We start from the raw sequence: 53,116 nt of genomic DNA, 5'->3' as shown, positions 1-53,116 counted from the left end.
ATTCCAAGGCAAAAGAATGATTGGCGGCGGACGTTTGGAAGTGCGCAATGCTCTTTACTATGCTGCATTACCGGCAATACGCTTCGATCCTCTGCTACGCGACTTCTACAAACGCCTGACTGAAAACGGAAAACCCGGCAAGGTTGCTATCATTGCCGTCGTCAGAAAAATGGTCACCATCCTCAATGCGAGAATGCGTGACCATTATGCTTTAATACTTGACGGCTAATACCGCTGCTTTTTTTGTTCGTGCGCAGGTGCGGCTTTATTCAGCCGCCTGCTGCATCGCGCTGCGATAGGCAACAATATCTTCGATACTGACCACCACCATATCGTGGGTCTTGGCATATTCGATCAGTTCCGGCAGACGCGTCATGGTGCCATCCGGGTTGGTGACTTCACACAACACACCAGCGGGCTTGAAGCCGGCCAGGCGCATCAGATCAACCGTGCCTTCGGTATGGCCACGACGTTCAAGAACCCCACCCGGACGTGCACGCAGCGGGAATACATGCCCCGGACGCGCCAGATCACTTGGCTTGGTGTCATCGGCAATCGCCGTTTTCACTGTGGTCACACGGTCTGCGGCAGAAACGCCGGTGGTGACACCCACCTTGGCTTCGATGGTGACGGTAAATCCGGTCCCCATGCTTGATGTGTTGTCCGTGACCATGGGCGGCAGTTCAAGTTCTGTTGCCTTTTCATCGGTCAGGCACAGACAGACGATACCGCTGCAATCGCGGATCAACATCGCCATCTGTTCATTGGTCAGATTTTCTGCGGAAAAAATCAGATCGCCTTCATTTTCGCGATCTTCATCATCAACAACCAGAACGCCCTTGCCCTGACGCAGGTCCTCAAGCGCACGTTCCATGCGCGCATGCGGATCGCCAAAGATCGACAGATCGGATTGTTTTTCAATACTCTGATTCATAACCGTCCTCTACGGATGGGGCTTACGAACCAGGGCAACAAAGAAAGGCCCGCTTTGCGGCAAAAGCCACATTGCGGTCGCAGGCAGACGGCAAAGCAGTCACGCAAAGGCGTTCCTGTCATCACCGTCACGCTTTATCCTCTCCCATCCGGACTATTACCGTCGGCTCCGGAATCTCACCAGATCTGCTGACCCCAAAAGTCTTGCGACCTTTGGGCGCTCGCGGGCTTACCAGAAAACTGGTTTACCGCCGGTCGGGATTTGCACCCTGCCCTGAGAATAAGCGCCGTGTTTCAACGACAAACGTTGATCACGATTGATCAACAAGCGCACTTTATGAAAGCGCACCTGCGTTGTCAAACACCTTAAAACCATTGAAAATTTGTGGTTTAAATTTCCGAAAGAAGCTTGCCCGCGCGGAAGTGGAAATCACACCCGTTCTTGCGGGCTTCACGCGGTGCCCACTGGCAAACAGCGCATTTCTTGTCCGATGACCGGCTTTGTGTTTTGCATTCCCGATGCAGATACCCACCAAGCATCGCATCGATATAGCTGCCCTCAAAGACGTCCACGCCAAGGCTTCTGCCCATGCGCAGAGCGGTCCGGCTGTCACAGCGCGTCAGGATCAGGCTCTGGTCGGCAAACAGGGCTGCAAATTCACGCAGCCGTTCTGCCACTTCGGTACGACGGGACCCGACGATGTTCTGATCCCAGATGACTTTGATGAAATCGACATTCATTTTGCGCGGCGATAGGAATTCAAGTGCCGGCAACGTGATGCGGTCCAGACCGACCTGAATGCCAAGCGAATGCAGGAATTCGCAGGCATCCTCGAATTCCCACCAGTTCGCAATGGCGTTTTCCATCGAAAACTCGATTGCCATGTTTTCGATCAGCTTGCCGTCATGCTCGGCAATGAAATCGGTGAACGTGTCGCTGTGCACCGTCTGGATCTGCATGTTGAGGTGTATTCTGTCCGGCAATATGGAGGACGCCATCGATGCCGTCACCTCCATGATCTTCTCATCCAGAACACGCGACAGGATTTCAATCTCCCCCGGTCCTTCCAGCAGGAAACTGGCGAGGTGGTGCTGGCGCAGGTAATCAAGCGAACAATAGATTTCATGGCCCAGAACTTCGCGGCGACTGTCATCAAAGCAGACAATCGCCTGGCGTCGGCAGGAATCAAACACAGCCTCGGTGGTGATTGCGCCGCGCAGCATTTCGGCCATATCAAAACGGACGGATGCGTCACTGCTTTGACGCTCGGCCACGGAAATGCCAAGCAGATCAGCAAGCTTTTCCTCGTCCTTGGGCCATTCGAAGCGGTTCCAGAGGTTCGTTGGAATATGCCCAAGACCCTGCCGGTCAATAACGTCGGTCAGGATTTCATGGATATGCTCGACAAAGGTGTTGTCGTCATTATTCCAGCTACCGGCACGCACAAACGCCACCATGCCATTTTCAAGGCGATAGACCTTGGTGTTCTCGGGGAGATTGTGAAAGGCGTCGCGTGTAATGGCCTGATAATCCTCAGTGCCAAGACGCAGGTCAGCCGGGATGTTGAGGATCCCCAATAGCGGCGCCTTGCCGTTTGCCGCGTGTTTGCGCAGGCTTTCGACAAAGCGGTTGATCGTCAGTGCAGATTTGGTGGCGTGCGCGTTCATAGGCATTCCCGTTTGAATTGTACGGGACAATACCCCACGAAAGGGGTAATTTCAACCTAAATCACTATACCATCGCATAGATCCGCCTCTACCATTAGGGCAAGTTTGGTGAAGAAGGTTTTTGCTGGTACCCCGACCACGTATCCATCGACGCGATCTACAACGCGCAAGCCCTGCAGCGCGTTTGCCGTAAACACCGCATCGAACTCCTTGAGTTCTTCGGGTGCCTTTGGCTCGAAACTGACTTCGACCTCTGCTTCTTCGGCCCATTGCAGGATAAAGTCGCGCGCAAGTCCGCACAAAATCCCGGTGTCTTCATCGGGCGTCCAGAGGGTTTCGCCATCAATAGCAAACAGGTTGGCGACCGTGGTTTCGGCCACGTGCCCCTCAGCCGACAGAATGATGGCGTCCTGCGCGCCGTATTTCTGCACTTCCTGCTTGGCTGCGATATTGTCCATGTAGTTGGTGCTTTTGATGCTACCTGCGACCGAATTCGGATTACGTCGCACTTTCTGCGAGGTCGCCAACGTCAGACCAATATTAGGATCAACCGGCTCAAACGGTTCTGCGGTAATCAGGATGGTCGGATCCGGCGAACCAGGTGGCAGCAAGCCACGTTCGCCCGAGCCACGCGATACCGTCATGCGCACAACCGCATCCTTGCGATGAATTTGCTCAAACAGTTTTGCGACGACTTCTTCGACTTCTTCTGTTTCCGGCAACAGGTCGAGCGGGAATTCGATCAGTTCGGCGTGGTAATCGAGGCGCCCCATATGGGCATCAATCCAGGCAATCTTGCCTTCATGGGCACGCATGGTTTCAAAAAAGCCGTCCCCCAGAAGAAATCCACGATCCGTTACCGGAATGGACGCTTCATCAAGATCACGAAAACTGCCGTTCATCCAAACCTGCATTGCCCGGTCCCTTTAGTCGTTGTCGGCTCCCTCCCGGAAGCGCGTTTCAGAAAATTGGCCAACAGCGCATGGCCCTGTTCAGTCAAAACAGCCTCGGGATGGAACTGAACGCCATAAATCGGCAAGGTCGCATGGGCGAATGCCATGACTTCACCGTCCGGTCCCGTTGCTGTTTCGATTAAACTGCCATCATTTGGCAAATCAACAATTAACGAGTGATAGCGTGTGACTTGCAAAGGATTGTTTAACCCGGCGAACAAATCTGTCCCCGTATGGCTGATGTGCGATGTCATGCCATGTACCGGCCGCTTTGCCCGCTTTACCGAGCCGCCAAACGCCTGGGCAATCGATTGATGTCCCAGACAGACACCCAGCATCGGGAACTCTGCCTTCAAACCATTGATCAGATCAAGACTGTTGCCCGCTTCATCCGGGCCACAAGGCCCTGGCGAAAACACGATGGCCTCTGGCGACAAATCTCGGACACCCTCGCCCGTAATCTCGTCATTTCGTACCACCTTGACCGCATGTCCAAGTTCTTCAAGATAGCGCGCAAGATTGAAAACGAACGAATCATAGTTATCAATCAACAGGATCATGACAGATCCCCGGCATTGATCCCGAACAACTCGAACATCTTGGCCGCTTTCACAAGGGTTTCCTCGTATTCGAGTGCCGGGTCGCTATCAGCAACAATGCCGCCGCCCACATTGAACGCCATCTTGCCGCCATTCACACTCAGCGTGCGGATCACGATGTTGGTATCCATGGTTCCGTCAAACCCGACATAACCGATCGCCCCGCAATAAGCACCGCGCGTGGTTTCTTCGAGTTCGGTGATAATTTCCATCGCCCGGATTTTCGGAGCACCGGTAATAGATCCCCCGGGGAAACAGGCACGCAATGCATCAATCGCTGTTTTATCCGCCTGAAGTTCACCCGTCACGGTCGAGACCAGATGGTGGACATTGGCATAACTTTCCAAGGCACAGATCGCTGGTGTTTGCACAGTGTGAGGATTGCTCACCTTTGAAAGGTCGTTGCGCAAAAGATCAACGATCATAACGTTTTCTGCACGATCCTTGCTCGACAACATTAATTCCTGTGCCAGTTCGGCATCACTTAACGGGGTTTCGCCGCGCGGCCTTGTCCCCTTGATCGGTTTGGTTTCGATCTGTCCGTTTGTGACCTTTAGAAACCGTTCCGGCGAGTTTGACAGGACGGCAACATCCCCGAAATTCAGAAACGCCCCGAACGGCGCCGAACTGATGTCACGCAAACGGCGATAAAGATCAAACCGTATGGGAATGTCGTTTGGTGCGAATTCCGCCCGGAAGCTTTGTGACAGGTTGGCCTGGAAAATGTCGCCAGCGAAAATGTAATCAATCACCCGCTTTACAGCTGCTTGATATCCGGCTCGGTCAAAGTTCGATTGCCACGGCGATATGCTTGGCGCGTGCGGAGTATCGGGTGTGTCGATCAACGGACGGGCAAGTTTCAGATACTTGCGGATCAACATCATCCGATCATGGGCGCGTTGATCCCGTTTCGGCCCAGCCGCCTCTGGAATGCCGGTCGAGATCAGCCACATCCGGCGATCATGCTGATCAAAGGCGATCACCAGATCATAGATCCCGACCGCCATGTCAGGCATGGAAAGCCAGTCATCAGCGGCAACAGGCAGGACTTCGGTTTGATGCGCCAGCTCATAGCCGAAATAGCCCACAGCCCCGCCTTGGAATGGGGGCAGATCAGGATCTGTTTCGATCTGATATCGCTGCAACAGATCGCCGAGCACATCAAACGGATTGCCCGGCACGTCAAAGCCATCGAGCACCACCTGCGCGTTCTTGGCTGTTAGCTTATGAAGCGGTGAAACCACGATGTAGGAGAACCGGTCACGATCACCGGAATCCAGAAAGTGACTATCGGCAAAAATGGCAAAGGCGCCATAGGCGTCGACAGGCTCAATATAGGGGCATTCTTCAATCAGCATTCGGCAGAGGCAATCTTGCGGGAAAAGGATCAAAACCGCAGCAACGTGCGGGTTACAGCCACATCAAGGATCCGGCACGCCAATCTAAGCGATTCTTTTGTCATCTGGCGAAGGTTTTTATGCGCGGGTGAGCGTTTCACAGAGTGGCAAAAAGAAAAGGCCAACCTTTATGGGTTGGCCTTTTGCTCAAGATATCAATTTCGGATCACATCGAACCGATACGCTCGAACGCCTCGTTGAGTTTTGCCAGGGTATCCTTGGCTTCTTCCAACTTGGCTTTTTCGGCGGTGACGATGTGTTCCGGTGCGCGGCTGACGAACTTCTCGTTCGAAAGTTTGCCTTCCTGCGCCTTGATGTATTTCGTCTTGTCCTGGATTTCCTTTTCAAGACGGGCCTTTTCGGCCGCCACATCAATGAAATCGGCAACCGAAACGAAGACGGTCACGCCATCAACCACGGTCTGGATTGCACCCTTGGCAATGGCTTCAACGTCGCCCTGCCCCTTGAAGGCAATATCGGCAACACGTGCTAGACGTTTGACCTGTGCTTCCTGTGCGCTTACCGCTGCCTTCATCGCATCGGTCGCATCGACAAGGTAGATCGGAACTTCTGCCGCAGGCGGCACATTCATTTCCGAACGGACACCACGGATGTCGCCAATCAGGCGAATGGCCAGATCGACCTCGGCTTCGGCGTCACGGTCAATCAGGGACTCGTCAAACTGCGGATATCCCTCGGCGATCAGCATTTTCGAACGGCTATCGGCGGTTTTATCCCAAAGTTCTTCGGTAATGAACGGCATGACCGGATGCAGGATCAACAGGATCTGATCAAGAACCCATGCGGTAACCGCACGGATTTCGGCCTTGGCTTCCTCGTCACTGCCCATCAGGACCGGCTTGGCCAATTCCAGATACCAGTCACAGAATGAACCCCAGACGAACTGATAGGCGCTGCTGGCCGCGTCATTGAAACGATAGGTTTCAATACCGGTGCCAACTGCCTTTGCTGCCTCAGCCGTTTTGCCAACGATCCAGCGTCCAAGGGTCGACTTGACACTTGCCGGGTCAAAGCCATCGACCGGCTTGCATTCGTTCATTTCGGCAAAGCGTGCCGCGTTCCAAAGCTTGGTCGCAAAGTTGCGATAACCTTCAACACGCGATGCGGCAAGCTTGATGTCGCGTCCCTGCGCAGCAAGGGCAGTCAGGGTAAAGCGCAGCGCATCACAGCCATATTCATCAATGATCTCGAGCGGATCGATGACGTTGCCCTTGGATTTGGACATCTTCTGACCGTGTTCGTCACGGACCAGCGCATGAATATAGACATCACGGAACGGTACTTTGCCATCCATGAAATACATGCTCATCATGATCATCCGGGCAACCCAGAAGAAGATGATGTCAAAACCGGTGACCAGAACATCGCCCGGATAGTATTTGGCCAGTTCCGGGGTCTTGTCCGGCCAGCCCAGCGTCGAATACGGCCACAGACCAGACGAGAACCAGGTATCGAGAACGTCGGTTTCCTGGGTCAGTTCGACGTCCTTACCGTAATGCGCCTTGGCGGCTGCGATGGCTTCTTCTTCGGTTTCTTCAACAAAGAACTCGCCATCCGGGCCAAACCAGGCAGGGATACGATGGCCCCACCAAAGCTGACGGGAGATACACCACGGCTGGATGTTGCGCATCCATTCAAAATAGGTGTTTTCCCAGTTCTTCGGCACAAAGCGGATACGACCGTCTTCAACCGCCTCGGTCGCCGGCTTGGCAAGAACTTCGGCATTCACAAACCACTGGTCGGTCAGATATGGCTCGATCACGACGTTTGAACGGTCGCCATACGGGACCATGTGAACGGTGTCTTCGATCTTCTCAAGCAAACCAAGCTCGTCCATCTTGGCCACGATCTGCTTACGGGCTTCAAAGCGATCCAGACCACGGTATTCCTCAGGCGCTTCGTCATTGATGCGCGCGTGATCATCCATGATGTTGATCTTTTCAAGACCAGCACGTTTGCCGACTTCAAAGTCATTGAAATCGTGGGCCGGCGTAATCTTGACCGCGCCCGATCCTTTTTCAGGATCGGCATACTCGTCGGCCACAATCTTGATGCGACGGCCGACAATCGGAAGAATGCAGTACTGCCCGATCAGGTCCTTGTAACGTTCGTCTTCGGGATGAACGGCAATACCGGTATCGCCCAGCATGGTTTCCGGACGGGTGGTTGCGACCGTCACGAACTCGCCATCGCGGCCTTCGATCGGATATTTGAAGTGCCAGTAATGACCTTTGACTTCTTTCTGGACGACTTCAAGGTCGGAAATCGCGGTCAGAAGCTTCGGATCCCAGTTGACCAGACGCTTGTCACGATAGATCAGGCCATCCTTGTGCAACTTGACGAACACCTTGCGGACAGCGGCCGACAGACCATCATCCATGGTGAAGCGTTCACGCGGCCAGTCCGGCGATGCACCGAGACGACGCAGCTGGTTGGTGATCGTCCCGCCGGAATGCTCTTTCCATTCCCACACTTTCGCGACGAATTTTTCACGGCCAAGGTCATGGCGCGTGACGTTCTGTTCACCAAGCTGGCGTTCAACGACCATCTGGGTCGCGATACCGGCATGGTCAGTACCTGGCTGCCAAAGGGTGTCTTTGCCCTTCATGCGGTTATAACGGATCAGGATATCCTGAAGCGTAAAGGTCAATGCATGCCCCATGTGGAGGCTGCCGGTCACGTTGGGCGGCGGCATCATGATGACATAGGGATCGGCACTTGATGCCGGATCAGCGGAAAACGCCCCTGATTTCTCCCATTTATCGTAAAGTCTGCCTTCAACATCGGCCGGGTTGTAGGTCTTCTCCAACATGGTCTTTTGATCCGCTGCGGGTTTCATCATTCATACAAAGAAAAAGCGGCGCACCGTTGGCGCGCCGCTCAAATGTCGATATCGGCTCGCCTACAGGTCTTCGGCGCGGTTCACAATCCGCTCGATTTCCTTTTTCACAAGGCGTTCGATCATATAGGGAAGGTTTTCGTCAAGCCATTCCTTAAGCAACGGACGCAGCATATCGCGCACCAGATCCTCAAGGGTTGCATGACCCGCGTTGATACCAAGGGCAACTGCGCGTTTCTTTGCAACAGCTTGCGCCAATTCCGAGATGGTGCCGGTGGCCGTCGATTCCGTCATATTCGAAATCAGCGGTTCGTCATCATCCTCGTCATCATAGAGCGCTGGCATAGCCGGTTCCGGTTCTGGTTCCGGCTCTTCGAATTCTTCTTCCAGAGGCGTCTCGTCGAAATCGAGCATATCGTCGAGTTCGAGTTCTTCCTCTTCTTCCGGCTCGTCAAGCTCAAGCTCTTCGGGTTCGTCATCGAACTCGAGTTCCTCGGGCTCTTCGTCCAGAACGAGTTCGTCGATTTCTTCTTCTGGTTCGGGTTCGGGCTCAGGTTCCGGTTCCGGCTCAGGTTCTGGCTCGGGTTCCGGTTCTGGTTCTGGTTCTGGCGTCGGTTCGGGTTCAGGAGCAGCTTCCTGTTTTTCTTCATCCCCCTCATCGGCAAGAATCTTGCGGATGGACTGGAGGATATCCTCCATGGAAGGTTCTTGTTGCCCGTCACTCATAATTAAACTTCCGCACTAGTGTCATTTAACCAGACCGATCCGACCCAAGTCCGAAGGCCGGGTGTCATCACCCTGCCCCGACCATCAACAAATCAATCCGTTCCCCACCACTGGCCCTTGACCTTATTATAGTTGGACTCAGTGTCATAAATTTCGACTGGCAGACCGAGGACCTGCGCATTGAGCGCGCCCATGGCAGCCTTCACCTGGAATTCGGCAACCGCGGCATCACGACGTGAACCCACAAGGTCCACACGTGCCTGCAGCAGTTCCTGTTCCTGATCAAGCACATCAAGAACGGTACGCGAACCAACCGATGCTTCGCGCTGAACACCGTCAAGGGCCACTTCGGCCGATGAAACCTGTGCTTGCTGCGATTCGATGCTTGCACGCGCCGTTACGAGCGTTTCCCAAGCACTGGTTGCGTTCTCGATCACTGCACGGCGTGCTTCATCAATCTGAATGCGCGCCTGACCGGCAGTCTGTTTGGCCGAACGCACGTTCGAGAAAACAGCACCCTGCTGATAAAGCGGGATCGAAACCGACGCGATAATGTCTGCACTGTCTGCAGTGAAATCCTCGGTCGAGGATTCGTGTGCACGTTCAACACCAGCCGCCAGATTGACTTCCGGATACAGCGAACCTTCGCTCAGGCGAATGTCAGACTGTGCTGCTTCTTCGGTGTAAACCGCCTGCAGAACGTCCGGATGCTGACCCTGTGCGATCGACAGGACATCAGAAATGCTGGTCGGCAGACCCGCAAGCGGGTTCGGAATTTCAAGATCGCTCGGCGGGTTGCCAACAAGGCGCTCATACTGCGCACGGGTATTGGCCAAGGCACCCTGTGCCGAAATCAGATCAGCCTTTGCACCGGCAAGTCGGGCTTCGGCCTGGGAGACGTCGGTACGGGTCACTTCACCAACCGCAAAGCGATCACGCGTTGCTTCAAGCTGACGTTCCAGAACGCGAACGTTGTTCTGGTTAAGCTCGACAACCGCCGTATCCCGCAGAACGTTGAAATAGGCCGTTGAAACCTGCAGCATCACGTCTTGCTCGGTCGAGCGCAGCGACGCGCGCGCTGCCTTGATGCGGGATTCTGCACGTTCGGTTTCTGCAGTCGTACGGCCACCACGATAAAGCGGCTGGGTAACATCCAGACCAACCGTATAAGGGGTCAGGCTGTTATCGGTTTTGGTGCCGTTGACTTCAGTTTCGTAGTCACGGACGCCAGCACTACCGGAAAGGCTGACACTCGGCCGCCAGTTTGACAGGGCCGAGGAAATTTCTTCGTCGGTCGAGCGCAGGGATGCGCGACCGGCTTCAAGTGTCGGGTTGCTCTGGTACGCCTTGATAAGTGCGTCTTCCAGACTTTCTGCAGATGCGCCGCCGGCAACCATGCCTCCGGTCGCCAGAATACTGCAGGTCAGCAAGAACCGTTTGATCATTTATCTACCCTTGTAAAATCCTACACCAAGTCCCGACCCCGGCGCAGTTTCACGTATGGTAACGACGGAAGGAAAATTTTCCAAGAAAAGAGGCATTTGCATCAAAAAAAAGTAATGTGCCCCGTTTCGCCGTCATTGCCATTCTCAATCGTAGCGGCTCATATCGCGCTCAACTTCAAGCGCCCATGCATCTATACCGCCGCGAACATTAAAAACCTCTTTAAATCCACGGTCCTCAAGGAACCTGCCAGCATGGCGACTGCGAACGCCGTGATGACAAATAATGGCCAGAGGCACATCAGGCGCCAGTTCATCCACCCTGCCCGACAACTCGGAAAGCGGAATATGAAGCGCCTGACGGATCGCACAGATTTCCAGTTCCCAGTCTTCACGGACATCAAGCAAGGCAATCGGTGTTGAGTCATCAAGTCGCGATGCAAGTTCTTCACAACTGATATCGAACACCATCAACCCTCAATCCGCGCCCATTTAGACTCCGAAAGCAAAATCAGAAGACAAAGCTTTCGGCCGGCTCGAAGCCCGGAAGATACGGAATGTTCGCATCAAACAGATCACGATGACCAATGACACCGTTTTCACGTTCATAAAGGCGTGCCACACCAACCTTGCCCGGCTCACGGACAACCGCTAGCAAACGACCGCCTTCGGAAACCTGTTCAAGGATCGCTGCCGGAACTTCGGCAACAGCACCATCAAAAACAATCACATTATAAGGTGCCTGTTTGGCATAGCCCGCCGCCAGATCACCTTCAACGACGATAACGTTGTCGAAGTTCTGGGCCTGGAAAGTCGCTTCGGCAGCAGCAGCCATTTCCTTGTCGCTTTCAACGGCCACGACCGTTTCCGCAACGCGCGAAATCAGCGCACTGGAATATCCGTAGCCAGCGCCAATCACCAAAGCCACACCCGTCTCGGCGATTTCGGCATTCTGCATAAGACGCGCGATTACCATCGGCTCCATGGCGAAACGACCGCCGCCAACTGCGATATCTTCGTCAATATAGGCGACACCCCGCTTGCCTTCGGGCAGGAACAGTTCGCGCGGAACCCCTTCCATCGCTGCGATGACCAGCGGATCGGTAACCTTGTTGGTCCGAACCTGATTTTCCACCATGTTATGGCGCGCGATTTGGTAATCCATGATTATCTGACCTGAAAATTCTCGCGAGAAACAGACCGCAGTCCCCTTAGTTGTCCCCAAAGACGGCTACGGCAATTGCCCTGTTTATAGTTGGCACTTAAGCACCTGACAACCACGGATCAAGCGCAAACCCCTCTTTGAGCGTGGATTTTCTGTTCTTTTGACCTGCGCGCGATGTCGCGACGAAGCAATTTCACCCGGTTTGCAGCAGATCAATGACAACTTTGTCAAAATCAGGGAGTTAGAACTTACAACAAAAAGCATTTTATACGACCACAATACGAGACTATACCTATGTATATATTCACAATCTAAACACAAGCATCACTTGAATAAAACGCTTTGCCTTCTTGCTTGGCGTCCATGCACCACGATTTGACGCAATACGATACAATTTAGGGGAACACCTGTCATGCGTGATAATGGTCCTGTCACCAATCGCGAAGTTGAAATGGACGACAAGGATATCCTTGTCTCGAAAACGGACACTGGGGGACGTATCGAGTTTTCGAATAAAGCCTTCGTCGATATTAGCGGCTTTAGCGATGAGGAGTTAGTCGGCTCTCCGCACAATCTGGTGCGTCATCCAGATATGCCGAAGGAAGCCTTTGCCAATTTATGGCAGACCATTAAAAGCGGTGTGCCTTGGCAAGGACTTGTTAAGAACCGAGCCAAAAATGGCGACCATTACTGGGTCCGAGCGAATGTAACACCGACAATCGAAGACGGCGAGGTTACTGGCTACATCTCAATCCGAACCAAACCAACAGCGGCAGAAAAGAAACACGCTGAGAGAGTTTATGCTGACATTCGCAAGGGTGAAGCGAAAGATATAGGTCTTGAGTTTGGTGAGATCATTGACACTAGTGCAATTTCCAAGATCAAGGGCTTCTTTGCCAGCATCAAGGGATCTCTCGCGCTTGCGTTCGGCACACTGCTCGCCCTCATGTTTCTGATTGGTGGCTACGCGCTATATAGTGAGTTTCAGACTGAGAAAGCACTAGAGAGTGTTTATGAAAACCGGGTCAAACCGCTAAACCTTCTCAAGCAGGTGTCCGATGATTATGCCGTCTTTGTCGTTGATGCATCGCATAAGGTGCGTAATGGCAACTTCACTTGGCAAGAGGGTATCGATAGCATTGACCTTGCGGAAAAACGCATCAAAGAGAACCTCGAAATATATTTTGCGCGCGACATCGATCCAGAAGAAGCCGATATAATCCAGAAAGTGCAGGATCTTATCCCTCCAGCAGACGAGTTGATCGGCCGGCTGCGTGCTATATTTGCAGCCAAAGATACATCTGCACTTGATGCCTTGGTAAAGGACGAACTCTATCAGACGATCGATCCCTTAACCGAACAGATCGGCAACCTTTCGGTCGTTCAAAACGCGATTGTCGGGGATCAAGTCACCAATGCCCGTAGCGCGTTCTACATTGCTGCCACGGTTACAGCTGCAATCCTTCTTGCTGCCGCGGTTCTGACATTGGCCTACGGGGTCCTATTGATCCGCAAGTTCCGCCGCCCGCTTGATGAAATGGGCAATCACTTTGAAGCGATGGCACGAAATGATTCTGCCTACCTAATCCCACTTCCCAAAATGCCGGACTTCAAGCCCCTGACCCAGCAGCTTCGCGCCCTGCATGCGAAACTGGCCTATAACCGTCTGGAACGTGATGAAAACGAAGCCAAGGCTAATACCCAGCGTATCGGCGCCTTGCGTGGACTGGCCGAAACTGTCGAGAAAGAACTGCAAAAGGTTGTTCAGTCGATCATTGATCAGACGCGTCGCCTGAACGAAGCGGCTGGTGACATGGCCGGATCGTCCGAACGTGTGTCGGAGAACTCTGAAAGTGTTGCGGCTGCCGCCCACGAAGCCTTGGCAAACGCCGAAACCGTATCCGGCGCATCCGAAGAACTGGCCGCATCGATCCGCGAAATCAGCCGCCAGATCGAGGAAGCAACGACCCTGACAGCAGAAGCCAATCAGGCTGGCCAGAGTGCCGAACAGACTGTGACGTCGCTTAAGGATAGCGTTGATCGCATTGGTGAAGTCGCAGAACTTATCGGCGACATCGCAGCCCAGACCAACCTTCTGGCCCTGAACGCCACCATTGAAGCGGCCCGTGCCGGCGATGCGGGCAAAGGCTTTGCCGTGGTTGCGCAGGAGGTTAAAAACCTTGCCAACCAGACCGCAAAATCGACCGAGGAAATCACCCGTCAGCTTGGAGAAATCCAGAATGTTACCGGCTCGGTGGTTTCCACCGTGCAGCAAATGACAGCAAGCATCCGCAAGGTTGACGAGGTTGCCTCAAACGTTGCGGTCAATGTCCGTCAACAGGATGACGCGACACAGGAAATTGCCCGTAACGTTGTCCAGACGGCCGAAGCATCCAACGAAGTGACCGAAAAGATTGGTCATGTTGCATCCGAAGCACAAGACAACCTTACCCGCGCGGCCGACATGAACCGGATCGCCGAAGAAGTCGATGCAAGCATCGCTGAACTGCGCACCAGCCTTGTTAGAATCGTTCGCACGGCAACTCCGGAGGTCAACCGCCGCAAAGACCCACGTTTTGATGCACAGCTTGCAGTGACGGTAAAAGTTGGCGGGAAATCGATCCGCGGTCAGACCATCGACATTTCAGCCGGTGGGACCAAGGTTTCACTCAACGAGCCAGTGGCCAAGGGCGTCAAGGGTGAAATTACCATTGAAGGGCCAAACACGACCATCCCGTTCGAGGTCGAGCACGCTCTTGATACCATCGCCAACCTCGATTTCGCGCCAAGTAATATCCGTGAGGAACGCTTGAAACTTTGGCTTGAAAAACGCTTTGGTAAAACGAGCACTTAACTCATTTGGCGACCATCGACAGCCAAAACGTCTAAGCCATTACAACCGTCCGGGAGAATTTCCCGGACGGTTTTTTCTTTTTCATGCGCCTAATCTTCGGGCCTTCGGAAAAATGTAAAATTGGGTGCTTGACGGGCTATGTTTGTTGAGGCTATACACCGCTCCAGCCAACGCGAAGGCGCGATGGCGGAGTGGTTACGCAGAGGACTGCAAATCCTTGCACGCCGGTTCGATTCCGGCTCGCGCCTCCACTGATCCGGCATAGCTCAGTTGGTAGAGCAAATGACTGTTAATCATTGGGTCGCAGGTTCGAGTCCTGCTGCCGGAGCCATAAACCCCTGGAACTCAGTTCCGGGGGTTTTTGCTTTTGGGGCAGAATTTTATTCCCACACATTCAACAGTGCGTGCAGCCCTCCCCGGTCATCAATGGCAACGTGTTAACCGTAGTGAAATTCAACCATTTGGAAAATGCCCCAGGGCACTATTCCGCCTGTCGATAGCAGGAGGTGACCATGTTGAAAAAAGACGCGATTTTGGCCGGATTTTCGCAAAAAAGGTCTTGCGGCCTTCGGACTGTTTGATTATACACCTGCCACGCGCATCGGAAGACGCGCAACGCCTGATCCGGCATAGCTCAGTTGGTAGAGCAAATGACTGTTAATCATTGGGTCGCAGGTTCGAGTCCTGCTGCCGGAGCCAATTAAAAAGGGACCGAACGTGATGTTCGGTCCCTTTTGCTTTTGAACGTCAGATAACGGATGTTTGCGCCATGAAAACCGTCAAGATCGAACTGCGCGAAGTCGAACTCGCCACCCTGTCCGGATCCACCCTTGGCTGGCTGATTGTTGGTGACAGCGGCGCCATTCATGGGATGGTCCATCCGATTGACGGTGAACTGTTTACGATTTCATCAAACACAGATCCGCGCATTCAGGCCTTTGGCTGGTGTCCGATGTTTGACAGCCTTGCCCATGTGAAGGGTGATCTTGAAATTGCGCTGGCCATGTCATCCCAGTCCGAGGTTGAAGCCTGGCTCGAGGAATCGGAGCGCTTTGACGAGGAAGGCCATCACGGGCACGTCCACTGATCAAGGCCGCCTGCCCGGTTCTGCCAACTATCCCCAAATTTTGCCGCATAGCACTGCCATAAAAACTTCGTGGTGGCAGTGCTTTATTGATGCACAACAAATCAATATAATTGGCATCGCTCTAAAATACCGCACTGCATCATGAATGCTGTGCTGACAAACCGGCGCATGCATCACCATATAGGGCGAATTGGCCAAACCCCGGCCCCGCCCACACAGGACAAGGCGCAATTTGGCGATGAGTACAATCAACCTCGATCATCTCTTTAAACCGAAATCGGTAGCCGTGATTGGCGCGTCCAATCGCCCGCATTCTGTTGGCTGTGTCCTGATGAAAAACCTGCTGGCAGGTGGATTTGATGGCCCGATCATGCCGGTGAACCCGCGCAGTCAGTCGATTGGCGGCGTTTTGGCCTATCCGGACGTCAACAGCCTTCCGGTGGTTCCGGAACTTGCCGTGATCTGTGTGCCGCCCAAGGGCGTTGTCCCGGTCATGGAATGTCTGGCGGAAAAAGGATGCCTTGCCGCGATCGTTCTGACCGCGGGCCTTAGTGCCGAACAATATGACGAAGAACGCAATGTTAAACAGGCGATGCTTGATATTGCGGCCTCGAAAAAGATCCGCCTGCTTGGCCCGAACTGTCTGGGTCTGATGGTGCCGGGCATTGGCCTTAATGCCAGCTTCAGTCATCAAAGCATCGGGCCTGGCAAGATTGCGTTTGTTTCTCAGTCCGGCGCGCTATGCACCGCTGTTCTTGACTGGGCTGCTGCACGCGGAATCGGGTTTTCGCACTTCATTTCGCTGGGTGAATGCGATGACGTCGATTTCGGCGATGTGATCGACTATCTCGGGTCCGATCCTGATACCCGCGCGATCATGCTTTATATTGAGTCGATCCACGAACGCAGAAGCTTCATCTCTGCCGCCCGTGCTGCGTCACGCAACAAGCCGATCCTGTGCATCAAGTCCGGTCGCTTTGCCGAGGGTGCCGCAGCGGCAGCTTCGCATACTGGCGCCCTTGCCGGGGCCGATGATGTCTTTGACGCCGCGATCAAACGGGCCGGTGTTCTACGCGTGTATACCGTCAGTGAAATGTTTTCGGCCGCCGAAACGCTGTCGCGCATGCGGCCGTTCCGTGGTGACAAGCTTGGCATCGTGACCAATGGCGGCGGGATTGGTGTTTTGGCGGTTGATGCCCTGATCGAACGTCAGGGCCAATTGGCACACCTTGAAGACGAAACCATCGCAGCACTGGACGAAGTCCTTCCGCCGACCTGGTCGCATGCCAATCCGGTCGACATCATTGGTGATGCACCGGGTGAACGCTATGCCAAGACCATTGATGCGGTCCTGAAAGACAAAAACATCGACAGCCTGCTGGTCATGCATGCCCCGACTGCGATTACCGATCCGGTTGAAGTCGCGCAAGGCGTGATTGACACCATCAAGGGCAGCAAAAAGAACATCCTGACCAACTGGGTTGGTGAAGCCACCGTGGCCGAAGCCCGCAACATGTTCTATGCCGCAGGTATTCCGACATATCGTACGCCGGAAAACGCGGTTGCAGCTTTCCAGCACATGGTCAATTTCCGCAAGCTGCAAGATCTGTTGATGGAAACACCGCCATCGGTACCGCACGATTTCACCCCGGATATCGACAAGGCGCGCAGCATCATTCATTCGGCCATCCATGTCGGCCGCCACATGCTGACCGAACCGGAAGCGAAATCGGTTCTTGAATGCTTTGGCATCAACACGGTCAAGACCTTTGCCGCCCTTGATGTGCAGGATGCAGTGACCAAGGCCGAAAAGATCGGCCGTCCGGTGGCACTCAAGATCCTGTCTGATGACATCAGCCACAAATCCGATGTCGGTGGCGTGATCCTGAACCTTGAAAACGGTGAAGAAGTCCGGGCTGCGGCCGAGAAGATGCAACGCATCATCCGTGAAAAGTTCCCGGAAGCCCGCCTGCGCGGCTTTACCGTACAGGAAATGGTCAAACGCGCCGGCGCACGTGAACTGATCGTCGGCATGACCACAGACCCGATCTTTGGCCCGGTCATTCTGTTCGGCCATGGCGGTGTCGAGGTCGAGGTTGTCCGCGACCGTGCCATGGCCCTGCCGCCGCTTAACATGAAGCTGGCCCGCGAACTGGTCGAAGGCACACGCATTCATAAACTTCTGCAAGGATACCGCGATGTACCGGCGGTCAACCTTGAAGAGCTTTACATGACACTGGTGCGCCTGTCGCAGCTGGTTGTGCAGCTTGGCGAAGTTCTTGAACTTGATATGAACCCACTTCTGGCCGACCGCGAAGGCGTGATTGCCCTTGATGCCCGCATCAAGGTAACGCCGAAGGTGATCAGCGATGAAAACCGTCTGGCCATTCATCCGTACCCGCGCCACCTGAAAGAAAAAGTGGTGATGGATGATGGCACGACCTATCTGCTGCGTCCGATCAAACCGGAAGATGAGCCGGCCCACTACGAGTTCATGTCACGCCTGACGCCCGAAGACATCCATTTCCGCTTCTTTGGTTCCGTTCGTGAATTGCCGCATTCGGAAATGGCCCGTCAGACGCAACTTGATTACGACCGCGACATGGCGTTCCTCGCCATTCTCATGAATGGGGACGAAGAAGTCGAATTCCACGGCATTGTTCAGGTCGTGATTGATCCAAACAACGAGAAGGCTGAATACGCCATCATGGTGCGTTCGGACATCAAGGGTCGCGGTCTTGGCCGTATCCTGATGGAAAAAATGATCGAATTCTGCCGTCGCAAAGGCACCGAGACCTTTATTGGTCAGGTTCTGCCGAACAACCGTCGGATGCTAACGCTGTGCGAAAGCCTTGGCTTCAGCCGGAAGTTCATCGCTGATGAGGATGTATTCGAAGTCACCCTGCCCTTGCAGCGTGATCTGGAATAGACCGCGTCATCACCGTCAGACAACAAAAGCCCGGCATATCGCCGGGCTTTTTGCATTCTGACGGGTCTGTCTTTGAAGTCTAGGCGGTTTCTGCGACCAGCTTGGCCTTGATATCGGAAACGGCCTTTTCGGGGTCAATCCCCTTTTCACGCAGCGAATCAATCGCTTCATTCTCGATCGCGCGTAGTTCCCGCAAGGTGGTCTGCACGTCTTCAAGCTGCTGTTCAAGCTCCTCGATCCGACGGCGCCCGACCAGCATCAGGTGCGCGAGCTGTTCTGTCCGGCTGCGATCGGCGTCGTAAAGGTCGATATATTCCTTGATATCCTCAAGCGAGAAGCCAAGACGTTTGCCGCGCAGGACCAGCATCAGCCGCGCCCGATCACGGTAATTATAAACGCGTGTTGCCCCGGCACGCTGCGGTGCCAACAGGTTTTTGGTTTCATAAAACCGGATTGCACGCGGCGTGATATCAAATTCTTCGGCCAGCTCGGTGATGCTATAAAGCTTGTTGTTCATGGTTTTTCTTGTTTGTTGAATGCGGTGCGTCACCATCGCAACATTCCGACAGCCCAGTCAACAACTTTACGCATACGTAAGGTCATAACAGCGGGTGTGGTGCGTTACGATGGCGTCGCTTTAGTCATCACAACTCGGCAGACCGCGAATGTAACCCAGATCAACCGGCACATAATCCGGGCCAGCAAAGATGTCCCCGTCTGTGATGGCACCGGGCCAGAATGTGCGATCACATTTCCATGTGCTGCCATCTGGCATCGGAATGCGCAACTTTTCGCAATACCCCTCGCGATGTTCCGGGCGAAGATCAAAACGCCCACCCAGCCCATCTTCAAATAGCGGAATGCTTGATGCCCGTGGATCGCTCAAAACACCGTTATAAGGATCAAACACATCCGGATATGTCGGATGGTTGACGAGATCGCCTTTAAACAGAACCGGCAACGACCCATCAGAAGACAAGTCAAGCTTGTCTGCCGGGCCAAAGAAGGTCTGATCAAGTGGCATCAGGTCTTCGGGCAATTTGGTGGGATCAGCATGTTCAATCGCGTTGCGCGCATTGGTGAGCCCGCGCGTTGTCCCCTTCTTGATATATTTCTGGCGCAGGAAGAAGCTGTTGTGGAAACAGTTTGAAACGTAATCAGGCTGGGGAACCGAACCACCCTTGCCCAGTTTGAAAACGGCTCCGCCGTTATATTCATCGCCCTCCGGGCCCGGGCGGCTATCAAACCAGCAGATATTGCCGAAATAATACCAAAACCCGCCGCGTACCCCGTCCTGAGAAAACAGCTTGTGGCAATTGTAAAACCGGTTGCGGCCGATCCACCAACCGACCGCTGTGGCTTCCGGTTCAACTGGATTGTCGCGGATATATCTGAACCGGTTGTCAAATATCCGGACATCGCGGTTAAAGCTACCGACTGGTGCATCCAAATTGTGACTGGAAACGTCCATCCGAATGCCGTTATAGCAGTCACAGATATCGTTCCGGATGATCTCGACATCGCCGATAATGTCATCCGATCCAAAGAAGGCACCGTTCAGATAACGATATTTGACCTTGATAACGTTGCCGTCTTCATCCTTGCCGTCGTGAATTTCATCCCAGCGAATCTGACGCCAGATATTCGGGTCCTGTACCCAGCGGCAATCGGAGATCGAGATGCCCCATGTCTGTTCGCCGTTGGCGTAAAAGGCATAGGTGCCCTCGGCAATATCAAGATCGCGAAACGTCAGGTCATGGCTGTTTTCGATATAAACTGCACTTGGCCAGGCCCGCTTGATGGTAAACAGTTCCAGGCGGATATGCGCAACATCAATCAACTGAAAAACCGCGTATCCGTCACGACCCGGATTGCTGGCGGAAACGGTTGGATCGGGGAGTTTTCCGGCATCAAACACCGCATCAGGTTCACCGCGCACAATGATCGGCTGATCTGCCGTCCCACTGCGCGGGAAGCGAAGCGGGTTCGCAAAGCAATAGTCGCCCGCAATCATACGGATCATCTGACCCGGTTGGCTTTGCGCAATCGCCTGATCAAGGGTCAGGGTCGAACGCAATTTTGCGTCAATCCAGTGGTCCTGCCCGTCACTTGATACGTAAACAAGTTCCATAACCCGCCTTCCCTGTTTTTGATTGCAAAACCATAACGCAAAACAACCAGCGGCCAAGTCTGTTGTTTTGAAAAGGCCATTTCTGGAGCCCCAGTGGGACGGATCACATAAAAAGATTCATACCTTTTGCACTTTTGTATGAAGTGTTTTAAATCATAGCGATGTCACAAACCTTTGCGGCATCCGCGTAAAAAGATTACCCAACAAAGGACCCTTTCATGTCCCTCGCCTCCGGACTATTTTCCAAGCTGTCCCTGTCATTGATCATTGCTGCGACCAGCACCAGCATGTCGCACGCGCATTTCCAGAAGATGATCCCCTCGACCAATGTGGTTGATCAGGAAACCGGTCGTACGGTCACGTTTGATCTGACCTTCACCCATCCGATGACCAATGGCCTGGCAATGGAAATGGAAAAGCCGCTACAGTTCGGCATGCAGTTCAATGGCACCAAGACGGACCTGCTTGATCGCCTGACTGCCAAGGAAGTCGATGGGATGTCGGCCTTTGATGCTGAAGTACAATTAAAGGCCCCGGGTGGTTACGCCTTCTTCGTCGAGCCGGTACCCTATTACGAACCCGCCGAAGGCAAGTTCATCATCCAGTACACCAAGACGATCATTGACGCATATGACGCGGGCGAAGATTGGGATCAGATGGTCGGCTTCCCGGTCGAGATCGAGCCACTCACCCGTCCCTATGGCATTTGGGCGGGCAATGTCTTTTCGGGCATGGTGCGTCACAATGGTGAACCTGTCCCGTTTGCCGAAGTTGAAGTCGAATATGCCAATGACGGCAGTATCGAACTTCCCAACGCGACCTTTGCCACCCAGGTGATCAAGGCCGACGCCAATGGCATCTTCCACTACGCCATGCCAAAGGACGGCTGGTGGGTGTTTGCCGCCCTGATTGAGGATGGCACCATGGCCGCGCCTGATACCAACAATCAGGTTCCCGTTGAACGCGGCGGTGTCCTGTGGGTCAAGACCGATCTGATGGACTGAGTTTGCCGGGCAGGTGCGCACCACCTGCCCGTTCCTTTACCCCTGTTTTCCCTGATGCCCGGTTTTGACATGACTTTTGTTCGTACCCTGTTTTTCGTGTTCCTGTTTGCCTTTGCCCTGCCCGTCAGCACGGCCACGGCGCACAATCTGAATGTGTTTGCCATGAGCAACGGCGACACGATTGAGGGATATGTCTATTTCAGTGGTGGTACCCGTGCGCGGCAGGCACTGATCGAACTGCATGGTACGGATGATCGCATCCTGTTCACCACCAAAACCGACGACCAGGGCAGCTTTGCCTTCACTGTAAGTCATCGTGCAAACTATACCGTTTTCACCAACACCGGTGATGGCCATGTCGCGTCCTTTGCCCTGCGAACTGACGAGTTTGCCGAACATTTGCCGATTGCAGGTTCAGAAACAGATGTGACCGTCACACAGGTCAGCAGAACTGGTCCCGACAGCACGGTCGAAACCGACGCGACAGCAACCGAACCGCAATCCTCATACATTTCGAAAAATGACCTTCAGGCCCTATCGCATGACGAGCTCAGCACACTGATCAATCACGCGGTCGCCCGCCAGATCGGCCCGCTTCGAGAAGAGGTCAATGCCTATCGCAATGATGTCCGGCTGTCGGATATTCTGGGCGGGATCGGCATGATCATGGGAATCTTTGGCGTATGTGCGTGGCTCATGGCACGTCGCCAGACCGGAAAGTGAGGGTTCCTCACTTTCGCCTCAAACCCGATCCCCGCTTTCCATCGGCCATTTGGTGTGATGGCTGTCGATGACAAAGCGATGCTGGTGCGTGACCGGCGGGTGGTAGTGCCGATGGCGGTGTTTTTCGCCGTCCCCTTCGTGCTCATGTACATGGACATGATGCGGATCGTTATGATCATGCGGATGTTCATGCCAGAATCCGGGATGACTGTGGCGGATTTCCTGCCTGTCTTCCTTGGGCCAAAGGGTTAAGGCAACGACAGTAGCCACGAACGCCAAACCACCCGATGCCAGAAACGCTACCGCAAGATCGGCCAGACTGCCAAGCCACCCGACAATGCCATAGGCAAACAACCAGCCACCGTGTGAAAGTGCGAAGTTAGCAGCAAAGAACGCAGAGCGGTCCCCGTCGCCAGCAGAACGCTGCACAAGTCGACCGCCCGGCGTCTGGGCAAATGTGGTTCCAGCCCCGGCAACCGCCCAAAGCATGGCGTAAACGACGACCGATGCGCCACCGACTATCATGAAGGCACCGCCCAGTATCATCGCAGTAGCAGCAGCGACAATCCCCGTGAGCATCAAGGGTCGTTCACCAATCCGTTCGATCAGACGCGGGATCATGAATGCAGCACACATCGATCCGGCCCCGGCACAGGCCAAAAAGCTTGTGGTCAACAATTCCGTGCCGCCAAGAACACCGCGGGTCAGAACCACTGTATTGACGATGATCATCGCACCAACGGATGACACGGCGAAATACACCGCCAGAAGCCCTCGCAGACGAGGCGTTTTCAGATACGACGCGATGCCAAAAATCGTATTGGCGTAAACGCCGCCAACCCGATCCGTTGGTGCTGCTTGTGGAACTTGGACGGTCACGATCAAAAGTCCGGAGATCGCGAAAGTCAGGCTGTTGGCCATGAACAAACTATCAAAAGACCAAACCACCAAGAGTGCTGCCGCCAGTGCCGGACTGGCCAGATTTTCAAGATCATAGGCCAACCGGGCATATGACAGGCCCTTGGTATATGCCTTTTCGTCGGGCAGAATTTCCGGAATGATCGCCTGAAATACCGGCGTGAAGGCGGCAGAGGCCGCATTGACGACAAAGACGAGAACAAAAATCTGCCAGACCTGATCAACGAATGGCAGGCAAAGGACAACCGCGGCCCGCAACACATCCAGCCCGACCAGCCATAGCCGGCGCGGCAGCAAGTGTGCCATGCCACCTGCGACCGGGGCGATCACAAGATAGGCCACCATTTTCAGAACAAGGATAGAACCCAGTACCCGACCTGCATCGTCGCCTGCAAGATCATAGGCCAAAAGCGAAAGCGCCACCGTCGTAAGCCCCGTCCCGATCAGAGACGTAATCTGGGCTGCGAACAAATGGCGAAAGGCCGGTTGAGAAAACGGGGATATGCTTGACGTCATCACCGCCCTTTCATGCTCACATGCGGGATTTGGCCGCTCAGGATGCGTCCTCGGCCTGTTTGGCGCGCTCACCAGCAGTACATTTCTTTTGCGGCAATTCAAGCATCTTACCCGTGCGTAGTTCGATGATACGTGTGGCAAGTTTACGCCGGAAATGCGGATCATGCGAAACCAGGATCATGGCTTGCGGCAACCCCAGCAAGATTTCTTCAAGCCGGCGCATGTTTTCTTCATCAAGCGCATTGGTCGGCTCATCGAGCAACAAGACATCGGGCTTCATCGCAAGGACCGCTGCCACCGAAACAAGACGCTTCTCGCCCCCCGAAAGTTCATGGGTGATGCGTTCACGTAAGTGTTTGAGATGCAGCTGATCAAGAACCTCGTCAACGATCGCAAGCGCTTCTTCGCGGCTGGCACCGAGGTTTAGCGGGCCAAAGGCGATATCCTCGATCACGGTCGGGCAGAACAGCTGGTCATCGGGGTCCTGAACAATAAAGCCAACCCGGCAACGCAAGTCATGAAATTCGGCATCCGTAACGCGTGGCGTCCCAAAAGCGCGGATTTCACCAGCATGCGGTTTGATCAGACCAACCAGAATACGAAGCAGCGTGCTTTTACCAGCGCCGTTCGGTCCGGCCAAAAACAGCCGTTCGCCCGAATCAAGCGTGAGACTGACTCGATCTAGCACGTTCTGGCCTACCCGATAGCCATAGGAAATATTATTCAGCTCAATAAGCGAAGACATAAGTTCGATCCAGAATGACCAGAGCAGTAATCAGAACAAGGAAGAAAACGGCAAACACACCATCGCGACCACGAAACGCCATATCATCAATCATCGGAAAATGACCGCTAAACCCGCGGCATTTCATGGCTTCCAACACGCGTTCGGCCCGCTCAAGCGAGCGCACCACCAGCATGCCAAACAGATAGCCGAATGACCGGTATGTATGGGCATTGTTGCGTGCCTTGAACCCGCGCAGTTTCATCGCCATGCGCAGACGGTGATATTCATCATGCAACACCGAAATATAGCGCACCGTGAACATCATCAGATGCACAAGCACGGGCGGGCATTTCAAACGATAAAGCGTATGCCCCAGTGCAACCGGCGTCATCCCCGACAGCAAGCTTAACATCATCAGAACAACCGCATTGGCACGAATACCGACCAGAATGGCATGCATCAGACCTTCCTGGCTGGCCTCCGCCCCAAGGATGGTGACCATCGGTGTGCCGGGTGTCGTAAAGGGCAGCATCACCAACATGACGATGATAAAGCCATCCATTGCTGCCATGCGTTTCAATGTAACGCGCAGCGGCAGATCAGTCAGGCTCATGGTGATGGCAGCAAGACCCAGTGCAGCCAGGGCAAACTCGATCTGATGCAGGGCCACCACGATAATAGCAAAAACACAGGCCGCGACCACCCGAACCCTTGGGTCGAACGCCCCGACAAATGACGGTGTTTGTCCGCCACCTGCCCTGACGTTCAAGGGTTGGTCATGTCCGAAAAGATGGCTCATGCTTTGGGTACTTTTGCTCTTAACCGTCGGGCTGCGATGTAATAGATGATCCCGAAGGCACCGAATATATAGCCAATGCCGCCAAGAATCGATTGAAGATCATTCTTTTCCTTGTAGGCCGTGATTTCACGGCGCAGCGGACGCAATTCATCCCGGACAATGGTGGCAATGATCTCTTCCTGTTCACGGGTAATAGCGGATCCAGTGCCAGAACCACCGGCCGACGCAACTGGCGCCTGCGAAGATGCGGCTGTCTTGGTGCTATCAATGCCTGATAACTCCGCGATGGCAAAAGCAGCCTCGGCCACATGCCCTGCGCCGAGATCCGCGCGAAAACGCAAATCGACCTGCTGGCTTGGCGTATAGACAAAGAAGCCATCGCCATCGGTGGTGACTTCGTCGATCTTGTTGCCTTGCGGATCAAAGATTTCAACCAGCGTATTCTCGGCCATGACGCCGTTGGAAAAGCCGATTTCGCCTTCGACGTTCGCACCACTGGGAAACACAGACGCAATCACCTTGTGCGCCTGTGCTTGGGTACCGCCAAGCACAAGCATGCCCAGCGCCACCATCATCGTAAGAGCCTTAGCCATTGGATGCCTCACCGGCCTGTTTGGCGCGCAAGGCCGCCGCCTGCATCTGGAAGTCCGATATTGAATCTGCCGGTTGCAGCAAGGACGGTTTGACCTTTGCGATCAGATAGACAGCGGCTGCAGATACCAGCCCCTCGACCACCATGATCGGGATATGGGCAAAGAACACCAGCTTGGCGGCCGGAACAAAGCCATCACCGGAAAGCGCCAGAGAAATCGCGACAAACACAGTCGTGAGCGCAATGGAAAATGCACCGGCACATCCGCCAAGCACGGCGGCCGTGACCGGATTGCTGCGTGACACCATGCCCCGGAACAAAAGCCCCGCGAGCACGGCTGGAAACGCGATATTGACCGTATTGACGCCAAGAACCGTCAAGCCGCCAAAACCAAAGAAGATCGCCTGTAGCAGAAGACCGACGAAAAGTGCGGGAAATGCGGTCCAGCCAAGCACCAGCCCGGCAAGACCGCTCATGATCAGATGCACACTGGATGGTCCCACCGGCACATGAATGAGCGAGGCAACAAAGAATGTTGCCGACAAAACCCCGGTTGCGGGAATTTTATCGATTGGCAGTTTGCGCAAACCAAGGCCAAGCCCGGCAACCGCAAGAACACCCCCGCCAATCAAAACTTCCGGTGCCAGCGCACCATCAACAATATGCATCTGTTTTGTCCCTCGCCTATTTCACATCATAGGCGCGAACCCACAGGACTGCATCCTGTGAAAGTTCCTTACCCTGAAATTCTTTTTCAGGGCCGCTGCCAAGTGCTGCAAATCCCCAAAACCCTGCTTTGGGGACACCAAAGGTGAAATACCCGTTTTCATCAGAAATCACCACCACGGCACCGCCCGGCATCGGAGATGCCGTCGGCCCCTTGGGCGCGTTGCTGGCCATATCAGGTTCTGCGGCCATATATTCGACTTCAACCTCAACCCCGGCAACAGGTTGCCCTTCGCTCAGCACACGGCCGGTAAAGGTCGAACCGGCAATGATATTGGTCGGTCGGTTAAGCGGCAGGATTTCGGTCTTAAGACCTTGCGGCTCCATCCAGTCGGTCGGGATTTCGTTGCGGTTCACATAGGATTTCGTGATCTGCTGGATGAAGATATCTTCGCTTTCTTCGTAATACGGGCTTGGCACAACAACCATCACGTAATCGCCACTGCGGCGAAGCGTCAAGGTCGCGTCATAAGCCGCGGCCGAGTTCGCAATTCCGGTGAAGGTAATTGGTGAAAGCGTTGATTTCAAATCGAGTTTCTCGCCGCGATTAACCGCATAGAACTCAAGCGGTTCTGCCATATCCATGACATGGCCATTTTCGAAAGGATGCCAGAAAATCAGCTTAACGGGCTGATCCCCGGCCTTGGTCACGTTTACTTCCGGCGTGTAAGCCAACTGAAAATGTGCTTGTGCCGGCATGGCTGCCGACAGCACGCAGGCGCTTGCAACAGCAAGCCTGCCAAGGGTCTTAAACATGTAATCGTCTCTTTCTCAAACGATGCACGCAGGCCAAAAGCCCAACGCGCAGGGTCAGGACAAAGAACGATAGGATGGCTGGAAGCAAGATTGCGGATCTTTTTGAGACCGTTTGTACCCCTGCAACCTGACGCTCACCCCGGCGTCCAACAGTTTGATACCAAGCGCACAGCACCCGGCAGTCAAAGGCAGGTCTCCTGGCTCGCGGTTTGAAAAGCACTACGCCTTCCCGGTTTGCACCAGTGGCATATGCAGTGCTCTGACCGCTTACAGTTGCGGGGGCAGCCGTGGCCTTGTCATGCATGACGCACCACGTTCCCTTTTAAGTTGATCCATTCAGATCAACACCAAAGACAGGGTAATAATCCACGGGCGACGGATCGCTGTCAACTCTTTGCCCAAGTTGCTGAGGATAATCTTTTAAGCGGATGGCTTGACGCCTTTCAAACCGGGCGCAAAGATCGTGGATAACTTTTCTGACGGGTTAACAAACCTGCATTTTGATGGGCGGAAACATCATGACACCTGAGACAGTTCTTGTTTTCTGGTTCAAGGAACTCGAAGAAAAACAGTGGTTTATCAAGGATACCTCCCTTGATCGCCATATCACGGAACGCTTTGCCGATTTTCATGCTGCTGCCAGCGCCGGAGAACTTTATGGCTGGCGCAAAACTGCCCATGGCCGTCTTGCCGAGATCATCGTTCTAGATCAGTTTTCCCGGAACATGTACCGCGATCAACCGCAATCCTTTGCCTCTGACCCGATGGCCTTGGTGCTGGCACAAGAAGCGGTTTCATTGGGGCTGGATCGCAAACTGGTAACCCCGCAGGAACAGGCATTTCTGTATATGCCCTATATGCATTCAGAATCCGAAATCATCCACGAAGTGGCGATCGATCTGTTTTCCAAACCGGGTCTTGAACACACTTACGAGTTCGAGCTGAAACACAAAAAGATCATTGATAGATTTGGCCGCTATCCCCATCGCAACGAAATATTGGGGCGTTCATTAACGCCCGAAGAACTGGCGTTTCTCAAGGAACCCGGATCGTCGTTCTGAGCACGAAAAAAGGGACGATTTCCCGTCCCTTTTGAGTTCCACCTGTCTTAGGCTAACAATCAGCCGACATCGCTGTCCCGATTGTCCCACCAGCCTTGAACAAGGCTTTCGGCCTCATCCATGTAATCGGCCTTACCGGCAAGGAAGACGGCCATCGCGGCACTGCCTTTGATCTTGGCTTCTGCTGGCGCATCTTCGACGTCACCACGCCAGACCCCCAGAAAATGTTTGAGCGTTACCGGACTTTGATCGTCGCCGTCTTTTTCGGTCTTTGACAGCATGGCTGGCCAGCGAACATCATTGAGCTCGCCATTATCAAGCATCCGCAGATCGACATGCTTGAACGGCGTTCTTTCAGCTTCGCCGCCACCACCCTTGATCACCCCGATGCGCGGCAATTCCAGAAGTCTGCCGGTTTCGCGATGAACATCGAGAAACGCCGGGTGGAACACCCCCAGAAAGGCAGCGCGTGCCTGCAAGGGATTAAGCAACCGCAGCAACGTATTGACCGGGCTTCGCAAGCCCAGAAGCGGACGCAAGCCAATCAGTTCCTGAAGTTTGGGATGCATGTGGCGCAGCGGCAGATAGGCAAACCCCTTTGATCCGATATCAGACCGGGCTTCTTCGGCTGACATCGCGATCGGTAGCTTGAGTGCCTTGATCGCGGCTTCTGTGCCAACACCGTTTACCAGATGCGAATTATAGCCATGCATCAGAACCGGCACGCCGTTCTGCGACAGCAACAGGGCTGAAAGCACGAACCAGGGCAAGCCACGGGTGCGCCCTGCGGCATAGGACGGCCAATCAATTGCTGGACGGATCAAGGCATCATCATCGCCATCTTCATCGGGCTCAAGGCGGGCGGCCTTGCGCACCGCTTCGATCATGCCTGCGAGTTCTTCGGGCGTTTCGGCGCGATAGCGCAGCATCAGAAGGAACGCGCCAAGCTGGATCGGTTCAACCTCGTCCTGCAGGATCATGGTGAAGGCCTTGAACGCTTCTTCGCGGGTCAGGCTGCGCGAACGCCCCGGCCCACGATAAAAGGTCCGCAAAAAGCCCGAAAACGGGTGCGATTCTGGTAAGGCATTCTCATCCTCGAGCTGTTCAAGATGCTCGTCGGTCATAAAACTTCACCGGAATAGTTGTCGTTACTGATCGTGGATGCGCGTAAAGACCCACTCGTTTTCCGTCGAGAGGTCGTCCTGATAGCGATAGCCATCCACGTTAAATTTCTTGAGCTCTTGCGGGTCTTCGAGCCGATTGTCAATCATATAGCGCGCCATCATGCCACGCGCACGCTTCGCCGAGAAGCCGACAACCTTGGCCGTACCACCCTTCACTTCCTTGAAGACAGGCGTGATCACAGGGCCATCAAGGACCTTGGTCTTGATCGATTTGAAATACTCGTTCGAAGCCAGATTGATCAGGCTGCGATTTTTATGGCCCTTGGTAATTTCATTGATTTCTTTCGAAAGCTTGTCGTCCCAGAACGCATAAAGGTCCTTGCCACGCGGATTAGCAAGACGCGTTCCCATTTCAAGACGATAAGGCTGCATCAAGTCTCGTGGCTTCAGCAGGCCATAGAGGCCCGAAAGCATGCGAAAATGATCTTCGGCCCAGTCAATGTCTTTGGCTTTCATGGTATCGGCATCGAGACCGACATAGGTATCACCACGGAATGCGAAGATGGCCGGTTTGGCGTTATTGCGGTCAAACGGGCGTGAAAAATGCTGAAACCGCTGATAGTTCAGATCGGCAAGGTTTTCGCTGATGCCCATGAGCTTCATCAAATCGCTGCGGCTTTTTTTGCGCGCGACATCAACAAGTTCTTCGGTGTCATCGAGAAATGCCGGTTGGGAAACAGACATTTCCGGGACATCTGTTTCGAAATCCAGCTTCTTGGCCGGGGACACAACAGCAAGCATCAATCTGCCTCTTCTCTTTCATCTCGGTTCGATTTGTCGTAACAAGCCACAAGGCATGGGCAATGTCTAGGGCCCAACCCCATGTACAGGAGTATACGGCTGTACATGGATTTGGACCCTTGGCGTTAACCATAAACTTCTAATTTTGCAGAAAATCCGTCTGGTGCAAGCTTTGACGGAAGAAAGGACCCATTATGAGTGAACAAGTTCGCGCGTCGCACATTCTTCTGATGTATGCCGGTTCGGCCCGTTCGACCGCCACCCGCACCAAGGACGAAGCTCTGACCGAAATCAACGCCCTCAAGGATCAGGTTGCAAACGGTGCAGATTTCGCAGAACTGGCAAAAGCCAACTCTGATTGCCCGTCCGGCCAGCAGGGCGGCGACCTTGGTTTCTTTGGCCGCGGGATGATGGTTCCGGAATTTGATGCCGCAGCATTCAGCATGGACGTTGGTGCAACCTCTGACGTTGTTGAAACCGATTTCGGTTACCACCTGCTGCAGCGCACCGCCTAAGCAACCGCTTACGCGTCATGCAAAAAGAAAAGGCTGGCGATTTGATTGCCAGCCTTTTTTTCGTTTTCAGTCGCACCTGTCAGAAATCAACGATCGGTGCGTCAAGTTCGTACTGCGCCTTGTGATCTTCGATCTCAAGCACCCAGACATCAGGATCAAAACCGACCTGCTTGCGCCAGTATTCGTCGCAGGCAAATTCCGTCTCCCTGTCCCCGTCCGGACCACCGGCCACCAGCATCCAGCCCAGATCCCCGTCAAACGTCGTGACACGGGAATAGACAAAGCACCCGCCTTCAAACCGGTTGAGTTTCAAGAGCACAGCACCGGCATCTTCGTTGCCCTTATGGGCCACCATTGCTGTGATCAGGTTGGACTGGCAAATCGCGATCTGCCCGCGCACCCACAGACCGGCTTTAAGACGCGGCTGCATTTAAATCCCTTCCCGCGTTGCTGTCACGTTTTCCGGTATTTGCAGGATCAGATTAGCGTTGGGACAGATATTCTCCCAGATATCCCATTCAGATGGCTTGGCAGCACCAAAGAAGTCGCCTTCGCGGCCCAGCATGTCAAAAATGATCTGGAAATGCAGATGCGGAATCCAGTCGCCATTGATCGGGAAATCCCCAAAGCGACACAACAAATCACCCGCGCTGATTTCCTTGCCCTTGTAAAGCCCATCAAGGGATTCGCGGCTCAGGTGACCATATAGGGTATAGAACTTGATCCCGGCAGCCGGTTCATGCTGCAGGATAATGGTCGGGCCGTAATCAAGATGCAGATTGTTATCGGCGAAGCTGTGCACGACGCCGTCAAGTGGTGCGAAAACCGGGGTATATGCCGGTGCGAACAAATCAATGCCAAGATGCTGACTGCGGGCTTCGCCGTCGTTTTTGAACTGCTCGGACTGATAACAAATCCGGTCTTCGCGATAACGGCCAATGCCAACCGGCGCATTGGCATCTTCGAGTTGCTGCCACATGATTTCGGTCTGGCGTGCCGGATCGCTTTCCCCGCCAATGACGACATCACCGTTCGAAGAAAAGTCGTAGACAATCTTCGCACAGGTTTTGAGGTCGCATTCCATGACCGAGCGGAAGACAGCGCTGTTTTCTTCGAGCCAGGCCCGTAGGCTTGCTGCTTCGGGCATCGGCTCCTGCCCTTGTGCGGAGCGGTCCTGATAGGTTTGAAGACGTTGGGCTGCGGCAGTCGATCGCAAAGCGGTCACGGTGATGGCTCCGAAACAGAAAAAGGCAGGGACGATGCCCTGCCTTTAGCTACATTAATATCTGCCCGATCGGCAAGCCCTGGCTTACCAGTTGGTCACTTCGTACTCGCAGGACACGTCATCATCATCAGTGTCGGTCAGCGCAACCGTCAGACGACGCATCTGCGGGTTAAAGCGTTTGATGAAGTTCAAAAGCAGCAGTGCTTCTTCGGAAAGCTCGCCTGCGTCTTCGTCATCTTCATCAAGTTCGCAAAGCTCAACCAGTTCAAGGAACAGCGCACCAAGCGCACGTTTGACGTCTTCGCCGCCCTTAAGGCCGCCCGTCAGTTCGCCAAGCGGTCCGAGGTCGATTTCAAGCTTCCGCAGGTTTGCGCTCATCTGGTCGATGGCATCTTCATCCAGCACCATCTCGGCCGCGATCATATGCGTGCCGACTTCGTTGATGTTCATGAAACCGACGAACTCGAACAGGTCGTCCTTGGTGCGGCCTTCTTCCAGCAGCTTCTCGGTATGTGCTTCGAACTCTTCGAAGTCGATATCTTCGCCAAGATCGTTTTCAAGATCGCTCATGTCGCTCTCCAATCAAAATTTGCGCTGCTGATACTCTGGATTGCGGGAAAACTCAACCCGGACTGGTGACATGGCCATCTGCTATGCATCCATCACATTGCATGCCAAACAATATTGCGAACGATAACCCATTATCACTAGGATTAGAATTAATCTGATCGACCGGCTTTGAATGGAACCCGCTATGCCCGCCTTTACGCTTCTCGATATCATCGCATTTTGCTGGGCCTTTGCCTGGTGGGTTGGCTACACGCTGTTTGCCGATGCCAGTTCCCGGCGTCGCAATTCCATCTCGGCCCATATGGCGCGCAATCGCCATCGCTGGATGGAACAGATGCTTAAACGTGACATCCGGATGGTGGATACATCCATTGCCAGCAACCTGATTACCGGCATCAGTTTCTTTTCTTCAACCACCATTCTGGTTCTGATCGGTCTGGTCGCGTTGCTCGGCTATACAGACAAGGCGATTGAAACCGTCTCTGCCCTGCCCTTTGCCGCCGTCACCACGGCTGGCGTTTGGGAATGCAAGGTGGTGTTGCTGATCGTGATCTTTATCTATGCCTTCTTCAAATTCACCTGGGCGTTCCGACTGTCAAACTATTGCTCCATCCTGATCGGCGCGGCACCCGGGGCCGATGCGCCAGACGCCGCCCGTGCAGCTGCCCGTGCATCGCGGATGAGCATGATGTCGGCTCATAACTTCAACCGCGGTATTCGTGCCTATTTCTTTGCTCTGTCAGCATTGGCATGGTTCTACCACCCGGTTGCCTTCATCATCTGCGCCACATGGGTGACGCTGGTGCTGTTTAACCGCGAATTCCGATCACATGCACTTGATATCTTAAGCGGTCATCACTGATCGCCGTACCAACGAAAAAGGGCCGCGTTTGCGGCCCTTTTCTTGTTCATAAACAGTGCACTCAAGCGGCCTGCGCCCGACGACGGATCGCAAAGGTCGCAACGATCAGCAACACCATGCCGACCGGAAGTGCGGCACTATAAAGCAGCGTCACCCAACCTGATCCGGCATAGATCGTGCCAGCCGACAGCGATGCGATTGCGACGGTACCAAACACACAAAACTCGTTGATGGCTTGAACACGCGCCTGTTCGGACGGACGATAGTTTTCCGTCAGGAACGTGGTGGCACCGACGAACATGAAGTTCCACCCAACACCGAGCAGCACCAACGACACCCAGAAATTACCCATCAGGTCCTGCCCGGAAAGGCCAACAGCCAAACAAACGAAATTCAGGATCGCACCGGCTTGAATGACCTTAAGCGCCCCAAACCGTTTGATCAGGTTGCCGGTAAAGAAGCCCGGCGCATACATGCCGACAACATGCCATTGGATGATAAAGGCGGCATCGCCGAAGGCATAATTGCAATCAAGGATCGCTAGTGGTGTTGCCGTCATTACAAAGCTCATGACCGCATAGCCAAGCGCACCTGCAATGATCGCAACAATCACAGCTGGCTGGCCCATCACGGTCTTAAGCGGACGTGCCGGTTCCGGATGCTTGTGCCCGCGCATATCGGGCAAGCGCAGCTGGCCAATCGCAATCACCAACAGGAATTGCAATCCGATCAGGGCGACGAAGGTTCCAAGGAACGGCACCGTGTCAAACCAGTCACGCGCAAAGCTTGCCAGGTTCGGCCCGATGAAGGCCGAGGCCAGCCCACCCAACATGGTGTAGGAAATCGCACGTGCGCGGAATTCCGCCGGTGCGGCTTCGGCTGCGGCAAAACGATACTGCATGGCAATGGCGTTACCCGCCCCGATGCAGGCACAGGCCATGCAAAGCAGCCAGAAATTGGCGTAGTAAACCGCGCCCATTCCCGACACCGCGCCCATCATGGCAATGGCAGCGCCCATCCAGAACCCAAAACGACGCCCCTTCTTGGCCATGATCACGGCCGACGGGGCCGTCATTGCCATCATGGCAATCATCATGCAGGCGACCGGCAGGGTTGAGAGGGATTTGTCACTGGCGAGTGAAAAGCCGATCACGGCCGCGACAGTAAAGATCAGCGACATCGCACTGGCAGATAGCGCGACGCACAGACTTAAAATCATAATGTTCCGGCGGACTTCCGGGCTCGACATTTGGGGCTCCCTGTTTTGGCGTTGGTGGCGCCAATTTCATGTTTTTGACAAAACGCGCCTTTGGCAACGGCTTGCGTCTTGCTCTACAAGTTTGTCCTGTTATATTGGCTCTTCACCTTACGGGATAGTGTCAATGCACGGCTTTGCCGACAAAAAGTTGAAGATCGCAGAAAACACTGCACGCCAGATTGGCGTTGCGGCGGTCCGTGCTGTCCCGAAAGTCGCTTTTTTCAAAGAGCGAACTTGACCTCATCCTTAAATTCCTTTTCTTGTGCATTTACCCCGCGTAAACATGCGGGTCGTATATGTGCATTACTGAATTATGCCCGCAGATAAAGCAGAGTTGAGCCAACCATGATTGCCCTGACCCTTCCCGATGGTGCCGTGCGCGAATTCGACGGCCCGGTATCGGGTTTCGATGTCGCCAAAAGCATCAGTTCTTCGCTGGCAAAGAAGTCCTTTGCCATCATCGTCAACGGTGAAGTGCGCGACCTCGCGCGCGAGATTGACACTGACGCGACTATCGAAATCGTGACCAAGGGCCATGCAGAGGTTCTGCCGCTGATCCGTCACGATTGCGCACACGTCATGGCTGAAGCCGTTCAGGAACTTTATCCCGATACGCAGGTCACGATTGGCCCGTCCATCGAAAACGGTTTCTATTACGATTTCGCCCGTGAAACGCCGTTCACGCCTGATGACCTGGTCAAGATCGAAAAGCAGATGCACAAGATCATCGAACGCAACGAGCCGATCGTGCGTGAGGTCTGGGACCGTGATGAAGCAATCAAGTTCTTCCTGGACAAGGGTGAAAAGTACAAGGCCGAGATCATCCGTGATCTGCCGGAAACCGAAACCATCACCTGCTATCGCCAGGGCGATTTCATCGACCTGTGCCGTGGCCCGCATGCGCCGTCGACCGGCAAGATCGGCAAGGCCTTCAAGCTGATGAAGGTTGCCGGCGCCTATTGGCGTGGCAATTCCGACAATGAAATGCTGCAGCGTATCTATGGCACCTGCTGGGAAAGCAAGGAAGACCTTGATGCGTATCTGCACATGCTTGAAGAAGCTGAAAAGCGCGATCATCGCCGTCTTGGCCGTGAAATGGACCTCTTCCACATGCAGGAAGAAGCCCAAGGATCGGTCTTCTGGCATGACAAGGGTCTGAAGCTTTATCGCAAGGTTGAAACCTATATCCGTGACCGCCTTGATGCGGCCGGATACCAGGAAGTGCGCACGCCGCAGCTTGTTGACCGCGTGCTTTGGGAAAAATCCGGTCACTGGGAAAAGTTCCGCGAGAACATGTTCACCACGACCCCGGATGAAGATGATCCGGAACGTGTTCTGGCGCTTAAGCCGATGAACTGCCCGTGCCACGTGCAGATCTTCCGTCTTGGCAGCAAGTCCTATCGTGACCTGCCGCTGCGTATGGCGGAATTTGGCTGCTGTCACCGCAATGAGCCGTCCGGCGGCCTGCACGGCATCATGCGCGTGCGCCAGTTCATTCAGGATGATGCGCATATCTTCTGCACCGAAGATCAGATCGTCTCGGAAACCAAGATTTTCTGTGACCTTCTGAAGTCGGTTTACAAGGATTTCGGCTTTACCGACATTCTTGTGAAGTTCTCCGACCGTCCGGAAGTGCGTGCCGGTTCTGACGAGATTTGGGACAAGGCCGAGGCGGCCCTTCGTGAAGCAGCCGAGGAGGCTGGCCTTGCCCTTGAAGTCAACCCGGGTGAAGGCGCGTTTTATGGGCCGAAGCTTGAGTTTGTGCTGCGTGACGCGATTGGTCGTGACTGGCAGTGCGGCACCCTTCAGGCCGACTTCGTTCTGCCGGAACGTCTTGATGCGTCCTATATGGGCGAAGATGGTGAGAAACACCGTCCTGTGATGCTGCACCGTGCGATCCTTGGGTCGCTCGAACGTTTCATTGGCATTCTGATCGAAAACTATGCCGGTCGCCTGCCGCTGTGGCTTTCGCCAGTTCATGCGGTTGTCTGCACCATTACCAATGACGCCGACGATTATGCCCATGAAGTCAAGGCGGCGCTCGAAGCCAAGGGCCTCAATGTTGAGCTCGATACCCGTAACGAGAAAATCAACTACAAGGTCCGCGAGCACAGCCACGCCAAGGTTCCGATGATCCTTGCGCTTGGCAAACGCGAAGCCGAAGAAAAAACTGCTTCGGTTCGCCGCATTGGCTTCAAGCACCAGAAGACCTACGGCATTGATGAACTGGGTGATGCGATGGCGGCTGACATCCGTGATCGCGTGATCGAAGCCGAGTTCTGATCAAGCGAACATAAACAAATAAAAAGCCCGCAAGTCATATGCTTGCGGGCTTTTCTTTTATCAAAACGTCTCTTTATTCAGGTGGCAGCTTCGGATTTTCCGAAGGCGGCAAGGTTCCGCCGCCTGCCCCGGACAGATTGATTTTTGTAATGCCTGCACCGGGGCCTGCTTGGTGCGCGCGGGTTTGGGCATAGGCCACGGATGGATGGCGGGCATTGCCAAACACCTGGCCGATAAACCGCCAGATCTTTGGCACGAGCCAAACCAGAAACAGGATAAAAACAGCAAGCAGCACGAAGAAGACCACAGGGTGGAACGCAACGGTGTAAAGCGCGCCAAACACCGCGACATCTTCTGCCACTGAGGCCACGCTGTTGCTAAACGGTTCAGGGGATGTGTTGATCGCAGCCCGACTACCCGCCTTGGTGAAATGGCTTCCGGCTGCAACAGTGCCGCCGACCAGCAATGCAATGGCGGTTTGCACACCATCCCCCAAACCAACATCAAGGCCTCCCAATGCACCAGCAGCAAGCAAAGCACCCGCAGGAATACGGATAAAGGTGTGGATGGCGTCCCAGACGCTATCAACAATCGGAATTTTGTCTGCGACGAATTCGATCAGATACAGGAAAATGGCTAGCGCCAGTACCCACCAGCTTCCCAAAACCTGCAGTTCGGGCGGCAAATCAAGCAAACCAAAATTGTTCATTAAACCCAGAACAACCACGGTGCCATAAAGATTTACACCGCTGGCCCAGGCCCCGCCCATCCCCAAAGCAAGAGTTTCGATTACTCCCACGAATAACGCCCTTTCAAAGACACAATTCTCACCAACAAGTGACTAGGCAAAACTTCCAGTTGTGATAAATCACACTTTCAGAGCGTCCCAACGCACGCATTAATGCCAAACAAGATCGAAGAAAGGTACGACGATGAACCGTGATGGTGAAACCCTAAAAATGATCAAGGCATGTGCTGTGGTGATGATGCTTGCCACCCCGCTTCTGGCAGGCAACGCATTTGCGATGGGAAGCTCGGATAGCTGGAGCTCCGAGGGAACCGATCTTTCGGCTGTGACCGAACTGGTTGATACCGAAATGTACGAGATGGCGATCGACAAGATCGAAACCATGCTCGAAGACGATTCCGAAAACGCCGATCTGTATAATTACCTTGCCTATAGCCAGCGCAAGATGGGCGATTTTGACAGTGCCGCGCAGAATTATGAACGCGCCCTGATGATCAACCCGGAACATGTCGGCGCACTTGAATATCAGGGTGAATTGTTCCTGCAGACAGGCAAGCCGCAAATGGCCCAGGAAAACCTTGCAAGGCTTGAGCAGCTTTGCGGCACTGACTGTGAAGAATACAAGCAGCTCGCCAGCAGAATGACCAACTAGGCGCCTATTACACGACACATTTGCCTATTCGTCCGAATAGGTTCCTTTTTTCGCGTAAAGACGCCATATCTCTGCAGAGGTTGGAACACGAAAACGGGAAAAATTGATGTCAAACGCCGTCATGAGCAAAAGCTATACAGTCGTATGCATGCGCACTTCAGGGCAGCAAATGGAACTGGAACCCGTTTCGGACTATAGTTCTGCCCTGAATTCCGCCAAGGAAGCCATCGGCAACAAGAACACCACCGAAGTTCGCATCGTTGAAAACAAATACGATCAGGCGACCCGCAAGGACAAAAAACAGGTCATAAAAATCCTGACACCGGAAAGTGCCGGTGTAGCTGGTGGCTCCACACGTCGTAGGGCTCAAAACCCCGGCATGACCCGCGAAACAGCAAACCGGGCCACCAAAGGCATCATCAATATCGTGATTGCGGTGACTGTTTTGATCCTTCTGGCTGGCATCATGATCCCCCTGGCAATGCGATAAACTCTCGTCGGCCTGCCCTGTCTCTCAACGCTCTTTATCCCACTGACTTTCAAGTAAACCTGATCGCAATTGGTCTGTTTGCAGTAGTTGTGTTTGCCCGAAAGGAAAGATATAACTTTCGGTAATACAGTGACGATCAGGTGAAGCGTGAAAATCAGGTCTGCGACAACCAAAAACAGCCCCCGCAAGATCCGGGGATGGATAAGCGCCGCAGCATTTCTGCCGCTTCTGGCTGCTTGCAGTACCGATGATCTGTCCGGGCTCTGGTTTGGGTCCTCCTCGTCCTCGCAAGAAATCACCCCTGCTTCGACCCATCAGGTATCCGCATCGGAAAAGGCAAGCTTTGACCGCGCAGCTTGCGGTTTGTTTTTTGGCAACCCTGCTGCCCAAAGCAGTTCTCAAAGCGCTGGTGCGACAAACGGCCCCATTTCGCTTGATGGCAGTCCACAGGACAACCTGCTGCAGGCGATTTCCTATGACATGGACGGCAATTATGAAAATGCGCGCAAGCTCTATGTCTGGTTGACGGCTACCCCACCTGACATGAAGGTCGATCTTGATTGCGGTCAGGGTGTGCGCCTTTCGGGCAGCATCAACAGCCTCGCACAGCGCCGTCTGGTTGCCCTTGATGCCGCCTCACCTGAGTATGCGCGCTCCGAAGAAATTGAAACTGTGGTTGCTTCTGCCACGGTGGCACCCGGACCGGAACTGCCCGATCCACCGCAGGTGGAACGTGACCGGCGTTTTTATGAAACCGGTGGCGTTGTTGAAGCCGAACCGGAAGACAGAACCAGTCCCGTCACCCGCATGGATATGCCGGTCAGCGAAAACACAGCAAAACTGACGCGCGTTGAACGGCGTGAAGCAGTACCTGCATCTACACCTGCACCAACGCCCGCACCACGCTCAACCGCGACAAGTACAGCACCGGCAGCATCAGCAGATGTTGTTCCGAGATTGGCACCCGTGCCAGCACCGACGCCAGCGACACCAGCTATACAAGCCGAAACACCGCGCTCTACGCCGGTGGTTGACGCCCCGACCATTGCCGGCGATGTCGCGCCGACCGAACATAGCGGCGCAATTGTCGCATCAAACTCCCGGCCGACGGAACAGGGTGAGTTGGATGTTGTTGACCAGCCGCCTACGCCGGCACCAATGATCGAACTCCCGATCACCTCAACGCAACCCGCGTCTGATGCCCCTGTCCAAGAAATGGCGCAGTCGGCAGCTGTACCCGAGCCACAAGCTGCCCCTGCACCGACAGCAGCACAGACAAGCAGCCCCTACTACGCCGTGCAGCTTGCCGCTTACCGCTCACGCGGGCGGGCCGAAAGTGCCTGGTCGAAGTTTCAGAGTGCACCGCACGGCATGCTTGCCGCTGCCGATCATGAGGTCGTAAGTATCTCGATTGAGGGCAAAGGATTGTTCTTCCGCTTGCTCACCGGGTCCTATGGCACGTCAGCCGCCGCAACAGAGGCCTGCAATACACTTAAGTCTGCCGGAACGGACTGTCTGGTGCGCCGGGTCGCCCCTTAAGCCGTTCTTTGGCCGATACCGCCATTTTGTGGGACCGCATCAGGCCGTCTGGTCTGGTTTTATGACCATGACGCCTCACAAATCCCGGCATCCTTGCCAAAAGATACTCGACCTTTTCGTTATGCCGGTAGTAGCGCCAGCGCAGATGCTGGATGAAACGCCGTGTGCGTTTTGATCCAGATGCCAGCATCGGGACACCAAGTGCTATAAAGACCATACCAAAAAACGGCGGCGGCAATGGCAGAAACACCAACCCGATCAGCAGACAAAATGCGCCTGCCAGCATCAAGGCCATTGATTTCAAATGCTTTAGTTTGCGCAAAGGCCTTCTCAGCACACCGTTCCACGGAATTCATGTGTGGATTATCTGGTGGAACGAAACCCCTGCCAAAAGAATGTTCAAAGACATTTGATCAAGAGGGGAATTGCTATTGTCTCTGTCTGGAGTACATTGCACGCATGAACGCGAAATACTCTTCGGGAAAAATGACATGTTCTCCGTGCTGAAATCCGACAAGCCCAAAATGCCAACCGCAGAAACCGCCCTTCCGGGACGTGATCAGGAGCTTCCGGTTGCTGACGCCAATATCGTGACCGGTAACCCGATGAAGGGTCCCTTCCCTGCACATTTGGAAGTGGCGATTTTCGGTATGGGATGCTTCTGGGGTGCAGAGCGCCTTTTCTGGAAGGCACCGGGGATCTATAGCACCGCCGTCGGTTACGCGGGTGGCCTTACCAAAAACCCGACCTACCGCGAAGTTTGCAGCGGCATGACCGGCCATGCCGAGGTCGTTCTGGTCGTCTTTGATCCGGCTGTGACGACCTATTCGGCCCTTCTGAAACTGTTTTGGGAAAACCATGACCCGACCCAGGGAATGCGCCAGGGCAATGATGTGGGCACCCAGTATCGCTCCGTGCTGTTTGCGCGCACGCCAGAGCAGCTGGAAACTGCAAAACACTCCCGTGAAGAATACAATGCCGCGCTAAAAGCTGCCGGTCAGGCCTCGGTAACCACCGAGATCACCGAGGCGCCGGAGTTCTTCTATGCCGAAGATTTCCACCAGCAATATCTGCAGAAAAATCCCGACGGGTATTGCGGTCTGGGTGGAACCGGCGTGTCCTGCCCGGGCATGTAACCCGGATCAAAATCACACGGGCTTGCCGCCGTATTCCCTGCTAAGATCCGCACAAACCCTGCGGATCTTGAGGCCCAGCTGTTCAATGTGTTCGTTGGGTATACGCGCCGCTGGCCCGGAAAGCGACAGTGCTGCAATCGGTTGCCCGGTTTCATCACGGACAACACCCGCCACACAACGCAAGCCAACCGCGTGTTCTTCATCATCAAGCGCATAGCCGCGCTGACGGGATTTTTCGAGATCTTTCTCAAGCGCTGTTTGGGTGACAAGCGTGCGCTCGGTAATCTTGGGCAAGCCGTGCTTGGCAACGACGGAATGTAGCTCTTCTTCTGGCAGGAAAGCCAACAAGGCCTTGCCGACGCCAGAGCAATGCATCAGGGCACGACGACCTGGCGTGACAAGGGCGCGCATCATCTTGCGGCATTCGACCTGCGACAGAAAAATGACCTCCCCACCGTCTGCGACGGCAAGATTGACCGTCTCGCCGCTGTCTTCCATCAGGGCCCGCATGTAAGGCCGGGCAATCTGGCTGAGGTTGCGGTTCTTGGTAAAGGAATTGCCGACACTGAATGCCTGCACCCCCACGAACCAGAGCGTCCGTTCCCCATCGAACGACACGTAGCGTTCGTGTTGCATGGTTGTCAGCAACCTGTGTGCCGTGGATGGCGGCAACTTCACCTGTTGTGCAATTTCGGTCAAGGTCATCCCGTCTTCGCTTTCGGCAAGCGCATTAAGGATGCTTAACGCCCTGACCAGCGACTGGACCTGCTGCATTCAGCGACTACTCCCTGCAAGTGGTCGATTTGCCGACCATCATTGTCGTATTCTCTGAATGTTAGGAGATCAGCGTGCTGCTTGCACGGACTTTTGACGGAACCAGACGAAAGTGGAGTAACTGACCAGATAAACAGTCGCAGCGGCAAATGCGCAAAGCGTCCCCAAGCCAAGCCCAAGCACAGGATAACCAAGGGTCACCGCAAGGATGTATACCCACAATGCCCCCATACCCCGCGGGAAATTTCGGATGACGGTATGAACAGGCGCCGCCCCGTATGAGAAATGCAGGATCAGCATCATCGGATAAAGCGTGACCGGGAAGCCCGACAGCAACCCTGACCAACGCGACCCGATCCATGCCGCCATACCACTGATGACCAGCACAATGATCGCAGCCAGGGTCGCGCGGAGCATCACAACGCCCTTGGTCAGACGAACTCGGTTAAGAATACGGACATTCTCGATCTTGCGGAACAGGATCAGCGCCACGAATATCGCCACCAGCAGGATCACGGCTGCCTGCGTCAAACTCATCGGGGCAAGCTGAAACAGCCATGAAACGCCCAGATAGGTTGCGAATGCGCCAAGCGAGCTTAGGAATATCTGCGGGATAACCGGCAAGTGCGTGCATTTTCTCGACACCAGATAGTAGGCATAAAGAAACGTCAAAGTCGCAATCAGCCCGGGCAATGCGTAGACCGCACTTTCACTGGCAAAACCGATACCTTGTTCAATCGCAATGAAATAGAGAAGGATGGCCGTTCCAAGCGGATATCCAGACAGAACGCCGGCAACACGCGGCCCTGCCCGTTCGGCGAGGACAGAAAGCCCAAGAACCGTTCCAATCGATACTGCAATCTTCGCAAGGATCAGTTCCAAATGCGTTTATCCCTCTAACGGATCATCAATGACATTTTATCAACAAAGTGACAACATCCGTATCCGGTTTCCCGGAATTGGGCAAGCGCTATTGCGCTCCGCATAGACCATGAAAAAACGGGCACCTCCTCTGAGGCACCCGTTTCTGGTCGTTTTTATATGGCTCGCCCGCTTGATCTGGAAACTATGCGACGACGACGCTTTCCGATCTGGGCGCCTGCACGATCACACCACGCCAACCAAGCCCCTCATAGGTTTCATATCCCGGGGTCAGGGCGTAGGCCACAAGTGCGCCGTCATCAAGCAAATATGCTCCGCGTGCAGGATCATCGACCCGAAGCGTGAACTTCTCGCTCAGAATACCTTTATCGTCTGATGCTGCCAGAACGCGGTTGTTGGCATCAATCAGCATGACACGCGTGCGTTCCCGTTCCTCCGGGCTGAAGTTGAGCGACTTGACAATCATCGGTGCCTGGCTTTCCCAATCAAAGAAGACACCCATCACACCGATAACCTCGCCATTCACATCCCCGCCTTTACGCACGGCTGTGGCATAGGTAGGTGTTGCGGCGTTGTTTAGCATCGGGTTCTGTTCGACATCGGCCACGGCATAGTGCCCGCCATCGCGGCAGCGCAAGGCTTCGTGGAACCAAGCCTGATCTGAAATATTCTGGCCCTTAAGGCGATAAGACTCCGGCCGACCATTGGCGATGACATTGCCATTCTTATCGGCCACCCAAAGATCAAGATAGACCGTATAGGAATCCAGAATGACACCCAGCCGATTACACGCCCGCTGGGCAATGGCTTCGTCATGCGGGTTTTCACAAACATCAACGACGGCTGCGTCAGTTGCCCACCACCGGACATCGCAGGACCGCTCAAACAGGTTTCGGTCCATCAATTCGACTGCATAGCGGGCCAGATCGGAAAATCGATCACCACGGGCCATTTGCGCTGTTTCTTCCAGATCCGATGCCAGCTTCAAAAACATGTTTTCGAGCTCTTCGGTGATCACGGTAACGCGCTGCGAGATTTCCTTGACCTCATTGGCCACCACGCCGAAGCCACGGCCGACTTCACCGGCCCGTGCGGCTTCGATCAGTGCGTTAAGCGCAAGCGTACGTGTCGCGCGCGTAACTGCCTTGATTTCAGTGATTTTATCGTTGGCCTGCCCGGACATTGCCGTCGCAACCTGCAGGATTCTTTCTGGCATTTAAGTAAAGCTCCCATATGCACACCAAGTCTCCTCCGGCTGCAGATGGCTTATTATTTTTTAAGTGCCATCAATTCTGCTTTTTCTTGCAGCAACGATATCTCTTAAGTCACTTCTATCTGGAGGTAAACACGGGATTATACTTCTTCCGTGACGCACCGTATCGAGAGAAGACGACCTCGCATAAAACAACGCCAATGCGGCCGATCACGCATTGATACAGGTCAGGTGGCGGGAAGTTATACTTCGTACTTTAAGCGTCAAAAGCCTTGTGTCAGGCCGTGAACTCAAGAATCGAGTCTGTCAGCAGCTTTATCCCCGTCAGAAACAGCAGGCTGTAGCAAACGCGGTAGAACAACTTGACGCTGACCTTGTCATGCGCCCAAAGGCCAAGCCAGGTCCCGAACAAGGCCACCGGCACGAACAAAAGCGAAGTTCCAAGGTTTGACGCATCAAACTGCCCAAGCATGGCATAGGGGATCAGTTTGACGTAGTTCACGACGATAAAGAACATCACCGTCGTACCGACAAAGATCGACTTATCCATTCTTTGTGGCAACAGATACACCGAAACTGGCGGACCGCCAGCATGGGCGACAAAACTGGTGAAACCGGCAAGTGTGCCAAGGATGGTGCCCTTGCCCACCGTTGCTGATCCCGGCGCCCCACTGGCATTGCGACCACGCAACCAGTGATCAAGCGTAAAGATGATGGCGATTAGCGCGATGATCATCTTGACCGCCGCTTCGTTGAGATAGCTAAACGACAAGGTCCCGATCAAAATGCCCACCAAGGCGGCGGGAACCAGGATCTTCATATTCCGCCGATCCCAGCGATTGCGATAGGCCCACACATTGGCAACATCCATCAGACACAGGATGGGCAACATGATGGCAGCCGCCGCCTGCGGCGAGACGGCCAGCGCCATCAAGGGCACGGCAACAACCCCAAGCCCGCCGCCAAAACCGCTTTTCGATACGCCGGCAATCAGAACGGCCGGAATGCCGACGACATAGAAAAACGGATCCGTGATGAATTCCATCGAACGTCCTTATCTGGGTGGAAAATCCCGGATCACGGGAAAGACAGGTTGGCTTCGGCCTTATTGCTCAAGAAGGCGCGGCATCAGTTCGACGAAGTTGCACGGGCGATGCCGGATATCAAGCTGGTAGGTCAGGATTTCATCCCAGGCATCCTTGCACGCCCCTGTCGATCCAGGCAGCGCAAACAGATAGGTTCCCATGCATACACCTGCTGTGGCGCGCGACTGGACGGTGGATGTGCCGATCTTCTGATATGAAACCCAGCGGAACAGCTCGCCAAAACCCGGAATTTCCTTTTCATAGAGCGCACGATGGGCTTCGACTGTAACATCGCGTCCGGTCACACCCGTCCCGCCTGTCGTAATGATCACATCGATATTGTGGTCAGCGCACCAGGCACCCAGCTGCTTGCGCAAGGCTCCTTGATCGTCAGGCAGAATCTGACGGTCATAAACCCGATGCCCCTTTTCGATGATCCGCTCACACAGGACTTCGCCCGAGGTATCATTATGGAGATCACGTGTATCGCTGACCGTCAGGACAGCAATGTTGATCGACACAAAAGGTTGGCTTTCGTCAATACCCGCCACGGCTATCTCCATATCTTTCCAGTTCGCTGCATCAACCTAATATGCCCTGAGACGGGTGCAAGCGTTTTCACGTGCATCACACCCCACCATCGCAACCAAACGAATCACGATAGAATAAAAACCCTAACGGATTTGATATTTTATTAGCTTTTAACGCAAGAAAAGCGGTCATCCGCCAAACAATTTTTCGCCCCTATTTTGACAAACAGTCGCTATATACATCAATTGATTAACTGGTTGTCATGACGTCATACATAATGAAAAATTAGCAAATTGGTATTACCAATATTACACATCTGCGTGACTTCGCTTGCCGGTGCGGATTTTTACGCTTAAAAAAGCGGTAAAGGACTACCAATTTGGCGCCCCGAAACGAAGCGTCGAGCACAGCAAAACATTCGGCAGGAAACAGAGGACCCATCATGAGCGACTTGCTTTGGCAACCGACGAAAGAACGCGTTGAAAATGCAAACGTCACCCGGTTTCGCGAGTGGGTGAATGAAAAGTACGCGCTAAAGCTCGAGAACTTTACCGAGCTCTATGATTGGTCTGTTGCCGAGATTGAACGTTTCTGGCCTGCTGTCATTGAATATGCTGACCTCAAAGCACAAAGCTGGGGTGAGCGCGTCCTGATCGACGGCAACAAAATGCCTGGCGCCCAGTTCTTTCCTGATGCGCGCCTGAACTTTGCTAAAAACCTGCTGGTCCGTGATGACGATACCGATGCCCTGATCTTCTGGGGCGAGGACAAGGTCAAGACCCGCCTGTCCTGGGCAGAACTTAATATTGCCGTATCAAAATTCTCGCAGGCCCTGCGTGCCGAGGGTGTTGGCAAAGGCGATCGTGTCTGTGGCTATATGCCCAACATGTCGGAAACCGTGATCGCAATGCTTGCGACGGCGGCCATCGGCGCCACATGGTCATCCGCCTCCCCCGATTTCGGGGTGCAGGGTGTTGTTGACCGCTTTGGTCAGATTGAACCAACCGTCATGATCACGGTTGATGGCTATCATTATAATGGCAAGCAACATGACATCCGCGAAAAGGTTCACGATGTTGTTGAACGCATCGACAGCCTGAAAAAGGTCGTCATCGTGCCCTATGCCTTTGATGGTGCCAACACCACGGCTATCCGCAATGCCGTCACCTATGACGACTTCATCGCACCGTTCCGCACCGAGAAAATCGCCTTTGAGCAGGTCGAGTTCAATCACCCGCTTTATGTCATGTTTTCGTCTGGTACGACGGGCAAGCCGAAATGCATCGTCCACGGCACTGGCGGAACACTTCTGAAACAGGTTTCCGAACATATCCTTCACTGTGATGTGGCACCCGGTGATCGCGTTTTCTATTTCACCACATGTGGCTGGATGATGTGGAACTGGCTGATGGCAGGACTGGCGGCCGGTGCGACCCTTCTGCTTTATGATGGTTCACCGTTCTATCCGAACGGCAACATCCTGTTTGACTATGCCGATGCAGAAGGCATGACCCTGTTTGGCACCTCGGCCAAATATATCGACGCCCTTGCCAAGGCTGAGCTTAAACCGCGCGAAACCCACGATCTGTCTACCGTGCGCGCCATGACATCCACTGGATCGCCGCTGGCGCCGGAAAGCTTTGATTACGTTTATCGCGACATCAAGGAAGACATCCATCTCGCTTCGATTTCGGGCGGGACAGACATCCTTGGCTGCTTCGTGCTTGCCTCCCCGGTCCTGCCGGTGAAGCGCGGTGTTATTCAGACCCGTGCTCTTGGGGTTGCAGTTGATGTCTTTGACGATGATGGCAAACCGGTTCGCAATGAAAAAGGCGAACTTGTTTGCACCAAGCCCTTCCCGTCTATGCCGGTCGGCTTCTGGAATGATCCGGATGGATCACGCTATCACAGTGCCTATTTCGACCGGTTCGAGAACATCTGGTGCCATGGGGACTATGTCGAACTTGATGACGAAGGCGGCATGGTGATCTATGGCCGGTCAGACGCGACACTTAATCCGGGTGGCGTTCGCATTGGCACGGCAGAGATCTATCGTCAGGTCGAAAAGCTGCCGGAAATTCAGGAATCGATTGTCATCGGTCAGGACTGGGATAATGACGTTCGGGTGATCCTGTTTGTTGTGCTGCGCGATAATTACGTGTTGGATACCGCACTGATCGAAAAGATCAAGAAGCAGATCCGCAGCAATTGCACACCACGCCATGTGCCGGCCAAGGTCCTTGCCGTTGCCGATATTCCGCGCACGAAATCAGGTAAGATTACAGAGCTTGCCGTTCGCGACGTTGTCCACGGCAGACCCGTCAAAAATCAGGAAGCATTGGCAAACCCTACCGCGCTGGAGCTGTTCTCCAACCTTTCGGAACTGAAAACCTGATGTTCCAAAGCCCCGCCAAATAGTGCGGGGCTTTTTTTGAGGCACGATACAGCTCCGGTCCGAACACGGCCGTTTCACGATATGCCCGCCATCGATTCCGCAGCGCAGCGATGCATGCTTTTTAAACAGCGTGAACTTGTGCACTTTTTTTAACCATCAACCTCGATTTGATGAAAAAAAGTTCGTGCAATTCTTAACCGTGCTTGCGACACCACCAAAATTCCCACTAGAGCATTGAATAAATAAGGAAAACGGAATTTTGTATAATTTATCTAAGTGAAATTACGCAGTCTACAACTGCGGAAAAAGTCTCAATTTTCCGCCGAATTCATAGCTCCCCAACCTGCCCGAAATTTTTCACACTTGACACATAGCGGCCTAAAATTTCTTAATTTGGCCGTCCGATCTCTTTCGGGCGGATGGATATGCGGCTGTGCATATCCAGGGTGGCACAAAAGCTAAAAACAATGCTTTGCTAACAAGGGAGCTATCTTATGAAAATTCAAACGATCCTTGCCGCTGGCGCAATGACCGTTGCAGCCGTTGCCGCACAGAACGCACAGGCAGGTGCCGTGCTTGACGGCATCAAGGCAAAAGGTTTCGTTCAGTGCGGCGTGAACGTTGGCCTTCCGGGCTTCTCCGCTGCCAATGCAGAAGGTAAATGGGAAGGTATCGACGTTGACGTCTGCCGTGCAGTGGCAGCTGCATTGCTCGGCGATTCAAACGCCGTTCAGTACACTCCGCTGACCGCACCGCAACGCTTCACAGCACTGCAGTCTGGTGAAATCGACATCCTGTCGCGTAACACCACTGCAACCACCACCCGTGATGCGAAACTGGGTCTGACCTTTGTTGGCATCAACTACTATGACGGTCAGGGCTTCCTGATCCCGAAAGCTCTTGGCGTTTCCAGCGCAACCGAGCTTGACGGTGCAACCGTCTGCGTTGAGCCGGGTACCACGACCGAGCTGAACCTTGCTGATTACTTCCGCGCTAAAGGCATGTCTTTCGAGCCGGTCGTTATTGAAAACATCAACGAAGCAACCACAGCCTTCTTCTCTGGCCGTTGCGACGTTTACACGACCGATGCTTCAGGCTTGGCTTCTGTACGTACAACCATGGCCGAAAACCCAGATGACTACGTTATTCTTCCGGAAATCATTTCCAAAGAGCCGCTCGGCCCGGTTGTTGCCCAGGGTGACGAACAGTGGTCGGACGTTGCTCGCTGGGCTTTCACTGCAATGGTTGAAGCAGAAGAATATGGCGTCACCATGGAGAATGTTGACGACATGAAAGCAAACAGCACCAACCCGGGCATCCAACGTCTGCTGGGCGTGACTCCTGGCATGGGTGAAGCTCTTGGTCTTGACGAAGCTTGGGCATACAACATCATCAAGCAGGTTGGTAACTATGGCGAAAGCTATGAGAAAAACGTTACCGCCAAGCTTGGTCTTGAGCGTGGTCTGAACGCTCTGTGGACCGATGGTGGCCTGCAGTATGCATGGCCGATTCGCTAATCACTAGCCTATCGTCTGCCTAAAAACTAAGAAGCTCCGCCCCACTGCCTGAACGCATGGGCGGAGCTTTTCGTTAGGCGCTTACTGGTTTTGTATACAATCTACACCTGAGGGTCATAATGAGTAAGCCTCAAAATGCCCCGGGGGATGTTCGTTCCAAGGGCCTCGTTGATTATCTCAATGACGAAAACGTTCGTGCGGTACTTTATCAAATCATCGCGATTGGACTGATCGTTTTTGCGGGCTGGTACCTGGTATCCAACACCTTGTACAACCTTGAACAACAGAACATTTCTACCGGTTACGGCTTCCTTGATCTAGAAGCTGGCTTTGGCATCAGCGAAAGCATGATTCAGTACTCCCCGCAGAGCGATTATGCATCGGCTCTGGTTGTCGGCTTACTGAATACTGTCAAAGTTTCTTTACTCGGTATCGTATTATGCACGATTATCGGTATTATTTTCGGCGTAGCGCGACTTTCGTCAAACTGGATTGTTCGTAAACTTGCAACCGTTTACGTCGAAACGTTCCGGAATATTCCGGTCCTTTTGCAGCTGTTCTTCTGGTACGCACTCATTCCAAGCGCGTTTCCGCATCCGCGTGACGCGCTAGAACCTTTGCCCGGCGTTCTGCTAACCTCGCGTGGAATGTATATGCCGGTTCCGGTATCTGACAATGCCTACACCTTGATGGGGATTGCGGCGGTTATTGCCTGTGTAGTAATCTATTTCGTCAAGAAATGGGCTAAAAAACGCCAGGATGCCACCGGTCAACCTTTCCCCATCGTCCTTGCTGGCCTTGGCATTTTTGTTGGCCTTGTTCTGGCTGCCTATCTGGCAGGTGGCGCACCGACTGAAATGAGTATTCCGGCCCTTAAAGGGTTCAACATTCAGGGTGGCTATAACATTTCTCCGGAATTTCTAGCGGTTCTGATCGGCCTTACGGTATATACCTCGACCTATGTCGCCGAGGTTGTCCGTTCCGGTATCCAGGCCGTTCCGAATGGCCAGTGGGAAGCCGCTGACAGTCTTGGCATCAAACGGTCTGTCGCCCTTCGCAAGGTGATCCTGCCGCAATCCATGCGCGTTGCGATCCCGCCGCTGACCAACCAGTATCTGAACCTGACCAAAAACAGCTCACTTGCTGTTGCTGTCGGCTATCCGGATCTGGTGTCTGTTTCCAACACGACCATGAACCAGACAGGTCAGGCGATCGAGGCCATCTCGATCTTCATGTCGATCTATCTTGGTTTGTCCTTGTTGACCTCGCTCTTCATGAACTGGTTCAACAAGAAAATGGCGCTGGTGGAGAGGTAACATGTCAGAAAACGCAAAATTACCTCCTATGGCAACCGGCTCCTTTGCCGAACGTGCGGTTGCATGGTCGAAAAAGAACCTGTTCGACGGTTGGTTCAACACCATCCTGACTCTTGGTTCGATCGCATTCCTGCTCTGGCTGATCCCGCCGATCGTTGAATGGGCCATCGTTAATGCGACGTTGTCTCCGACGATTGAGGGATGTGCTGAAGTCACGGGTGCGTGCTGGGGCTTTGTGAACGCCAACTTGCGGCTGATCCTGTTCGGGACCTATCCGTTTGACGAACAGTGGCGTCCGCTGCTGGCTATGATTGTTCTCATGGGCATCATTTGCGGTAGCCTCGGTGCGGTTAAATATCCGGGCCTGCGCAAAGCGATCATTCCGATGTGGGTGATCGGTGTTCCGGTCATTTCGGTCCTGATGTGGGGCGGTGTCTTTGGTCTGACCTATGTGCAGAACAGCTATTGGGGTGGCTTGCCGCTGACCCTGATCCTGTCCTCGATCGGTGTGATCTTTGCCTTCCCGTTCGGTTTGCTTCTGGCGCTTGGCCGTCAGTCACACATGCCGGCGATCAAAACCGTTTCCGTGGTCTATATCGAAGTTATTCGTGGTGTACCGCTGATTACGGTTCTGTTCATGGCATCGGTCATGTTCCCGCTGTTCCTGCCTGATGGGGTAACCATCGACAAGCTGCTGCGTGCACAGATCGGTATCATCCTGTTTACCGCCGCATACCTCGCCGAGGTATTCCGTGGTGGTCTGCAGGCCGTACCGCGTGGCCAGTTTGAAGCTGGTGACAGCCTTGCACTGTCCTATTGGCAGTCCATGCGTCTGATCATTCTGCCGCAGGCACTGCGTCTGGTGATCCCGCCGACTGTGAACAGCTTTATCTCGATGTTCAAGGATACCACGCTGGTCGTGATTATCGGCCTGTTTGACTTCCTTGGCACGGTGAAGCTGGCACTTCGCAGTGACCCGGCCTGGACCAAATATTACGTCGAAGGCTATGCCTTCGCTGCGGCAATATTCTTCCTGATCTGTTTCTCGATGGCGAAATATTCCGCCTATCTTGAAAAAGAGCTTCGCAAAGGCGAACGCAGGTAAGGAGTGAGGAAAAAAACAATGACTGTAGCAACTGAAACCACTACCGGCGCTGTGCCTCCTCCGTCCAAAGAGGATGTCATCGTCGTCAACAAGATGAACAAATGGTACGGCAATTTCCATGTTCTTCAGGATATTGACCTGTCCGTTCGCAAAGGTGAGCGTATCGTTATCTGTGGCCCGTCGGGCTCTGGTAAGTCGACGCTGATCCGCACCATGAACCGCCTTGAGACCTATCAGAGCGGTGAAATCTATGTCGACGGCATTCTGCTTGGCGACGATGTCAAAAACATCGAAGCCGTGCGCCGCGAAGTCTGCATGGTGTTCCAGCACTTCAACCTTTTCCCGCACATGACCGTGCTGGAAAACCTTACGCTGGCACCGATCTGGGTTCGCAAGATGCCCAAGAAAGAAGCCAACGATCTCGCCATGCACTATCTTGAGCGTGTGCGGATTGCCGAGCAGGCCCACAAATATCCGGGTCAGCTTTCCGGTGGTCAGCAGCAGCGTGTAGCAATTGCCCGTTCGCTCT

Annotated in this window: 50 protein-coding genes, 3 tRNA genes, 1 pseudogene and 2 riboswitches (1 of these 56 cut by a window edge); of the genes and pseudogenes, 23 read left to right on the top strand and 31 right to left on the bottom strand. The window is 54.0% G+C overall.

The features are described from left to right. Positions 1–229 (top strand): annotated as a pseudogene (locus UF64_RS20555) (IS110 family transposase); the annotation flags it as partial. Positions 230–265: 36 nt separating this feature from the next. Here UF64_RS20555 and ribB read toward each other — a convergent pair. The 10 genes from ribB to UF64_RS12825 all read right to left on the bottom strand — a co-directional run bounded on the left by ribB (position 266) and on the right by UF64_RS12825 (position 11,743). Further along, positions 266–934 carry a 3,4-dihydroxy-2-butanone-4-phosphate synthase gene (gene ribB, locus UF64_RS12870; RefSeq protein WP_044828904.1) on the bottom strand — a complete coding sequence of 223 codons (669 nt, stop codon included), beginning with the start codon at positions 932–934 and terminating at the stop codon, positions 266–268. Between the two features lie 132 nt (positions 935–1,066). Next, a riboswitch (FMN riboswitch) is annotated at positions 1,067–1,219 on the bottom strand. A 104-nt stretch (positions 1,220–1,323) separates the two neighbouring features. Next, positions 1,324–2,601: an EAL domain-containing protein gene (locus UF64_RS12865; RefSeq protein WP_044828903.1), complete on the bottom strand. Its 1,278-nt coding sequence runs from the start codon at positions 2,599–2,601 to the stop codon at positions 1,324–1,326. 56 nt (positions 2,602–2,657) lie between these two features. Continuing rightward, positions 2,658–3,515, bottom strand: coding sequence for an aminotransferase class IV (locus tag UF64_RS12860; protein WP_044828902.1), 858 nt, complete (start codon positions 3,513–3,515; stop codon positions 2,658–2,660). Next, a complete protein-coding gene (locus UF64_RS12855; RefSeq protein ID WP_044828901.1) occupies positions 3,500–4,114 on the bottom strand; it encodes an aminodeoxychorismate/anthranilate synthase component II in 615 nt (204 codons plus the stop codon). The genes UF64_RS12860 and UF64_RS12855 overlap by 16 nt, the downstream gene beginning before the upstream one ends. Beyond that, entirely contained in the window at positions 4,111–5,511 is a 1,401-nt protein-coding gene (pabB, locus tag UF64_RS12850; protein ID WP_044828900.1) for an aminodeoxychorismate synthase component I, read from the bottom strand. Before pabB ends, UF64_RS12855 begins: the two co-directional genes overlap by 4 nt. A 205-nt stretch (positions 5,512–5,716) precedes the next feature. After that, complete coding sequence (locus UF64_RS12845; RefSeq protein ID WP_044829030.1) at positions 5,717–8,383, bottom strand: valine--tRNA ligase; 2,667 nt, start codon at positions 8,381–8,383, stop codon at positions 5,717–5,719. Between the two features lie 90 nt (positions 8,384–8,473). Next, entirely contained in the window at positions 8,474–9,109 is a 636-nt protein-coding gene (locus UF64_RS12840; RefSeq protein WP_044828899.1) for a DUF2497 domain-containing protein, read from the bottom strand. Between the two features lie 119 nt (positions 9,110–9,228). Next, positions 9,229–10,581, bottom strand: a complete 1,353-nt coding sequence (locus UF64_RS12835; protein WP_044828898.1) for a TolC family outer membrane protein — start codon at positions 10,579–10,581, stop codon at positions 9,229–9,231. 144 nt (positions 10,582–10,725) lie between these two features. Continuing rightward, entirely contained in the window at positions 10,726–11,049 is a 324-nt protein-coding gene (locus UF64_RS12830; protein ID WP_044828897.1) for a rhodanese-like domain-containing protein, read from the bottom strand. A 40-nt stretch (positions 11,050–11,089) separates the two neighbouring features. Beyond that, the gene (locus UF64_RS12825) at positions 11,090–11,743 is read right to left on the bottom strand and encodes a protein-L-isoaspartate O-methyltransferase (protein WP_044828896.1); all 654 of its coding nucleotides are present in this window, start codon (positions 11,741–11,743) and stop codon (positions 11,090–11,092) included. A 412-nt stretch (positions 11,744–12,155) separates the two neighbouring features. Here UF64_RS12825 and UF64_RS12820 point away from each other — a divergent pair, with 412 nt between their 5' ends. The 6 genes from UF64_RS12820 (at position 12,156) to UF64_RS12795 (ending at position 18,613) form a co-directional block, all read left to right on the top strand. Next, positions 12,156–14,597: a methyl-accepting chemotaxis protein gene (locus UF64_RS12820; protein ID WP_052657625.1), complete on the top strand. Its 2,442-nt coding sequence runs from the start codon at positions 12,156–12,158 to the stop codon at positions 14,595–14,597. Positions 14,598–14,774: 177 nt separating this feature from the next. Next, positions 14,775–14,848, top strand: a tRNA-Cys gene (locus tag UF64_RS12815). Between the two features lie 4 nt (positions 14,849–14,852). Further along, a tRNA-Asn gene (locus UF64_RS12810) sits at positions 14,853–14,928 on the top strand. Positions 14,929–15,220: 292 nt separating this feature from the next. Then, a tRNA-Asn gene (locus UF64_RS12805) sits at positions 15,221–15,296 on the top strand. 70 nt (positions 15,297–15,366) lie between these two features. Next, positions 15,367–15,684: a hypothetical protein gene (locus UF64_RS12800; RefSeq protein ID WP_044828895.1), complete on the top strand. Its 318-nt coding sequence runs from the start codon at positions 15,367–15,369 to the stop codon at positions 15,682–15,684. A gap of 238 nt (positions 15,685–15,922) precedes the next feature. Continuing rightward, positions 15,923–18,613 carry a bifunctional acetate--CoA ligase family protein/GNAT family N-acetyltransferase gene (locus UF64_RS12795; protein WP_044828894.1) on the top strand — a complete coding sequence of 897 codons (2,691 nt, stop codon included), beginning with the start codon at positions 15,923–15,925 and terminating at the stop codon, positions 18,611–18,613. 79 nt (positions 18,614–18,692) lie between these two features. Here the strand turns inward: UF64_RS12795 and UF64_RS12790 are convergent, their stop codons facing one another. Together UF64_RS12790 and UF64_RS12785 are read right to left on the bottom strand one after the other, a co-directional pair. Beyond that, complete coding sequence (locus UF64_RS12790) at positions 18,693–19,130, bottom strand: MerR family DNA-binding transcriptional regulator (protein WP_044828893.1); 438 nt, start codon at positions 19,128–19,130, stop codon at positions 18,693–18,695. A 120-nt stretch (positions 19,131–19,250) separates the two neighbouring features. Continuing rightward, positions 19,251–20,744, bottom strand: a complete 1,494-nt coding sequence (locus UF64_RS12785; protein WP_044828892.1) for a hypothetical protein — start codon at positions 20,742–20,744, stop codon at positions 19,251–19,253. 218 nt (positions 20,745–20,962) lie between these two features. Here UF64_RS12785 and UF64_RS12780 point away from each other — a divergent pair, with 218 nt between their 5' ends. Continuing rightward, positions 20,963–21,748, top strand: a complete 786-nt coding sequence (locus tag UF64_RS12780; protein ID WP_044828891.1) for a DUF4198 domain-containing protein — start codon at positions 20,963–20,965, stop codon at positions 21,746–21,748. A 69-nt stretch (positions 21,749–21,817) separates the two neighbouring features. Then, a complete protein-coding gene (locus UF64_RS12775) occupies positions 21,818–22,471 on the top strand; it encodes a hypothetical protein (protein WP_152630685.1) in 654 nt (217 codons plus the stop codon). 18 nt (positions 22,472–22,489) lie between these two features. On the opposite strand, the gene UF64_RS12770 is transcribed toward UF64_RS12775, so the two are convergent. From UF64_RS12770 to UF64_RS12745, 6 genes are read right to left on the bottom strand one after another with little or no spacing between them, the layout of a single operon-like run. Further along, positions 22,490–23,905 (bottom strand): MFS transporter, encoded by a 1,416-nt coding sequence (locus UF64_RS12770; RefSeq protein ID WP_044828889.1) that lies wholly within the window; start codon positions 23,903–23,905, stop codon positions 22,490–22,492. A 37-nt stretch (positions 23,906–23,942) separates the two neighbouring features. Continuing rightward, positions 23,943–24,650, bottom strand: a complete 708-nt coding sequence (locus UF64_RS12765) for an energy-coupling factor ABC transporter ATP-binding protein (RefSeq protein ID WP_044828888.1) — start codon at positions 24,648–24,650, stop codon at positions 23,943–23,945. After that, on the bottom strand, positions 24,634–25,431 hold the full coding sequence (gene cbiQ / locus UF64_RS12760) for a cobalt ECF transporter T component CbiQ (protein WP_044828887.1): 798 nt from the start codon (positions 25,429–25,431) through the stop codon (positions 24,634–24,636). The genes UF64_RS12765 and cbiQ overlap by 17 nt, the downstream gene beginning before the upstream one ends. Beyond that, positions 25,428–26,024, bottom strand: a complete 597-nt coding sequence (locus tag UF64_RS12755; protein ID WP_044828886.1) for a hypothetical protein — start codon at positions 26,022–26,024, stop codon at positions 25,428–25,430. The genes cbiQ and UF64_RS12755 overlap by 4 nt, the downstream gene beginning before the upstream one ends. Then, positions 26,017–26,691, bottom strand: a complete 675-nt coding sequence (gene cbiM, locus UF64_RS12750) for a cobalt transporter CbiM (RefSeq protein ID WP_044828885.1) — start codon at positions 26,689–26,691, stop codon at positions 26,017–26,019. Before cbiM ends, UF64_RS12755 begins: the two co-directional genes overlap by 8 nt. A gap of 16 nt (positions 26,692–26,707) precedes the next feature. Beyond that, on the bottom strand, positions 26,708–27,505 hold the full coding sequence (locus UF64_RS12745) for a DUF4198 domain-containing protein (RefSeq protein WP_044828884.1): 798 nt from the start codon (positions 27,503–27,505) through the stop codon (positions 26,708–26,710). A 169-nt stretch (positions 27,506–27,674) separates the two neighbouring features. Next, positions 27,675–27,872: riboswitch (cobalamin riboswitch) on the bottom strand. A 151-nt stretch (positions 27,873–28,023) separates the two neighbouring features. Here UF64_RS12745 and UF64_RS12740 point away from each other — a divergent pair. After that, positions 28,024–28,566 (top strand): DUF924 family protein, encoded by a 543-nt coding sequence (locus UF64_RS12740; protein WP_044829028.1) that lies wholly within the window; start codon positions 28,024–28,026, stop codon positions 28,564–28,566. Between the two features lie 59 nt (positions 28,567–28,625). On the opposite strand, the gene UF64_RS12735 is transcribed toward UF64_RS12740, so the two are convergent. Both UF64_RS12735 and yaaA read right to left on the bottom strand, forming a co-directional pair. Continuing rightward, positions 28,626–29,690, bottom strand: coding sequence for a glycosyl transferase family protein (locus tag UF64_RS12735; RefSeq protein ID WP_044828883.1), 1,065 nt, complete (start codon positions 29,688–29,690; stop codon positions 28,626–28,628). 24 nt (positions 29,691–29,714) lie between these two features. After that, positions 29,715–30,491 (bottom strand): peroxide stress protein YaaA, encoded by a 777-nt coding sequence (yaaA, locus tag UF64_RS12730; protein WP_044828882.1) that lies wholly within the window; start codon positions 30,489–30,491, stop codon positions 29,715–29,717. Between the two features lie 194 nt (positions 30,492–30,685). On the opposite strand from yaaA, the gene UF64_RS12725 reads away from it, so the two are divergent. After that, positions 30,686–31,006 (top strand): peptidylprolyl isomerase, encoded by a 321-nt coding sequence (locus UF64_RS12725; RefSeq protein WP_044828881.1) that lies wholly within the window; start codon positions 30,686–30,688, stop codon positions 31,004–31,006. Positions 31,007–31,085: 79 nt separating this feature from the next. Here the strand turns inward: UF64_RS12725 and UF64_RS12720 are convergent, their stop codons facing one another. From UF64_RS12720 to UF64_RS12710, 3 genes are all read right to left on the bottom strand, one after another. Further along, the gene (locus tag UF64_RS12720; protein WP_044828880.1) at positions 31,086–31,436 is read right to left on the bottom strand and encodes a DUF1491 family protein; all 351 of its coding nucleotides are present in this window, start codon (positions 31,434–31,436) and stop codon (positions 31,086–31,088) included. Continuing rightward, positions 31,437–32,231, bottom strand: coding sequence for a peptidoglycan DD-metalloendopeptidase family protein (locus tag UF64_RS12715; RefSeq protein ID WP_044828879.1), 795 nt, complete (start codon positions 32,229–32,231; stop codon positions 31,437–31,439). A gap of 84 nt (positions 32,232–32,315) precedes the next feature. Beyond that, positions 32,316–32,801: a hypothetical protein gene (locus UF64_RS12710; RefSeq protein ID WP_044828878.1), complete on the bottom strand. Its 486-nt coding sequence runs from the start codon at positions 32,799–32,801 to the stop codon at positions 32,316–32,318. Between the two features lie 172 nt (positions 32,802–32,973). Between UF64_RS12710 and UF64_RS12705 the strand changes: the two genes are divergently transcribed. Beyond that, positions 32,974–33,663 (top strand): DUF599 domain-containing protein, encoded by a 690-nt coding sequence (locus tag UF64_RS12705; RefSeq protein ID WP_052657623.1) that lies wholly within the window; start codon positions 32,974–32,976, stop codon positions 33,661–33,663. Positions 33,664–33,724: 61 nt separating this feature from the next. Here the strand turns inward: UF64_RS12705 and UF64_RS12700 are convergent, their stop codons facing one another. Continuing rightward, positions 33,725–34,912 carry an MFS transporter gene (locus tag UF64_RS12700; RefSeq protein WP_044828876.1) on the bottom strand — a complete coding sequence of 396 codons (1,188 nt, stop codon included), beginning with the start codon at positions 34,910–34,912 and terminating at the stop codon, positions 33,725–33,727. Between the two features lie 354 nt (positions 34,913–35,266). Here UF64_RS12700 and thrS point away from each other — a divergent pair, with 354 nt between their 5' ends. Beyond that, entirely contained in the window at positions 35,267–37,204 is a 1,938-nt protein-coding gene (gene thrS, locus UF64_RS12695) for a threonine--tRNA ligase (protein ID WP_044828875.1), read from the top strand. 73 nt (positions 37,205–37,277) lie between these two features. Here the strand turns inward: thrS and UF64_RS12690 are convergent, their stop codons facing one another. Continuing rightward, positions 37,278–38,003 carry a DUF4126 domain-containing protein gene (locus UF64_RS12690; protein ID WP_044828874.1) on the bottom strand — a complete coding sequence of 242 codons (726 nt, stop codon included), beginning with the start codon at positions 38,001–38,003 and terminating at the stop codon, positions 37,278–37,280. A gap of 133 nt (positions 38,004–38,136) precedes the next feature. On the opposite strand from UF64_RS12690, the gene UF64_RS12685 reads away from it, so the two are divergent. The 3 genes from UF64_RS12685 to UF64_RS12675 all read left to right on the top strand — a co-directional run bounded on the left by UF64_RS12685 (position 38,137) and on the right by UF64_RS12675 (position 40,633). After that, on the top strand, positions 38,137–38,604 hold the full coding sequence (locus UF64_RS12685; protein WP_044828873.1) for a lipopolysaccharide assembly protein LapB: 468 nt from the start codon (positions 38,137–38,139) through the stop codon (positions 38,602–38,604). A 169-nt stretch (positions 38,605–38,773) separates the two neighbouring features. Then, entirely contained in the window at positions 38,774–39,094 is a 321-nt protein-coding gene (locus UF64_RS12680) for a hypothetical protein (protein ID WP_235285052.1), read from the top strand. Positions 39,095–39,241: 147 nt separating this feature from the next. Next, on the top strand, positions 39,242–40,633 hold the full coding sequence (locus UF64_RS12675; protein WP_044828871.1) for an SPOR domain-containing protein: 1,392 nt from the start codon (positions 39,242–39,244) through the stop codon (positions 40,631–40,633). On the opposite strand, the gene UF64_RS21155 is transcribed toward UF64_RS12675, so the two are convergent. After that, a complete protein-coding gene (locus UF64_RS21155; protein ID WP_369792947.1) occupies positions 40,587–40,883 on the bottom strand; it encodes a hypothetical protein in 297 nt (98 codons plus the stop codon). The genes UF64_RS12675 and UF64_RS21155 overlap by 47 nt on opposite strands. On the opposite strand from UF64_RS21155, the gene UF64_RS20925 reads away from it, so the two are divergent. Both UF64_RS20925 and msrA read left to right on the top strand, forming a co-directional pair. Next, entirely contained in the window at positions 40,786–41,046 is a 261-nt protein-coding gene (locus tag UF64_RS20925; protein ID WP_235285051.1) for a hypothetical protein, read from the top strand. The two genes, UF64_RS21155 and UF64_RS20925, sit on opposite strands and share 98 nt — an antisense overlap. Before the next feature lie 78 nt (positions 41,047–41,124). After that, complete coding sequence (gene msrA, locus UF64_RS12665; RefSeq protein ID WP_044828869.1) at positions 41,125–41,769, top strand: peptide-methionine (S)-S-oxide reductase MsrA; 645 nt, start codon at positions 41,125–41,127, stop codon at positions 41,767–41,769. A 12-nt stretch (positions 41,770–41,781) separates the two neighbouring features. On the opposite strand, the gene UF64_RS12660 is transcribed toward msrA, so the two are convergent. The 5 genes from UF64_RS12660 to moaB all read right to left on the bottom strand — a co-directional run bounded on the left by UF64_RS12660 (position 41,782) and on the right by moaB (position 46,274). Then, positions 41,782–42,543, bottom strand: a complete 762-nt coding sequence (locus UF64_RS12660; protein ID WP_044828868.1) for an IclR family transcriptional regulator — start codon at positions 42,541–42,543, stop codon at positions 41,782–41,784. A gap of 69 nt (positions 42,544–42,612) precedes the next feature. Next, a complete protein-coding gene (locus tag UF64_RS12655) occupies positions 42,613–43,425 on the bottom strand; it encodes a hypothetical protein (RefSeq protein ID WP_044828867.1) in 813 nt (270 codons plus the stop codon). Between the two features lie 184 nt (positions 43,426–43,609). Next, positions 43,610–44,641: a methyl-accepting chemotaxis protein gene (locus UF64_RS21080; protein WP_044828866.1), complete on the bottom strand. Its 1,032-nt coding sequence runs from the start codon at positions 44,639–44,641 to the stop codon at positions 43,610–43,612. 274 nt (positions 44,642–44,915) lie between these two features. Beyond that, positions 44,916–45,683 (bottom strand): sulfite exporter TauE/SafE family protein, encoded by a 768-nt coding sequence (locus tag UF64_RS12645; protein ID WP_044828865.1) that lies wholly within the window; start codon positions 45,681–45,683, stop codon positions 44,916–44,918. Between the two features lie 60 nt (positions 45,684–45,743). Further along, positions 45,744–46,274, bottom strand: coding sequence for a molybdenum cofactor biosynthesis protein B (moaB, locus tag UF64_RS12640; protein ID WP_044829027.1), 531 nt, complete (start codon positions 46,272–46,274; stop codon positions 45,744–45,746). Positions 46,275–46,696: 422 nt separating this feature from the next. Between moaB and UF64_RS12635 the strand changes: the two genes are divergently transcribed. From UF64_RS12635 to UF64_RS12615, 5 genes are all read left to right on the top strand, one after another. Then, on the top strand, positions 46,697–48,649 hold the full coding sequence (locus UF64_RS12635; protein WP_044828864.1) for an acetoacetate--CoA ligase: 1,953 nt from the start codon (positions 46,697–46,699) through the stop codon (positions 48,647–48,649). Between the two features lie 494 nt (positions 48,650–49,143). Next, positions 49,144–50,166 carry an amino acid ABC transporter substrate-binding protein gene (locus UF64_RS12630; RefSeq protein WP_044828863.1) on the top strand — a complete coding sequence of 341 codons (1,023 nt, stop codon included), beginning with the start codon at positions 49,144–49,146 and terminating at the stop codon, positions 50,164–50,166. A gap of 119 nt (positions 50,167–50,285) precedes the next feature. Further along, positions 50,286–51,482 carry an amino acid ABC transporter permease gene (locus tag UF64_RS12625; protein WP_044828862.1) on the top strand — a complete coding sequence of 399 codons (1,197 nt, stop codon included), beginning with the start codon at positions 50,286–50,288 and terminating at the stop codon, positions 51,480–51,482. Position 51,483: 1 nt separating this feature from the next. Beyond that, positions 51,484–52,587 (top strand): amino acid ABC transporter permease, encoded by a 1,104-nt coding sequence (locus UF64_RS12620; protein ID WP_044828861.1) that lies wholly within the window; start codon positions 51,484–51,486, stop codon positions 52,585–52,587. Between the two features lie 93 nt (positions 52,588–52,680). Further along, positions 52,681–53,116, top strand: partial view of an amino acid ABC transporter ATP-binding protein gene (locus UF64_RS12615; RefSeq protein ID WP_200892681.1) — the 5' portion only. The gene runs 275 nt beyond the window's last position; only the first 436 of its 711 coding nucleotides appear in the window; the start codon lies at positions 52,681–52,683; its stop codon lies beyond the right edge, outside the window.

Origin of the sequence: Thalassospira sp. HJ (assembly GCF_000948415.1) — a bacterium.
Classification (GTDB): Bacteria; Pseudomonadota; Alphaproteobacteria; order Rhodospirillales; family Thalassospiraceae; genus Thalassospira.
This window is presented reverse-complemented; position numbering and strand designations above follow the sequence as displayed.

What these genes read in the sequence shown, in the direction of transcription:
- UF64_RS12835 (WP_044828898.1), bottom strand. Translation starts at nt 10,581, where the DNA reads ATGATCAAACGGTTCTTGCTGACCTGCAGTATTCTGGCGACCGGAGGC.
- UF64_RS12685 (WP_044828873.1), top strand. Translation starts at nt 38,137, where the DNA reads ATGAACCGTGATGGTGAAACCCTAAAAATGATCAAGGCATGTGCTGTG.
- UF64_RS12865 (WP_044828903.1), bottom strand. Translation starts at nt 2,601, where the DNA reads ATGAACGCGCACGCCACCAAATCTGCACTGACGATCAACCGCTTTGTC.
- UF64_RS12700 (WP_044828876.1), bottom strand. Translation starts at nt 34,912, where the DNA reads ATGTCGAGCCCGGAAGTCCGCCGGAACATTATGATTTTAAGTCTGTGC.
- UF64_RS12725 (WP_044828881.1), top strand. Translation starts at nt 30,686, where the DNA reads ATGAGTGAACAAGTTCGCGCGTCGCACATTCTTCTGATGTATGCCGGT.
- cbiQ (WP_044828887.1), bottom strand. Translation starts at nt 25,431, where the DNA reads ATGAGCCATCTTTTCGGACATGACCAACCCTTGAACGTCAGGGCAGGT.
- cbiM (WP_044828885.1), bottom strand. Translation starts at nt 26,691, where the DNA reads ATGCATATTGTTGATGGTGCGCTGGCACCGGAAGTTTTGATTGGCGGG.
- UF64_RS12735 (WP_044828883.1), bottom strand. Translation starts at nt 29,690, where the DNA reads ATGACCGACGAGCATCTTGAACAGCTCGAGGATGAGAATGCCTTACCA.
- UF64_RS12795 (WP_044828894.1), top strand. Translation starts at nt 15,923, where the DNA reads ATGAGTACAATCAACCTCGATCATCTCTTTAAACCGAAATCGGTAGCC.
- UF64_RS20925 (WP_235285051.1), top strand. Translation starts at nt 40,786, where the DNA reads ATGAAACGCCGTGTGCGTTTTGATCCAGATGCCAGCATCGGGACACCA.
- UF64_RS12845 (WP_044829030.1), bottom strand. Translation starts at nt 8,383, where the DNA reads ATGTTGGAGAAGACCTACAACCCGGCCGATGTTGAAGGCAGACTTTAC.
- UF64_RS12825 (WP_044828896.1), bottom strand. Translation starts at nt 11,743, where the DNA reads ATGGATTACCAAATCGCGCGCCATAACATGGTGGAAAATCAGGTTCGG.
- UF64_RS12740 (WP_044829028.1), top strand. Translation starts at nt 28,024, where the DNA reads ATGACACCTGAGACAGTTCTTGTTTTCTGGTTCAAGGAACTCGAAGAA.
- UF64_RS12630 (WP_044828863.1), top strand. Translation starts at nt 49,144, where the DNA reads ATGAAAATTCAAACGATCCTTGCCGCTGGCGCAATGACCGTTGCAGCC.
- UF64_RS12635 (WP_044828864.1), top strand. Translation starts at nt 46,697, where the DNA reads ATGAGCGACTTGCTTTGGCAACCGACGAAAGAACGCGTTGAAAATGCA.
- thrS (WP_044828875.1), top strand. Translation starts at nt 35,267, where the DNA reads ATGATTGCCCTGACCCTTCCCGATGGTGCCGTGCGCGAATTCGACGGC.
- UF64_RS12660 (WP_044828868.1), bottom strand. Translation starts at nt 42,543, where the DNA reads ATGCAGCAGGTCCAGTCGCTGGTCAGGGCGTTAAGCATCCTTAATGCG.
- UF64_RS12830 (WP_044828897.1), bottom strand. Translation starts at nt 11,049, where the DNA reads ATGGTGTTCGATATCAGTTGTGAAGAACTTGCATCGCGACTTGATGAC.
- ribB (WP_044828904.1), bottom strand. Translation starts at nt 934, where the DNA reads ATGAATCAGAGTATTGAAAAACAATCCGATCTGTCGATCTTTGGCGAT.
- UF64_RS12860 (WP_044828902.1), bottom strand. Translation starts at nt 3,515, where the DNA reads ATGCAGGTTTGGATGAACGGCAGTTTTCGTGATCTTGATGAAGCGTCC.
- UF64_RS12840 (WP_044828899.1), bottom strand. Translation starts at nt 9,109, where the DNA reads ATGGAGGATATCCTCCAGTCCATCCGCAAGATTCTTGCCGATGAGGGG.
- msrA (WP_044828869.1), top strand. Translation starts at nt 41,125, where the DNA reads ATGTTCTCCGTGCTGAAATCCGACAAGCCCAAAATGCCAACCGCAGAA.
- UF64_RS12820 (WP_052657625.1), top strand. Translation starts at nt 12,156, where the DNA reads ATGCGTGATAATGGTCCTGTCACCAATCGCGAAGTTGAAATGGACGAC.
- UF64_RS21080 (WP_044828866.1), bottom strand. Translation starts at nt 44,641, where the DNA reads ATGCCAGAAAGAATCCTGCAGGTTGCGACGGCAATGTCCGGGCAGGCC.
- UF64_RS12785 (WP_044828892.1), bottom strand. Translation starts at nt 20,744, where the DNA reads ATGGAACTTGTTTACGTATCAAGTGACGGGCAGGACCACTGGATTGAC.
- UF64_RS12710 (WP_044828878.1), bottom strand. Translation starts at nt 32,801, where the DNA reads ATGAGCGATCTTGAAAACGATCTTGGCGAAGATATCGACTTCGAAGAG.
- UF64_RS12720 (WP_044828880.1), bottom strand. Translation starts at nt 31,436, where the DNA reads ATGCAGCCGCGTCTTAAAGCCGGTCTGTGGGTGCGCGGGCAGATCGCG.
- UF64_RS12770 (WP_044828889.1), bottom strand. Translation starts at nt 23,905, where the DNA reads ATGACGTCAAGCATATCCCCGTTTTCTCAACCGGCCTTTCGCCATTTG.
- UF64_RS12855 (WP_044828901.1), bottom strand. Translation starts at nt 4,114, where the DNA reads ATGATCCTGTTGATTGATAACTATGATTCGTTCGTTTTCAATCTTGCG.
- UF64_RS12755 (WP_044828886.1), bottom strand. Translation starts at nt 26,024, where the DNA reads ATGGCTAAGGCTCTTACGATGATGGTGGCGCTGGGCATGCTTGTGCTT.
- UF64_RS12705 (WP_052657623.1), top strand. Translation starts at nt 32,974, where the DNA reads ATGGAACCCGCTATGCCCGCCTTTACGCTTCTCGATATCATCGCATTT.
- UF64_RS12775 (WP_152630685.1), top strand. Translation starts at nt 21,818, where the DNA reads ATGACTTTTGTTCGTACCCTGTTTTTCGTGTTCCTGTTTGCCTTTGCC.
- UF64_RS12680 (WP_235285052.1), top strand. Translation starts at nt 38,774, where the DNA reads ATGGAACTGGAACCCGTTTCGGACTATAGTTCTGCCCTGAATTCCGCC.
- yaaA (WP_044828882.1), bottom strand. Translation starts at nt 30,491, where the DNA reads ATGCTTGCTGTTGTGTCCCCGGCCAAGAAGCTGGATTTCGAAACAGAT.
- UF64_RS12765 (WP_044828888.1), bottom strand. Translation starts at nt 24,650, where the DNA reads ATGTCTTCGCTTATTGAGCTGAATAATATTTCCTATGGCTATCGGGTA.
- UF64_RS12780 (WP_044828891.1), top strand. Translation starts at nt 20,963, where the DNA reads ATGTCCCTCGCCTCCGGACTATTTTCCAAGCTGTCCCTGTCATTGATC.
- UF64_RS12645 (WP_044828865.1), bottom strand. Translation starts at nt 45,683, where the DNA reads ATGGAATTCATCACGGATCCGTTTTTCTATGTCGTCGGCATTCCGGCC.
- UF64_RS12625 (WP_044828862.1), top strand. Translation starts at nt 50,286, where the DNA reads ATGAGTAAGCCTCAAAATGCCCCGGGGGATGTTCGTTCCAAGGGCCTC.
- UF64_RS12790 (WP_044828893.1), bottom strand. Translation starts at nt 19,130, where the DNA reads ATGAACAACAAGCTTTATAGCATCACCGAGCTGGCCGAAGAATTTGAT.
- UF64_RS12800 (WP_044828895.1), top strand. Translation starts at nt 15,367, where the DNA reads ATGAAAACCGTCAAGATCGAACTGCGCGAAGTCGAACTCGCCACCCTG.
- pabB (WP_044828900.1), bottom strand. Translation starts at nt 5,511, where the DNA reads ATGCTGATTGAAGAATGCCCCTATATTGAGCCTGTCGACGCCTATGGC.
- UF64_RS12745 (WP_044828884.1), bottom strand. Translation starts at nt 27,505, where the DNA reads ATGTTTAAGACCCTTGGCAGGCTTGCTGTTGCAAGCGCCTGCGTGCTG.
- UF64_RS12620 (WP_044828861.1), top strand. Translation starts at nt 51,484, where the DNA reads ATGTCAGAAAACGCAAAATTACCTCCTATGGCAACCGGCTCCTTTGCC.